Raw genomic sequence first — 43,923 nt, 5'->3', positions numbered from 1 at the left:
TTACCTAGACGAGTTTTGTTACAAGCTCAACAGAAGATACTTCGGTCAAAAACTCTTTGACAGACTCATCATTGCTTCGATTTAATCATACTGGCAAGATTGCGGATATACATATTTTTTAATTACGCCTTTTGGATTGGTCCTTTTATTAAGTGCTATTTCAATTATTTCTGCTATCATTTTTGGAAAAAATCAATCTGATACCGTTTCGGATTCGATCCTTATAAACCTATCACATTGGCAACAAGGATTTTTTGGTTTATTGGAATTCACGCTTCAAATGATGATAATTCTTGTTTTGGGGTATAGTATGGCTATTTATAAGCCCATTTATGATGGTTTAAAGAAGCTGGCTTCCTATCCAAACACACAACTTCAGGCTGTATTATTAACAGCTCTTATTACGATGCTTTCTGGTTTGATCAATTGGGGGTTTGGGCTTATCGTAGGAGCAGTCCTTGCCAGATTCATGACAATGGCACAACAAGAAAAAAATAAAAATCCCAATCCTGCATTGCTGGCATCAGCAGGATATTTGGAAATGGCTATTTGGCATGGTGGACTTTCGGCTTCTGCTCCATTAAAAGTAGCAGAGAAAGGTCATTTCCTCGATTTAAAAATTGGAATCATTCCTGTTTCCGAAACGATATTTAGCCCATTTAATATTTTTATTACCTCAGGATTGATTTTTCTTTTTCTTGGAACGCTTTGGATTCTATCAAAAAATGAAAAAAACCAATATGTCCAGATTCACACGAAGCCAATTAAACCAATATCCAATGCGAATTCTTTTGGCTTAGCTTCTTTAGTGGGTTTATTAATGCTTGCTATAGGAATATTCTTTCTGTTTAAAAATGATGCAGGTATCGGCGCGTTAAATTTGAATACCATCAACTTTTTACTATTTGGAATTTCACTTTTTGCCTATAAAAACCTGAGTCGATTTACTGAGGCTGTCACGGAAGGCATCAAAAGTTCAGCTGATATTTTTATTCAATTCCCGTTTTATGCAGGGATTTTGGGGGTACTACAAGCTTCTGGCTTGATAGAGAAGATCTCACTATTCTTTTTGAATAATTCAACAGAAACTTTTATCCCACTGATTACCTTTTCTTCTGCAGCTTTTGTAAATCTTTTGATTCCCTCAGGCGGTGGACAATGGGCTATTCAAGGTCCGATTTTAGTTGAGGTTGGCAAATCATTTAACCTTCCTATCGGTAAACTCATCCTTGTATTTGCTTACGGGGATCAAATTAGTAATCTTCTTCAACCCTTTTGGGCATTGCCTCTTTTGGCAATTACTGGTATACCGGCCAAGCAACTATTAAAATACTGTTTTTGGCTTTTTTTAGTTGGATTTACATTTTTAGCATTGGCTATCTTTTTCTTTTTCTAAAAAAATAAGGCTAAAACGGTTTTAAATAAGGATAAACCTTAGGTTACTAAGTATGTATGGCTACTTATTCTAAGGCTAGTTTCCTATATTTGTGTTCTGAAAAAATGAACCTTTTAACTAACCAAAAACCCCTAAACAATGGCTTTTGATATTAATATGATCAAAGAAGTGTATGCTAGATACCCTGAGCGGATTGAAGCTGCCCGAAAGGTAGTGGGCAAACCACTTACTTTGACTGAGAAAATTCTTTACGCACATCTTTCAGAAGGAGCCGCTTCCCAGGCATACAGCAGAGGAGTCTCTTATGTAGATTTTCAGCCTGACAGAGTAGCGATGCAAGATGCGACTGCTCAAATGGCACTTTTGCAATTTATGCAGGCAGGAAAAAGTCAGGCTGCGGTTCCTTCTACTGTCCATTGTGATCACTTGATCCAGGCGGAAGTTGGTGCTGTGACTGATTTGGCAAAGGCCAATGATAAAAACAAAGAGGTTTATGACTTTTTGTCTTCTGTTTCCAATAAATACGGAATTGGATTTTGGAAGCCAGGAGCAGGAATTATTCACCAAGTTGTTCTTGAGAACTATGCTTTCCCTGGTGGGATGATGATCGGTACAGATTCTCATACTCCAAATGCAGGTGGTTTAGGCATGGTTGCAATTGGTGTCGGTGGTGCTGATGCATGCGACGTGATGGCAGGTCTTCCTTGGGAACTTAAATTCCCAAAATTAATTGGTGTGAACTTAACAGGTAAGTTATCCGGTTGGACTGCAGCTAAGGATGTAATCCTTAAAGTTGCTGGTATTTTAACTGTGAAAGGCGGGACTGGCGCTATAGTGGAATATTTCGGAGACGGAGCGAGATCACTTTCTGCTACAGGAAAAGGAACAATCTGTAATATGGGTGCTGAAATCGGAGCTACCACCTCCATTTTCGGATACGATGAAAAATCTGCTGCATACTTAGAAGGTACAGGTCGAGCAGATATTGCAGCCCTTGCAAATGGAATCGCTGCGCATTTAACTGGCGATGATGAAGTCTATGCTAATCCTGAGAAATATTTCGATCAGGTAATTGAAATCAACCTTTCTGAACTCGAGCCTCATGTAAATGGTCCATTTACTCCAGATTTAGCTTGGCCTATTTCAAAATTTGCAGCTGCAGTGAAAGAAAATGGTTGGCCTGCAAAACTAGATGTTGGATTGATCGGATCTTGTACCAACTCTTCCTACGAGGATATCTCAAGAGCTGCATCACTTGCCCAGCAAGCAGTAGACAAAAAGCTTGTTGCAAAATCTGAGTATACAATTACTCCGGGATCTGAGCAGGTGAGGTTTACAGTGGATCGAGACGGATTCTTAGATACTTTTGGACAAATGGGAGGAGTTGTTCTTGCTAATGCTTGTGGACCTTGTATTGGACAATGGGCACGTCATGGAGCAGATAAACAAGAGAAAAACTCTATTATAACCTCGTTCAATAGAAATTTTGCAAAAAGAGCAGATGGGAATCCAAATACGCATGCTTTTGTAGCTTCTCCTGAGATAGTAACTGCTTTGGCAATTGCAGGTGATTTGACATTTAATCCTCTGACTGACACCCTGACTAATGAAGATGGTCAGCAAGTGAAATTGGAAGAGCCAAGAGGTTTAGAACTTCCAACTCTTGGGTTTGCAGTAGAAGATGCAGGTTATCAAGCTCCTGCTGAGGATGGTTCAAAAGTAACTGTTTCAGTTAGTCCTACCTCAGACAGGCTTCAATTGTTGGAGTCTTTCAAAGCTTGGGAAGGGACTGACTTAAAGGGCTTAAAGCTATTAATTAAGGCAAAAGGAAAATGTACTACGGATCATATTTCCATGGCAGGTCCTTGGTTGCGTTTCAGAGGGCATTTGGATAATATTTCCAATAATATGCTAATTGGAGCAGTTAATGCCTTCAATGATCAGACTAACAAAGTTAAAAACCAACTTACAGGCGAATTCGGAGAAGTCCCTGCCACTCAGAGAGCTTATAAAGCAGCAGGAATTGGTTCAATAGTAGTTGGTGATGAAAACTATGGGGAAGGATCTTCTAGAGAACACGCTGCAATGGAGCCAAGATTTCTGGGTGTAAGAGCCATCTTAGTGAAATCATTTGCTAGAATTCACGAAACGAATCTTAAAAAGCAGGGAATGCTTGCACTGACTTTCGCAAATCCTTCAGATTACGAATTGGTTAAAGAAGATGACTCAATCGATATTGTGGGTTTGACTTCATTTGCTCCTGATAAGCAACTTCAGGTTGTCCTACATCATGCTGATGGAACAAGTGACACCATAAATGTAAATCATACGTATAATCAAGGACAGATTGAATGGTTTAAAGCAGGGTCTGCTCTTAATTTGATTAAGGAAGGTCTTTAGTAGATAGATAAATTAATTTAAACCGCGGTCTTTTTGACTGCGGTTTTTTTTTGAAATGATATCAATATGAAGATTATAAATATTCTAAGATTTGGTTTCTCCTTCATTGTGTTATTTATGCTTGTGAGCATAGCCGTATTAGCCCAGGACAAGGTCGAAAAAGAGGAAAGAATTAGGGAAAAGGAAGTTCCTAAAATTGCTCAAGAGTGGCTTTATGATTCCTTTGAAAAAATAAAACGACCAAAATGGTACAAGGAGTTTTCGGATTCTGGCTATTCATTTGAGGCTAAATTTCAATATGATGATCATTTCCATAGTGTTGAGTTTGATTCTTTGGGCAACATATTGGATGTGGAAATAGAAATAGATTGGTCTGAATTAAAGGAAGAAGTAAGATCTTCAATTGGGAATTATTTTGGAGAAAAATTTAAAGAACATAAACTAATTAAAATCCAAATCCAATATTCAGGAGAGGAGGAGGATTTAAAAGAATTTTTTGATGAGGATGAAAATGAGGGGATTCTGACCCAATACGAAATTGAATTTTCAGGTATAGATTTATCCGGTGATTCAAGGATTTGGGAAGGGACTTTTGATTCTCAGGGTAATTTTCTTGCACAAAGGATAGTCCGAGTTTTGGAAATGGCTAATGTTATTTTTTGATATGCGAGCAATTCTGATATTTCTTGGTGTGTGTTGGTTTCCAATTTATTCAAAGGGACAGTCTCAAACTTTCTTTTCTGGGGTTTTCCCTGAAGTTTCTTTAACAAGGAAGCTTTCAAATGAGAATCGGATAAACTTTAAAATTGAAAATCAATTTATTCTTTTCGATAATAGAGTGGGTGAAATAAAAGAGGCTCAATTTACCCATTACCGAACTGATTTAATGGCATTTCACGACTGGAGGATAAATTCGACAAATAGTATGGCGATTGGGGTTTTTTACCGCTTCCAAGAAGGTGCTGATGCTAAGCGAATCATTCAACAATATGCCTTGATTCAACGATTAAGAAATTTGAGATTGAGCCATCGGTTTCGAACGGACCAGACATTTACTAAGCAAGAAAAAATCGAAGTTCGATTCCGTTATCGATTATCATTTGAATTACCTCTAAATGGAATGACATTGGATCCGGGAGAACATTATCTTATGATTTCCAACGAACCCATATTTAGTCTTCAGAATAAAGAATTTGAACTTGAAAACAGATTGGTTTTTGGAATGGGCAAATTATATTCCAATGGTCAAAAACTTGAATGGAGTATGGATTATCGTACTGATGGATTCATTCAAAATGACCTTAGAACGAGGCTGTGGTTCAAAATTGGATATTTTCAAAGTTTTTAGTCTTTTTTTTATATTCAAACAGTAAAAAACTTGTTGTGAAATACAAAATGATGTATGTTTACGCGTCAATACGAAGAGATTGTCTGATTCCAAGAAATACTCTCTCTTAACTCAATAGATTGGCACTACATTCTAATGCAAGAAAGAGGTATAAACAGTACATTTAAAAAGATCATCTATCAATCTTCGGAGATGGTATTTTTAGCTGATGATACCTATCCCTACAATATTTTTTATGCTAATGAAGCTTTTGAAGCCCAAATAGGAAGTGTCCTTAAAGAGAGGAGTTTGGCAGGCTTGGGGTTGGATATCAATTCTTATATATTTAAGGAGGAGCTAATCCTAACATACGAGGGGACTGATTATGAATTTAAACTAGAGCTGCCTGAAGATTCTGCTTCAAATTATTTTTTGTTTTATAAAGGTATAGAGCTCAAGAAGAATGGACAACTGAGTCCAATTGATACACAGCTTGTTTTTAAATCCAATCTTGACATTATCGGAATAGGTCAGCATGATTACCTTACGTATTTAAACGATGCTGTTTTGCCGATTTTAGGGTATCATTCCGAGGAGTTGCAAAACACTTCTCTTTGCGACTTTATTCATCAAAAAGATCTTAAGAAATTAAAGAAATCTTTAAAAAAAGGCAGACAAGAAGACATAGCCGTTTTATCCAGATTTAGATTTAAGACCAAAGAGAATAGATGGGCTTACTTGGAATGTACTTTTCAATTTACTGGAGACTCATTTTTTGTAATAGGAAGGGATGTCACAGTTCAGGAAAAAGAAAAATCTAAACAATCGCAGCTTGAAAAGTTAAGAAAAGAGACAGTTGACTTTTCAACTGTTTTTTCTTGGGAATTTGATACATATAAAAAGAAGCTTTTGATTGAGCCAGTAGGGGCAACTATACTTCAAACTTCTGAGTGTATTCAACTTGAAAATTTAGAAAATGAGAATGATAGGATAGTTTATGAGTGTATCTCAAATTCTATTTCTAATTTTTCAGCGAAGGAGAATAACAAGTTTCAGTTTCAAATTTCTGACGAAAATGGCAAGTTGAAGTCATTTTCAGGTTTAATAGAGAAAGCTAAAAACCATGAAAATTATTTTTTGGGTGTTGGTTGGGATGATAGCCTTGAAAAAAAATCTAAAGGACAAAATTTACTTTTTGAAGAATTAATAAAGAACTCTCCCAATGCCATCATATTTGTGAAACCGGGTGGAGAGATTTTAATCTGTAGTACCGAAGCAAAAAATCTTTTTGGATTTGACAAAGATTCAGAATTGATGCATCTGAGTCAGTTAGAGATGCTTTTTGTCGAAGTTGACCTTTGGAAGGAGTGGGTGAATATTGCTCAAAAAGAAGAGTTTATTCAACGTTTTTCAACTTTGCTGATTAGTCAGACGGGAAAGCAACTGACCTTAGAAATTTCTTCGAAAGTAAATCAGATTGGAGATGAAAAGTATATATCGATCTCATTTAATAATATTTCTGAAAAAGTAAGCATAGAGCGTTCCCTTGAAGCAAATAGTGACTTCTTGATGAATCTTACAGAGCAAGTTCCGGGAGGTTTGTATCAAATGGTCCTTGATCTGGAAGGTAACATGAGTTTCTCCTTTTTATCAAAAGGAATAGGCGCAGTTCTTGGATTAAATGAAAAGGAGCTTTCTTCCTTTACAGATATTTCAGGTGCGATTTCGAGAGTTCACCCTATGGATTTGCCAAATGTCATCATGAGTTCTGTTGCTTCTGCGAAAAAGCAAGAGCCTTGGCAGTGCCAGTTTAGAGTAAAGACAAATCCAAATTCAAATGATTATAGATGGATTCTTGGAGCTGCTAGGCCTCAATTACTCGAAAATGGAAACATGGTTTGGTATGGCTATCTCACTGATATCAGCAACCAAAAAGAGTTTGAATTGAAACTGGATGAGGCAAGGTTGGCCGCAGAGAAAGCGAATCAAATTAAGTCTGATTTCCTTTCCATGATTAGTCACGAGTTGAGAACTCCTTTAAATGCCATTTCAGGATCTACCTATTCATTACTTCAGGAAGATCCTAACAATAGTCAAAAATCGGCTCTGAATACGATCAATTTCGCAGTAGATAATTTGATCATTATGATTAATGATCTTCTAGATTTTCAAAAAATCGAAGCAGGTAAATTAACCATTGAAAATAACCCTTTCAATCTTGAGGACTTTTTATATCAGATCGAAAGGGGACTTTCATTCCATGCCAAAGACAGTAAAAATAAGTTGACGTTTGATCTCTCAAAAGGATTAGGAATCAACGTGAAAGGGGATAAGACAAGGCTTTCTCAAGTGATGAATAACTTGATTACTAATGCCCTCAAATTCACAAATGAAGGAGATGTGGATGTCAAAGTGGAGCTGAAAGAAGAAAATGAGAATAAGGTGCGTGTGTATTTTGAGGTGAAAGATAATGGGATAGGTATTGCTCCTGAAAACCAGGAAAAGATTTTCAATGATTTTGATCAAGTAAAGCCAACCTTTTCTACCAAATATGGTGGAACCGGATTAGGACTTTCAATTACCAGAAAGCTCCTGAATCTTATGGGAGGAGAAATCAAACTTGAATCAGAAGAAAATAGAGGAAGCAAATTCTTCTTTGAATTGGTTTTTGAAATAGAAGATCAGAAAAATAGACACCTGGATTCGAATCATTCTACCAACGCGACGCCTTCAACGCTTCATCTATTGATGGCTGAAGACAATGATGTAAATGCACTTGTTTTGGGGAAAATCATTAAAAAATGGGGCTTTACTTTTGATCGGGTTTATAATGGGAAAGAAGCGGTTGAAAAATTTGCAAAGGAGCATTATGACTGCGTTTTGATGGATATTCAAATGCCGGTAATGGATGGTTTTGATGCTACCATAGGGATAAAAAAGATTGCGGATGTACCTGTGATTGCACTTACAGCCGCTGCAAAGTTAGAGATCATGGAGCGAATTGATGAATGTGGCTTTGATGGATTTGTAGCAAAGCCAATTGATGCAGCCGAACTGTTGAAGAAAATAAGAGAAGTAATTTCCGCCAGGGGTCAAAGATCTTGAGTTTTTTCCAAATACTCTTTTACTAAATCCATATCCGGGTAATCGCGATTTAACTCATTTAGGTATTGAATCGCTGAGATTTTATCACCTTTCATGACATAATAAATGCCCTTGTTTCTGAGTGCAAAGGGATTTTTAGGATCCATTTTTATGCTTTGGTTAATTAATTCCAGACCTTCTTCCAGCTGACCTAAAAAAAGTAGGTAAAGTCCTTTGTTATTGTAAAAATAGGCCTGGCGATTGTTTAAGGTGATTGCTTTCTCTACAGAGTTCAGTGCTTTTTCATATTCCTTTTCTTCGAAATAAATCATTGATCTCAAATTATGAAGATTGGATTCACTTGGATTTATGGCTTCTGCTTGATCAAGTATTTCTTGAGCCTGATTCATTTCTTTTAAATAAAAAAGAATGGTTGCCTGATTTACTAATAGGTCAGAATTTTCAGGCGCTAATTCAGAAGCTTTTCTAAATGAATCCAAGGCCTCAGGATAGTTTTTTAGCTTCTCTTCAACCAAACCTTTTAGGAAATAGCTATGCCAATTTGAAGCATCAAGAGAAAGTAAACTTTCTGAATCTTCTCTTCCTTTATAGAATTCACCATTATCAATATAGCTTAATCCTCTCTGGAAATAAGCATCATAGTATTCCGAGTTGTATTTGATGGCAAGTGAAAAATCCCCTAACGCTTCCTCTAATTGGTTGAGCTGAATGTGTGCTAATCCCTTGTTGAAATAGGCGTCGGCATAGGTAGAATCAAGTTCAAGTGCTTCCGTATAGAATGAAAGTGCATTTTTGGCATCGTTTTCTTTCAGCTTCTCATTCCCCTTTAGAAGGAATCTCCCTTTTTTGTCCTCCAATGAATCACAGGAAAAGAAAATTATAAAAACTAGAATCGGGAAAAATTTTATTCGTTTAGGCAGGTTCTTCATTTTCTTCTTTTTCCGTTTGATTTTTTTCTTCTCCAAGTAGAAGCGCAAATGGTCTTGTTTGTTCGTTTAATTCAAAAATTTCACGAAGAATAGCCATTGTTGGGATGATCAAAATCATACCAGCGACGCCCCAAATCGATCCACCGACAAGTAAACCTAAGAAAGTAACAAATGCATTGAGATTCACATTTCCACCGACGATTTTTGGAGTCAAGAAATTACCTTCGATCACTTGAATGATTTGATAAGAAGCAATAACTCCAAGAGGATAAAATAAACTATCCTTTGTCAAAAATGAATATACCATTGGCATCATAGCGCCAAAGAAAGGTCCCACATAGGGAATGATATTTAAAATAGCTCCAATCAGACCAAAGAAAATCGCATGTTTGATTCCTAACAAACTGAAAGCTGTAATATTCAATACGGCTAAAATCCCCATTACTTTTACAACTCCAATAATATAGTTTTGAACTACTCTTCTCAATTTTACAATTCTCATCCGGACGATTTCAGGATCCTTATCTCTATAAATCTGAATGATAAGATTAGTCAGATGATTTCGATAGAGTAGAAAGAAAAACATGAATACTGGGATTAAAACAACTCCGGAAAGTGAGCCAACCGTATTCAATGCAAAGGTAGAAATGCTTGATCCATTTTCTGTGAGAAAAGTTTTGATGTAGTCAGTATTCGCTTTTGACTCTAAATCAAGATTGTATTCAAAATTTCTCAATGCCCAGTCATCCAGTTCTCCAGCGTAATTCTGAAGTTTATCCGAAACATTGTCAAAATCCTTTGTAAAGGAAGAGACTGTAGAGACAATGAAGGATAACAGACCTCCAACGATTGCTATCATGGTCAATAGAGAAACTATAGCGGAAAGAGTTTGAGGAATCTTTTTCGAGACCAACCAATTGGAAAGGGGAGTGAATAGGATAGCAAAAAAACCACCCATGAAAAGTGGGACTAACAAGGTTTTACCCACTATCAGAAAAAACACCAAAACAATGATGAAAACCATCACCGAAAGTGCTTTAAGATAAGGAGGTAGGTAAAAATCTATATTTCTCATTTGCTTTCTAATAATTAGTTTAAATTTTCCGAAACTAACCCAGACCTTTTTAATAAAGCATCTTGCTTCGGGGATCTTCCTCTAAATCTCTTGTATAAAACCTCCGGATGTTCTCTTCCTCCTGCTGATAAAATATGCTCTTGGAATGATTGCGCAGTCTCTGCATCAAAAACTCCTTTTTCTTGAAATAACTCAAATGCATCTGCATCCAAAACCTCAGCCCACTTATAGCTGTAATACCCCGAAGCATAACCACCTTGGAAAATATGAGAAAATGAAGTACTCATCAATGTTCCAGAAACTTTTGGTAGCAGGTCAGTTTGCTTCATAATATCTCTTTCAAAATCAAAGACGCTAGTGATGGATTTCGGATCCTGGCTGTGATAAGCCATATCTAATAACGCAAAGCTTAATTGCCGTAAAGTTTGATATCCTTGTTGGAAGTTTGATGCTTTTTTTATTTTCTCAATCAATTCCTCAGGGATTTTTTCTCCGGTTATGAAATGTGAGGCAAATAGGTCAAGACATTCTTTTTCATAACACCAGTTTTCAAAAATTTGAGAGGGAAGCTCTACAAAATCCCAAAAAACACTAGTGCCTGACAATGATTCATATTTCCCATTGGCCAATAAGCCATGAAGTGCATGTCCAAACTCATGAAAAAGCGTGGTAACCTCATTGAAGGTTAAAAGACTTGGTTTGGACTTAGTAGGCTTAGTGAAATTGCAGACAATTGATACATGCGGTCTTTCAATTCCACTCTGTCCCTTGAAGCTTGTCATCCAAGCTCCGTTTCGCTTGCCAGCTCTTGGGAAAAAATCAGCATAAAACACTGCTAGGTGCTTCCCGTCGCGATCTTTGACCTCGTAGGCAGTAACATCCTTATGATAAGTGGGAATGTTAGTGTCGGGACTGAAAGTGATTCCAAATAATTTTTCAGCAGTTTGAAAAACGCCATTGATCACTTTCTCTAATTGGAAATAGGGACGGAGCAGCTCATCATCCAGAGCATATTTTTCTTTTTTGAGTAACTCTGAGTAATAAGCAAAATCCCACTTTTCGATTTTTTCAATCCCATCGATTTTCTTGGCAAATTCTTCTAATTCCTTTATCTCTTGGATCGCCTTTGGTTTTGCCTTTTCTAAAAGTGATTCTAGAAATTCCATTACTTGACTTGGGCTTTTTGCCATGCGTTCTTCCAAGATGAAATCTGAATGGCTTTTGTATCCCAATAGAGTTGCACGCTCAAATCTTAGTCTGAGAATCTCTTTGATAACCTCCTGATTATCCAATTCATCTCCTTTGGCACATTTGGTGCTCGAAGCCATAAACAAAGTTTTTCGCAATTCTCTGTTTTTGGCATAGGTCATGGCAGGAATATAGCTAGGATAGTCCAATGAAAAAGCCCAATTGCCAGGCTGTCCTTTTTCCTCTGCAAGTTGGGCTGCAGCTTCCTGAATACCTTCCGGAAGACTATCAATGGCAGATTCCTCCTTTTCAAAATGAATAAATTTATTCGTTTCTGCTAAGACGTTTTCACCAAATTTGAGACTTGCCTGAGCTAGTTCCTGATCTATCTTCCGGAGGTTAGAAGCCTGCTCAGAACTTAATTTTGCTCCGTTTCGGACAAAAGATTTATAAGTTTTTTCTAATAGCGTAGTTTCTTCAGGATTGAGATTTAGTTTATCTTTTTGTTCAAAAACCTGAGAAATTCGCTGGAAAAGATCTTGATCCAATAGGATGTCGTTGGAGTGAGCAGTCAGGAGTGGTGAAATCTCTCTAGCGAGTTTTTGTATTTCATCATTGGTTTCAGCTGAATTCAGATTAAAAAAAATTGAGGTGATTCTGCCTAAAAGTTTGCCGGACTGATCAAGTGCTTCGATCGTATTTGAAAATGTGGGGATTGGATTCTTTTTGATTTTTTCTACGTCATCTTTTGCCAACTTGATGGCTTCTTGTATTGCAGGTAAAAAGTGTAAGGATTCAATTTTATCGAAAGGGGCAGTATCAAATGGATTGTCAAATTTGACCAATAAAGGGTTCATCATTGAGTATTCTGATTTTATGTTATTCTGGTTGTTTCCAAGCTGGATCAAGTAAGTGTCCAACTGTTTTCATTTTGGACTCTAATTTAGCTAATTGATCCGAGAAGCTATCCCACATCCAACCATAGTGAGGGATGTTTTTTGCATTTTCTAAATGTGCATGGTAAGCCTTGAAATCGCCTAACCCGAATGATGCTTCAGCTTGATTCACTGCTATCCAAAATTTTTGTGCATCGTAATACTCTTGAAGTTCTTTTCCTTCTTTTGTCCCGTTATCAATTCTGGTTTTATCAATAGCTTCTTTTTCCAAAATTATTGGAAGATCTCTTTCGCAGAGATAGAGTACTCTTTTCCAGGTTCGCTGAGCAAATATTAGATCAGCAACTTTTTCGTGTTCTGTGCCAGACAAACTTGTAGTAGCTCTATACACCAGAGTCAAAGCTAGATTTACGCCATTGTATCGATTGTTTAATAGATAATAGCTTCGTTGAAAATATAGAATCGAGTTTTCAAGATGACTTACTCTTTCCCCGCATTCAAAGAGTTTTTTTTCAATTGCTCCTGCTGAGGAAACAGTTTCAGGATCATTCGTATGAGCTAGATTGATGGATTCAAGTAGCTTAAGTGACTCATAAAGTGAAGTCACCAAATCTGGAAGAGCTGCCTTGTATGTCGTAAATGCAAGACGATGAATCAAATACAAATCTTTTTGCCCTTGGCTCAAACTTGAAAGTTGTACTGCGGTTTGGAATAGTGTTTTTGCAGTGAGGAAGTCCTTCTTTTCAATGGCATCTTCTGCCTCTTGTATGATCAGCGATAGCGCCTTCCCTTTATCTTGAATCGGGGCTTCAGCTGTTTTTGAAATTTCATTTATTGCAAGGTCTATTTCCTCCTGAATTTTTGGGGGAATCAATGAATTCAAATAAGTATAAACCGGACTGTCTGGTTCCTCTTTATGGATTACAGTTTCGATTAATTTCCCTAAAGCCCCACGAAAGCGCTCCACTTCTTCATAATCAATTGCATCTCCAAGATGCTTATAACTGGTGATCAAAATATGGTTTAAATCAAAAGGATAAATCAATTTATCCTCAGATATCACAATAGTTGTAAAGGGTCTCAGGGCATGTCTTACACCTAGTTCATAGATTGCATTTGGATTTGCTGTTGACAAATCAGCGATTACTAAATCTGCCTGGAGCAGTTCCTGATACATTTGTACATCGATTGACCCGGAATGTGTGATTTCGTCTGCTCGAACACATTCCAAACCTTTAGCTTCTACTACAGGTTTAATCAAAAGTCGATAAGATTTGTTAAGATCAAGTTTTCTTCCATTTACATAGTCTGTCTTGGTTCCAAATCCCATGACTACAAAACATCGCTTTTTAGTATCTGTCATAAAAATATAAGATTTAAAAAATCAATATAATCTTTATCCTTCTCGCATTCAATGTATTAAAAAAATAAAAGCTGGCAATACTGCCAGCTTTTATACTTTTCAGAGCATTAATTGACTTTAGAAATCAAAGTCACAACTCATATCTTCCATCCCAATAGGAGCTCCGTCAGGTACTTTTAGAGATTCTTGAGGAGTGAGTTTGACTGGCAGATCCAAATAGGTTTGAATTTTATCTGCGAGATACCTAGAATGCATCCCGAGTACTGAATTATTGCCACCACGGCTTTTTAGACCAACCGTATTGTCCACAAATCCGGTCTCTTTTAGAGTTTTCAAATATCCTCTGGTTATTGCTCTGACTGAATTAGACACTTCCGGATTATCCGCAAGCAAAATCATATGATCAATCAGTTTGGATTCAGTCATGAATTTGATTTCCCCTGCCATTCCTTCAGGTACTGCATAGCTGAAGATTTTTCTTGTCACGTCGTCCAAAACAGAATTTAAGCTTGGAAGCGAAGGATTCTGAAGATTTTGCAAATACAGACGGGTAGCTCTACCTCCATCGAATAATAGTCCAAAGGTTAAGTCCACCACACTTTCCGCAGGAGCAATAGGGTCAAAGACCGGTCCTGTTCGCGATACAAAAGTCTCTCTTGTTTTGCCATATCCAAATGGTCGAGGTGGAATTAATGCCAATATATGGGGCGGAACCTCCAACATATTTGGCTGAATAGCCAATAGTAATGCATCCAATGCTGATTTTTGGTCGGCAGCACTAATCCATTTATGTTCTGGTTGATTGTCTCCCTTGATCTTATAAGTATAGTCCATACCGCCGATCAATTTTGAAGTAGCCTCAACTTGATACCTATGCATTAGGTAAAGCGGCACAAATACCTCTTCAAGCATCGCTTCGGGCTCTCCGTTTCTAATTGAATTCAAACCAAAGCTTTTCATTTTAATGGCTCTTAGATCAAGCATTCTGTTTAGTTCAACAGGAGCAGAAGCACCATTGTCCCATAAGTGTGATCTAGGATGCACGCCACTTGGGTTTCGTGAATCTGAATCCGTGATGAATTCATATCCCGCAGCATAAGTAGCTTCCAAGGTTTTCTCTAAGAAATCGGATTCTGACTGACCTTGAGCCGGATATCCATAGCCGTAGGTAATTGCCCATTTGTCCCACTCGCCAATTTTATCATCATAGGCATTGCTTAGATCTAGTTCACCTTTAGCATTGCCTGTTATAACTGGATAAGGGTAATCCATCACTGAAGATCGACCTTCTGCTGATGTAGCATAGCTATGTGCTAATCCTATCGTGTGACCAATTTCGTGTGCAGATAGTTGCTTCAATCTGGCTACTGCCAGCTCCAACATTTTAGGGTCTGGCGTGTCTCCATTTTCGTAAGGCTGGATCAGTCCTTGTGCAATTAGATAATCTTGTCTTACTCTCAAGGATCCCAAAGAAACGTGTCCTTTCAGAATCTCACCAGTTCTTGGGTCTCTCACGCTAGCGCCATAAGACCAGCCTCTGGTAGATCGATGAACCCACTGAATTACATTGTATCTCACATCCATCAGATCCATGCCTTCTGGCGCAATCTCGACACGGAAAGCATTTTTGAAGCCAGCTGCTTCGTAAGCCTGATTCCACCAATTTCCTCCTTCGATCAAAGCAGAGGCTACTGGTTCTGGGGTCCCCCGATCAAGGTAGTATACAATTGGCTCGACAACTTCAGATACGGCAGCATTCGGATTTTTCTTAATCAATCGATGTCTTGCAATGTAGCGCTTCACGATAGGCTCAGAAATAGGAGATGTGAAGTCCATAAATGAAATACTCCCAAATCCTCCTCTAGGATCAAATTCCCTTGGCTGATATTGATCATCAGGAAGCTCAATAAAGGAATGTCTCTGACGAACCGTGACAGCATCTGGGGTAGGAGTGACAGAACGTAGATAAGCTCCAGTAGCGTTTCCGGTGAGTGTGATGGTAGCCTCTACCTCAGTATTTTGGGGAAAGTTTTTTGTCATAGGATAGTAGAGCCCAGAGCGACTGTTATCAACTTTGAATGTCCCCTGTCTACTTTGTCCTAATCTGCCTGCTACATCATGCGCATCCTGAAGATAAAAGTTAGTAGCATCTACAATTAGAGAGTTGCCATCTTTTTGAGCTACCTCAAAACCCCAAATGATTGATTCTGCAAATGCATCTTTAACTGATTGCACTTCAGCCGGATTAGAGGAATAGGCTCTGAAATCATAGTTTTTATGGACTAGAAAAATTTTATTTCCGGTTTTGCGGAATTCAACTATTCTCGTGTCACCTAGCTGACCTCGATCCAATCCAATATCATTGGAACCTATACCAGCTGTAAGCGAATTGACATAGAGAAATTCTTTTTCCAGATTATCGATCTGCAAGTAAATCTTCCCTTTTTCTTCGTCAAGATAAAAAGGCACAAAGCCATCTTTTTTGCTCATTTTGCTTAGGTCAATGTTTTGTGCCAAAGCGAGATTGAGGCTAAAAAGAAGCAATAGCGTGGTCTGTATTATTCTTTTCATGGATTTTTCGGTTTGTTTCGAAATTAGAAAAAAACAGAGTTGAAAACCTACCATTGATGGAATTTTAGCGATGTAATAGGTATCGTATCAAAAATGTGCTTTCAGTCTGATATGGTTTTGAAATCTTTTGAAGACCAGAACTGATTTCTTCACGGTCAGTATAACTAGTCCTGGCAAATCTAAGATACCCCGTTAGCTGACTGTTAAATTGATATTGCCCGACTAGGTAATACCGCATGCCTTGACCAAAATAAGCCGGGACTGAGAAAGTCCAAAGTACATTATTTTCAAAGGTATATAACCTGTTTTCATACTCTTCTGCATCAAAAAGTGCCATTCTCCCAGTTAGTCTAAATGCTCCAAAGCTGTATTGAACATCCTGTAAGATCATGAATCCCGAAGTGACTTTACTATTAAAATCTACTTTGCTAAAGAGTACTCTAGATCGGATAAAGAGGTCTTTGCTGATTTGATATTCGAGACTTAAAAGACCATTAGTTTTTTGGATAGGTTGGATGGAATAATTCAAAGCTGGCTCGCCAGAGTCTGGAATATTTCTTTCTTTTTGTTCTTTTCTGATTTGAAAAAAGGCAGTCAAATTTCGATTTGGTTGGTAAGTGATTCGACTGAGCCATTCATATCCACTTGATGGGGCGTAGATTCGATACCTAAGCCAAGGGAATTTAAAGAAATCGAAATAGGAGTTGATCTTCCATCTTAATGTAGGTTTGATTTGTATTCCTAAATAAACCCCTCTTTCGTTGATCGGTCGAGTACCCTCAGCAAAAGCATTTCCATAGAAACTATGAAAGTTCCGATCGTATTTTCTCCATAAAAACGAAAAATCCACCTGCTTGCTTAGACTTGAAATGAAGCCTAAGACGGTTCCGTTTCCCCCTAATTGAGAATATGCAGATTCCCCAAATAAGAAAAAGTTTCTCCAATTGTAGCTGGCATAGAGGCTTCCGATAGAATTGTTTGTTCCTCTAAACTCATATTGATTATAGGGTGTCAAGCTCCTCTGCCAAGGTTGATCAAAGTTCGTTAGCAGATAGTTTACGCCAGAATAAAACTTCCCATTCCTGTTGCTGTATTGTAGATTGGTCCCAAAGTTCAGTTCCTTAAATTGGCTTTTAGTTGCCAGTTCGCTTGGAGTACGATGAAGGCCACTCTGATTGAAAGAAGAAATAAATTCGGTTGTGTTTTCCAATGTGTCGAGAGCCGTACCTATTCGGCCATCTCGAGAAGTGGATGAGGCTATAATTGTGCTTTGCCAGTTTTTAAAACGGTAAGTTGCCCCGACTCCTCTAAAAAAACCAAATTCTAAAGCAGCTGTGTATGGTGTAATTCCTATACTACTTCTACGAATTGTGGGTACTGTTTCTGCTCCTTTCCCAAGTGAATATCCCGCTCCAAAAACCAGCCCTTGTCCAAATGAAACTTGGAAGTCTCCCAAGCTGATAGCTTTCCACCTACCCATGTTGTATCGGGTAAAATGAAAGGAAAGAAAATTGAAACCATATCTGGCGCTTTTCCTATCCCAAGTAAACTGCTCGCCAGCATCTTTGTCTAAGGTTAGGCCCAAACTGAAATCTCGTGCATGTTGAATTCGAAAGCGAAGGTAAAGGTCATTTGGATCCCCTAAGTATCTTGACGAAATTCTTCCGGTTGAACTCGTATCAGGTGGAGTAAATCCACTTCGAGTTTCCCAAACCCTCCGATGACGAAATAAAAAGTAAGCCTGTTCCTCCATTTTTACTCTTTTCCAAAACGACTGGGTTTTACCTGAACTTTCGTTTCCAAGGGTTAAGAATGGGATAATTTGATCAATGGTGTTGGAGTCGAAACCTGGGATAGCCTGAAGTTCATACAAGGAAATAAAGTCCCCAAATTCAGATCTATACCTTATCAAGTTGCTAATCTGATCAGGACTCAAGAGGTAACTGGCTTGAAGGATCTCTGAATCTGCTTTATTAATATCGATCGGATTAGAATAAAGCTGAAAAAGAACTTCATAAATTGCTTCATAATCAATATCCTCATCTTGGACAGGAAAGAGTCGTTCGATGAGCTGCTCCTGGTCTATAGGTATTTTTGGAGGTGCTTGAGCTTTCGCCTCAGTATAATACATACTTAGAACTGCTACGATTGCAATTTTCCCGATACTTCTCATTAGTCCCAAGAGTATGATAGACTTAGATGAGAAGTGCTTCCCAAGGGATTGTTTTGTCCGTAGCCAAAGTCTATCCCAAATCTTTCATGCTTTAGGCCTAAACCAAAAAAGATTTTAGCAGGATTGGAATTTATTCCTGTTCGAAGGGCGATCCATTCTTTTATTTCATACTCTAATCCGAATTTGTAGACTGCTGAGATTTGAATATCTTTTTCTACTTCTGCAAAAAATTGAAGTTGATCAATTGGAGTATAAGCCAAGCCTAGACTTATTCCTGTTGGAAGTCTTTGATCACTGTTTTTACCCAGCTTCCCCCTCGTCAGGTTTCCAATAGTCGCGCCTAAACTCAGTTTTGGGTCTAATTCTGCGATTCCTCCCAGGCTGAAAATCAAACTATTTCCAGAGCCAAACCCTTCGATTTGTGTTTGGAACCACTCTATTTTACCACCAAAACTTACTATTCCTAATTGATTTGCAAACGCAATTCCAAGGGACTGCTGATTGAATAATTTCCCCCCAAATCGGCTAACTCCAAATCCGAAAGTGGCGAAATTACTTCGGAGTGAGGCTGCTAAGTCATAAGTATTAAGTTCTTTAAGACCAAATCGATGATCATATCCTACGACAATTTGGTCAGCTTCTAACTTAGCAAGAATGCCAGGGTTATTAAAGTAACTCCATGCAGAGGATCCAAAAACCCGGATATTCCCAATACTTTGATTTTGAGCTCCGTGGACTTGAGTTAAGGGATCTGTTTGGGCAAAAGTTTTTGCCGATAGCAGGAAAAGGAAGCTTAGAAAAATTGAATGCTTCATGATTGGAAAAAATTTGATGTTGAATTTAGTTAAAAATTTTAATTTTCAACTAAGTCCAGATTTTTCCAGAAAAAAGAATTCAAAAAAAGCTTAGAAAGGAGTCTTGAAATTGAAAAAGAAATTACCCTCACCGCTATTATTAAGCGAATACTCAAATCTCAGTACTGAGTCATAGAAACCAACCAAATCTATTCCCATTCCATATCCGAATAGATATGTATTTGTCAATCGGGAATTCTCAGGGATTTTATTTCGATCAGTGACATAACCATGGTCAAAATTGGCACTCCAATATAATCGGATTGGGATGGTACTAAACTGCTCCAATTTGGAATACCTCGAAATGTCATACTCCTTATCAAAGATTTTCCAGCGGAAACTGTTTTTATGAACATAGAGCTGCTGTCCTTCGACTACATTCAACTCATAACCTCTAATAAAATCAGGAGAATATCCAATCCCACGAACCAAAGTGTAAGGTTGGCTTTGACTTAGGAACCAGTCTGCGGTCAATCCTGTATTGAAATTGAAACGATCATTAAACTTGAAGTATTTATTGGCAGTAATGCTCACTTCTACTTCATCCAAATCCTCAACAAAAAAGATCCCGTATTTGGTAATCGAAAGTTGGAGTAATTCTCCATCAGTGGCATAGGCAACATTGTCACGTCGATCATGTCTGAAAATATAAGTTCCATAGAGATACTGAAGTTGTGTCTTTCCATTTTGAAAGTAGGAGGGACTCTGTACCAATATTTCAGGATCTATAGAAGTGTTAGTATAACCCAGAGTGAAAAAATGGAAATTATAGAAACTCCTGCGGTAGGTATACCTGACAGCAGCGCCAAAGTTCTTGCGCAGTACCCTTTCATCTTCTGATGTATAAAATACTTGTCTGTTAAATTCTGACTTTATAGGGATGGTTTTATTCTCATTGAAATTCACCTGGAAAGCTAAGCCATGTTTCTGCTTTTTATCAATATATGGTTTACTGTACTGAATATCCAAAGCCCTGGTAAAGCCCAACTGTCCTGAGAATCTCAGTTTTTCATTTCTCCCGGCGACATTCGAATGACTTAAGCGAAGGCCAAAATTCACCCTTGAAAAGTCTCTGTTCTGATTCGTCCACCATTCTGCAAAATTCCTGTCTGCAAGTTGGAATATTAATTGAGGTAGAAGATACCAACGCTCTTTCACTGTGATGAGCACTTCTATTTCTTTTTCATCTATTTCAAGAGGGGTAATCTCTACGGATGTAAAAAGCCTCAGATTATAAATTTTCTTCTGGTCAGCAACTAATATTTCAAGAAGTGTTTCCCAATCATAATAGTAGTCAGTAACAAAATCCAATTCTCGAAAAATAATTGATTTTTTAGTTTTTTCATTTCCGATAATAAAGATATTATTCACCTTTACTTTGCGCTCATTAGAGGGTGCCAGAGAATTATCATTTTGTGCAATACTAGGAATCGGAACTGATACTCCGAAAATCAAAATGAAGGCAGAAAAAAAGAAGGTGATATGTAGTCGCTTGGATAGCAAGATGGAATCGGAAAGAAGTATTTTTGGTTAAATGATAGATTGCCTTTAATTTAAAATCAAATCATGTTTAAGACCATCGTTCGAAAGATAGCAATATTTCCAGTTTTGGTATATCAATACACTATTTCTCCACTTTTTCCTGCAAGTTGTAGATATACTCCCACTTGCAGCCAATATACCAAAGAGGCAATTTTGAAACACGGAGTTTTCAAAGGAGGCTGGTTGGGAATCAAGCGAATAATTAGTTGCAATCCATGGGGTGGACATGGTCATGATCCTGTTCCTTAATTTTTCAAAGACTTAGGTCCCTTTTTTAAGGCTAGTATTACTAAAACAATACCTCCAAGCACAAGAGGAACACTTAGCAGTTGACCCATGTTGAATGCCATTGATTCTTCAAAGTCAACTTGATTTTCTTTGAAAAACTCCCAAACAAATCGCATTCCAAATACACTAATCAAGAAAAGCCCAAGGAGCAGTCCCTCTGGTGTTCTTTCACGGTAATGATTCCAAATGGCTAATAGGATCAAGAAAATGATGAAATATGAAATTGATTCATAAATCTGGGTAGGATGTTTAGCTTTTCCAAAGGTCTTTACTGTTGCCAAATAGTGATCTCCCTGATCTACTATTGTCAAATCAAGCGGTGTCTCCACTTGTTCTGCATAGTAATTTTTGGAGGAATTAAACTGGGTCAGTGCATATTTAATGTCTCTTCTTAAGGTATTCTCGAGATCAGCTAAATCATAGGTGCCCTTATTGATTTCTATATCGATGTTCATAGGGACAATTCCATTCCCTTGCAATTCCCCTTGGCGATCAGTTGGTTTGTAGGCTTCGATTGATTCCACAGGAACTCTAAGTGATTGGAGTAATTCTTCTATATGCCAAGCATAAACAAAGCCATTGTCCGTTAAGGTCTCTTTTCCACCTATTTCTGAATTCATTAGGTTTCCAAATCGGATTAAAGCGCCTGTCATTGCGGTGACGATTACAATTCGATCTACTACCCAGAGATAGCTTTGCCCAGGTGTCTTTTTTGCATAAATCCATAATGCAATTAAAATTGCTATTGCAGCTCCGTGACTTGCAAGTCCTCCTTCCCAAACTTTCAGAATATCTATTGGATTACTTAGGTATTTTTCTGGCTCATAAAACAGGACGTGACCAAGTCTAGCGCCTATTATAGTCGCTAAAACCATATAAATAGTCAGTTTGTCGACTAGGTTTTCATCTTGACCTTCCTTACGGAAAAAATAAACCATGAATTGCTGTGAGATAATAAAGCCCAAGGCAAAAAGTAAACTATACCAACGTAATCGCTCAAAACCCGGGAAAACTGCCGGGTTAGGATCCCATACTACGTAACTTAGAATTGATTCAAGCATAATTTGGTGATTAGAGTTGTTCTAATTGTTCGAGTTCTTCATTATATCCTCCTGAGAGGATTGGGAATCTGTACCATGTTTTAGGGTCCACACTAAACTCATCTAGGTGAAAAGAAGGTGCAAATCGTTCTCTTTTCCACTGGTTTCGGGACCAAAGTTGGAAGAATTTTTTGATAAAACCCTTTAGTACTGTTGGATCGAGATCTAGTTCGTCATTTAAAATCAGATATACATCTTGTGGTGATCTTCGATCTTTTATAGCTAATTTTTCGATTTCTAAAATCACTGAATAAGGCATAAGGTCTTTTTCATCAGTTTGTGATCTTTCCAAAGGCCGTAGTTCTGCACTAGGTTGAAGAGCATTTACCCACTTAAGTCCAGGCTGGTCTAGATTTTTTTCTGCCCAAGTAAGCCATTTTAAGATGAAAAATTTATCTACCGCTGCGATCGGAGAAATGCTTCCACTGGTATCCCCGTCCATGGTGGTATAGCCAACATCACCCTCGCTTCTATTTGAAGTAGAAAGTAATAAGGCATTATTAATATTTGCAAGCATCCAGATGATCGGCGATCGAGTTCGAGCTTGGATATTTTGGAGAGTAATATCGTCCGTCTCCCAAGATAATTTTCGACCAATTGCCTTCTCAATCTTTTTAGTGTAGGAGTTAATCTCTTCGTCGATTGTCCAATTGTAGAATTTTGCACCTATACTTTCTGCAAGTTTTTCAGCACTTTGAAAAGTTTCATCTGAGGAATTTGAAGTGCCTTGGTAGGCCGTAGTCAATAATTCCCCCACAATCTCTTTCTCAGAATTATTCCCTTTCAAGGAAATCGAAATTCCAGTTTTTTGGATAAATGATTCTAAACCTAGTTCCTTTATACCTCTTTTCACCATTTCAGATACTAAAATGGCAATGGTTGAAGAATCTGCGCCGCCGGATAGCGAAAGCACAAATCCTTTTGATCGGCTTTTCCTTAAATAATCAAAAAGACCAAGAGATGCAGCTTGTACAAATTCTTCTTCTTTAGAAAGTATTGGGGTGATTTCTTGCTTTTCTGAAGAAAGAAAAAAAGATTTTACTTGGACATCCTGATATGATAAAAGCCCATTTTTAGCAATTAATTCACCAGATTTTGCAAGCATGATTTCTCCATCGAAAATCATTTTTCCAGCCTCATTTCCAAGGAGATTCACATAACAATAAAAGCAATCAAAAGTCTTTGAACTTTGAGTGACTAGTTCCTCTCTCAAAGTACTTTTACCCATCGCAAAATGACTTGCACTTGGATTAAAGATTAAATCTACTTTCCGTTCACAAAGCCTATATCCAGGACGAATGTCTCCCCTCCAGGCATCTTCGCAGATTTCAAAACCGTAATGAATTTCTTTGTGATGAAAAGTCAAATCTCCAAATGGATATTTTTCTCCTTCAAATTCCAGTTGAATGATCTCATTTGCCTTCCAAGGGGTGAACCATCGGAATTCATAATGAACTCCATCAATGGCCATAAACTGCTTTGCTACGAATCCTTTAAGTTTCGCATTTTCTATTATGGCAACTGTATTATAAACTTTGTCTTGAATTCGAACAGGCAAACCCACTGCCACAGTAATGTCTGTACAGAAAGGGATGAGCTGTGCTAGCTGTGTTAATGCTTTTCGGGGATACCAATAGCTTAAAAAAAGATCTTCGCTACCATATCCAGTTATCGAAAGTTCTGGGAAGCAAAGGATTTCAACCTGTTCATTCTTAGCTTTTTCAATACCTTCTTTGATTCGGTCTAGGTTCCCTTTCCAATCTAGTGGAGTCTGATTAAGTGTTGCTGCAGCGATTTTAATAGGGGGCATTCGTCAGTTAGGTAGACTGTAAATTTACTTGCTTAAGTTGCAATTTTGAGGATTTCGCAAGCATTTTTTGATGCTTCTTGTTCAGCTTTCTTCTTTGTAGCCCCTTTGCCTTGTGCTACTGACTCATTTTCTACATGTAAGGCCACAATAAATTCTTTGAATCGTTGATTTCCATTTATAGAAACCACTTTGTATTCAATCTGTTTATTGACCTTTTGAGACCACTCGATAATCTTGCTCTTGTAGTTGGTCGTGGTTGCAATCATATCATCCAAATCCATATGAAGCAAAATTCGATTCAGTATAAATGATTTTGTGAATTTGTAGCCTTTATCCATGTATATCGCACCGATAAATGCTTCCAAAATATCTCCGAATAAGGACTTATTGCCGGTAAAACTCCGATCACCGATTTCCATATCCAAAATCTTTTTTAATCCGATTTTTATCCCTGTATGATTTAGATTTTCTCGATTGACCAGTTTGGAGCGTGTTTCGGTCAAGAAGCCCTCATCTCTGTAAGGGTATTTCAAAAAAAGATATTCAGCCACTACCGCACCAAGAATAGCATCTCCTAAAAATTCAAGACGTTCGTTGGAGATTCTAAACCCCTTGGTTGTTTCGTCGCTGAGTCCTGTGGGAGTCAGGGATAACTTGTATAGAGATAAATTTAAAGGCCTGCTTCCTATCATCATTTTGATGGAGGAAGCAAGCCTTTTGTCTTTTTCACTTAAGAAAAAAAACTGTATCCCGAGTCTTTGAAATAATTTCAAAACTGGGATTAATTGTATTTTTTGAATATGACAGAACAATTATGTCCTCCAAATCCAAAAGTATTGCTCAACGCATAGTTGATTTCTCTTTTTTGCGCGGTATTGAAAGTTAAATTCAGACGCTTGTCAAAACTCTCATCATCCGTAAAGTGATTGATCGTAGGAGGGACTAAGCTATTGTTGATAGCATAGATACATGCAATAGCTTCTATTGCCCCTGCAGCTCCTAATAAGTGACCAGTCATTGATTTAGTACTACTGATATTCATTTTGTAAGCATGTTCTCCAAAAACCGTTTCAATCGCTTTGGTTTCACTCACATCTCCCAAAGGAGTGGAAGTACCATGAACATTTACATAATCAATCGCTTCTGGTGAAATATTAGCATCTTCTAATGCAATTTTCATCACACTGCTAGCACCAAGACCTTCAGGATGCGGAGCAGTGATGTGATTAGCATCAGCAGTCATTCCTCCACCTACAAGTTCTGCGTAAATTCTAGCGCCGCGAGCTTTAGCGAATTCATATTCTTCCAAAATCAATGCACCAGCACCTTCACCTAAAACAAATCCATCTCGATCTTTATCAAATGGTCGAGAAGCTGTTTCAGGAGAATCATTTCTTTGAGATAGTGCTTTCATGGCATTGAAACCACCTATTCCAGCCTCAGTTACTGCTGCTTCAGATCCACCACTGATAAAAATATCAGCTTTGCCTAGTCTGATGTAATTGAATGCATCAATCAGGGCATTGGTAGCAGAAGCACAGGCAGAAACGGTAACGAAGTTTGGTCCACGAAAACCGTATTTAATTGAGATAAAGCCTGCGCTGATATCAGCAATCATCTTCGGTATGAAGAATGGATTAAATCTAGGCGTACCATCACCTAAAGCGAATGCAGTCACTTCGTCTTGAAATGTCCGTAAGCCACCAATTCCTGATCCCCAGATTACTCCGGCTCTTGATTTATCAATTTTTTCAAGATCTAAACCTGAATCTACCATAGCCTCATCGGCTGCTACCATGGCAAACTGAGTGAAGGGATCCATTTTGCGCGCCTCTTTTCTATCAATAAATTGCTCGATATCAAAGTTTTTGACTTCGCATGCAAATTGTGTCTTGAATAGAGAGGCATCGAATCTAGTAATAGGCGCAGCACCGCTCACACCATTAGAAAGACCTTTCCAAAACTCTGGAGCGGTATTACCTATTGGTGTGAGAGCACCTATGCCTGTTACAACAACTCTTTTTAAATTCATGGAATGAATTTATAAATTATTACTTAACGTTTGCCTCCAAATAAGAGACAGCCTGTCCAACTGTTCCGATTTGCTCAGCTTGATCGTCAGGAATAGATAGATTGAACTCCTTTTCGAATTCCATGATTAATTCTACAGTATCAAGAGAATCAGCACCAAGATCATTGGTGAAGCTTGCCTCTAAAGTGACTTCAGACTCTTCTACGCCAAGTTTGTCAACGATGATGGCTTTTACTTTTTGTGCAATTTCAGACATTTTGTGATCAGTTTAGTTAATAACACTACGCAAAGAAATATATTTAAAACCTAATTGGCAAAGAAAAGATCGAAGTAAATTTTTATGCAAATTGCTAACTATTCCCGTTGAATTTTTATTTCTAACTTTGTTTTGATTCATTTTCTTCCCTAATGAAGAAGTCCAAATTAATAGTTGAACATGCGTATGATTTTGACCTTTTGGGGCTTGTCTCCCCTGTAAGGGACTATAAGGCTGCTTGGTTAATCAATCGAGAGCTCGAACTTAATTTAGTAAAAGTGGAAGATTTGGAACTTGATTTTTACAATGGAACTTCCCTAAAAATCTCACAATATTTTCTTTCTTTGCCACACGGTTTTGTTCAACTTCTGAAAAACAAAGCGCTGAATTCAACAAATCAGATTTCTTACCTTATCCCTGAACTCCGATCAATGGATTATTTCCTTTTGGTTCAAGACGAGACCTTTCAGATAAGTATTAATACATTTGCTGAGAAGCTATCTCAAAATCCATTAGTTCAGAATGTGATGAAACTTGATGTATCTAAATTAAAATCAAAAGAAAACCTATTAACCTACTAATAATCTAATGAGTAATTTCAACAAGACCAAAATCCTTGCGACGATCGGTCCCGCATCAAATAATTATGAAACAATAAAAAGCCTTGCAGCTGCGGGTGCTAATGTGTTTCGATTAAATTTTTCTCATGGATCGCATGAAATCCACCAAGAAGTAATCCAAATTATTCGACAAGTAAACCAAGAACTAAATACCCATCTTGGAATACTTCAAGATCTTCAAGGGCCTAAAATCCGTGTTGGGGAAGTGGAAAATAATGGAGTCCAAATCAATCCGGGTGATCAAATCACCATCACAAATGACCCTGTGGTCGGGACAAGCTCTTTAGTCAGTACGGTCTACCAAAACTTGCCAAATGATGTTGTATCGGGAGATAGAATTTTGATTGACGATGGTAATCTCGAAGTGTTGGTGAATAATACTGATGGTAAAAATGTCAACTGTACTGTTATTCATGGAGGAATCCTTAAATCAAGAAAAGGTATTAATCTCCCAAACACGAAAGTCAGCGCTCCATCTCTTACAAATAAAGATAAAGAGGATTTGATATTTGGTTTGAGTCAAGATGTTGATTGGATTGCGCTTTCTTTTGTAAGAACTGCAGAGGATATCATAGATCTAAGAAATAGGATTGAAGCAGCAGGAAAAGTTTGTAAAATCGTAGCTAAAATCGAGAAACCTGAAGCATTAGAAAATATAGATGCAATCATCGCTGAAACTGATGCTATAATGGTGGCAAGAGGAGATTTGGGAGTCGAAGTTCCAATGGAGATTGTTCCCCTTTGGCAAAAGAGAATCGTAGAAAAGTGTAAGCTCGCTTGCAAACCTGTGATCATCGCTACCCAGATGATGGAGAGTATGATCGTCAATCCTAGACCAACCCGTGCGGAGACAAACGACGTTGCCAATGCGGTATTAGACGGAGCAGATGCAGTGATGCTATCTGCTGAAACTGCCTCTGGAAAATATCCTGTAAATGCAGTAAAAGCGATGAGCAGCATTATCAGCTATCTGGAGGAGAATGCAGATATTTATCACAACCTTTACAAAATCCCTGAAGAAGACGAGACTTTTCTAAGTAATAACCTTTTGTTGATGGCTTCAAGACTTTCCCGAAATGTGAAAGCAAAAGCTATTGTAGGAATTACTTCGTCCGGTTTTACTGGTTTTAGAATCGCTTCACATCGACCTTTGGCTAATATTTTTGTATTTACAAGAAATAAGCAATTGCTGACGCAAATGAGCCTTGTTTGGGGAGTAAGAGCATATTTATACAGCAATCAAATCTCTACTGATGCTACTTTCACAGATATCGAGAATAAACTTAAATCTGACGGGCATGTAAATGCAGGTGATGTGATTATTAACACTGCGAGTATGCCTCTGAAAGCAAAAGGTAGAACCAATATGCTTAAGGTTCACGTAGTAGAATAGAATAGAATAGAAGAAAAAAATAGATTAAAAGAGATTCAGAAATGAATCTCTTTTTTATTTCAAGACAATTCACTAACACCATTCCACAGTTCAACTTGCAAATCTGACAGTTCATCATGAATTGCAAATCCTATTTGAGTTAGGCGAGTTAAAGAGTCATAAATAACCAAATCAAACTATGACTAAACTATTCAAATTCCTCTTTTTAGGAGCACTGTTTGCAACAGTGTTATCCTGTGTGAGTGATGATTACCAGGGGCCAATCCCTTATCCCACACTCATTGAAGCATCTCAAGATGCAGGTTTAACAACTCTTGTGACTTCTATCCGAGCTATCCCAGGATTAGAAGCAGCTCTTCAGGATCAAAATGCGATCACTGTTTTTGCTCCTACTAATGAAGCATTTGCGAATGCACTTGTCCAATTTGGTGCTACAGATTTAAACGATTTAGTAGTTAAGTTGGGTGGTGCAATGAACCTACAAACTGTTCTAGGTTTTCACGTAGTGCCTGCTGCAGCTTTTTCTGATCAACTTAGAGAGACAAATACGTTTACTACTCTTGCAAATCAGCAAATTACTGTAAATAACAATGGTGGGTCTATTACTGTCATCGATGCTGCTGGAAATACGGCAAGAGTTATCCAAGGTGATATTGAAATTGAAAATGGTGTAGTCCATATTATTGATAGAGTATTGATTCCAAGCATCGAATTACCAAAGCCAAATTTGGTTGAAGCTGCTACTGATGCAGGATTAACAACTTTACTTGCGGCTGTTACTGCAGTTCCAGGTTTGCCTGACGCACTTCTTTCTGCTGGAGCAATTACTGTTTTTGCTCCTACAAATGAAGCTTTTGCTGCTGCATTGGAAGTATTTAATGCAGCCGATCTAAATGAATTGGTGATTAAAATTGGTGGAGCTACCAATTTGGAAAAAGTTCTAGGTTTTCACGTAGTGCCTGCTGTCGCTTTCTCAGGTGATTTAGCGGCAACTAATTCATTTACAACACTTTCAGGGCAAAATATTACAGTCACTAAATCAGGATCGACTGTTACTGTGACCGATGCTTTGGGAAGAACCGCTCAAGTAGTTGCTGCTGATGTGGAGATTTCAAACGGTGTTGTACACGTGATCAATGGAGTTATGCTTCCTGATTTGATGTTGCCAACAGTAGTTGAAGCTGCAAATGCAGCAGGATTAACCACTTTACTAGCTGCTGTGACTGCGGCAGATCTTGGAGGAGCTCTTCTAAATGCAGATGCAATTACTGTGTTTGCTCCTACTAATGATGCATTTAATGCAGCTTTGTCTGCCTTCGGTGTAACTAACTTAAACCAGTTGGTTGCTAAAATCGGAGGAATCGAAAATTTACAAACTATTTTAGGATTCCATGTAGTACCGGCAGTAGCTTTCTCAACGGACTTAGCAGCTACCAATACCTTTACAACTCTTGCAGGCCAAGATCTCACAGTGACCAAATCTTCTTCTGGAGTAACAGTTACAGATGCTCTTGGAAACACTGCCAATGTCGTTGCTGCTGACGTAGCAATTGAGAATGGTGTAGTGCATGTCATCGATGGAGTACTTCTACCTGAGTATAGTCTGCCTAATGTGGTAGAAGCAGCTACTGCTGCGAATCTTACGGTATTACTTGATGCAGTGACTGCAGCAGGACTTGGTGGAACTTTGCTTGATGCAGATGCTATTACAGTTTTTGCCCCTACAAATCAGGCTTTCTTAAACCTTCTTTCAAGCTTAAATCTAAACTCTTTGCAAGCATTAATCGATGCCTTAGGTGTAGACGCGGTGACTAAAGTGCTTGGTTTCCATGTGGTACCAGCTACAGCTTTCTCTTTTGACCTTGCAGAAGGTGACCAAATGGTGCCGACTCTTGCAGGCGAAATGCTATTGGTAAACAGAACAGGAAATGCAGTAAAAGTTACTGACAAGGCAGGAAATGTATATTCAGTGGTAGCGGCAGATGTAGCCATTAAAAATGGAGTTGTCCATGTCATCGACGGGGTTTTACTTCCAACTTTATAATCAAACCAACGAGTTATTTAACTTCCAAATCAAAAGGGACAGAATTTCTGTCCCTTTTATTTCCACTTTAAAAGCTGAGTCTTAGCTTTCAAATAAATAACTCACTAATCGAATTCTAAACAAGAAAATCCTAGAAAGTTAGAGGAGCGAGCAGTATATGTTTAAGCATCGATTTAATTTTATTTTTGCAGGATTATTAGGGCTTTATTCCTTCTGGAATATTGTGACCTTGGAAGGAGACCGTCTTTTTCAGGCAGAGCTTCCCTCTCGAGATCTTTTTTATGTAGTGATTTTTCTTGCTTATTCGGTCTGGTATGTTAATCTCGGTATCGAGAAATTCATCCTTCCCAGAGTTAAAGTTATTCATCCTTTAATTCTTCAGTTTTCTACAAGTCTAATTCTGGTAACATTAATTGCTTTAATCTCTGTAGAAATTACAGGGATAATATTTGGAGGAGCATTTGCTTTTTCATTTCAAAATTTCTTACTCACGCTTGGGTTCACTTTTCGAATCAATCTTTTTTTGAATTGTGTGAATGCGATTTTTTTCTTCAATAATAAATTCAACGAAAAAGCACTTGAGGCGGAAAAGCTCAAAACGCTCACAACTCAGGCAAAGCTGGAATCAATCAACACCCAATTAAATCCCCACTTCTTTTTCAATAATCTCAGTGCTCTTTCTGTTTTGATCCATGAAGATGTCAAACAGGCTGATGCTTATTTGCAGCGATTGAGCATTATTTATAGGTATATTTTGAATAATCAGAATCAGGAATTGGTGACAATAGCTGAAGAATTGGATTTTTTGAAAAATTATATTGAATTACTTTCCATTCGGTTCAAGGATTCATTGTCCTTCAAAATGGAGCTGGATTCAAACTGTAAAGACAAGTTAATTCCTCCAGCCGTTTTACAATTATTAGTCGAAAACGCTGTAAAGCATAATTATTTCACACTCAAAGAGCCACTTCAGATCCAAATAAAAAGTGATTGTAATCAAATAGAAGTTTTCAATCTGAAGCAGCCAAAAAATGTTTCCGAGGAGTCAACAGGTATAGGACTTCAAAACATATCCGAGAGATATAGGTTTCTTAATTTGTCTATCCATGTTGAAGATGGAATAGACTCATTCAAGGTCATATTACCATTAATAGAAACCGATGAACATACTTTTAGTAGAAGACGAACCTTTAGCTCAACAGCGAATAAGTAGCATTTTGGCGAAAAACTTTCCGGAGTGGAAGATTTTGGATACAGCTCAGAGTATAAAAGAATTTCAAGCAAGTTTAGATTTATTTCCTCAGGTCGATTTGATTTTTTGTGACATTCATCTTGCAGATGGGTTAAGTTTTCAGGCTTTTGAGGGAAAAAAAATTAATACTCCAGTTATTTTTATCACAGCCTACGATCAATACGCGTTGCAATCATTTGATCACAACTGTATCGATTATGTATTGAAACCTATCGAAGAAGATCGATTAGTTAAAGCTTGTCAAAAAGCCATTCAGACTCCTCTTAAGGCCTTGTCGACCGAATTTGTTAAAAACTTTTTAATTAATTATTCACAAAAATCTTATAAAAAAAGATTCCTTACTAAAACTGGAAATCGTTTTTCGTTTGTAACAGTCGATCAGGTAAGTTATTTTTATTCTGAGGGCGGGATGACATATTTGATTGAGAATGGATCTCAGCAGCGTATGTTGATTGATTATTCGCTAAATGAGTTGGAATCCAGCTTGTTAGATCCGATGAAATTTTATCGTGTCAAAAGATCAATGATTATCAATCTCGATTCACTTGTAGAAATCCGACCTTACCATAATGGACGCTTAGTATTAGGTATGAATTCTAAAAGTGATGAAGCTATTGTGGTCGCTCGCGAGCGGGTGAATGAATTCAAAAATTGGATTAATCAATAAATTTTATGCTGAAAGCATTCTTATTGACGCTAAGCTTAGTCTTGGGATTTTGTTTTATAGCAAAAAGTCAAACATCAAGTTTACCTTCTATTGATTCATTAAAAAGGGCTATTATTGAGCTGGATCATGAGATTTATGAAGTAAAGCTGAACTTACATAATTCTCAAAAACAGCTGAAAACCGGAATTTTAGTGGCCACTATTGGTTATACGGTAACAATTATAGGTGGGCAATTGCTAGGTACAGAACCAGATCTGGGAAAAACGTTACTGTATGTAGGTGGTGCTACTGGAATTGCCGGGACCTTTATTTTGGTGAAAGGATTTAAGAAAATTAGCCTCGGGGCGCCCGCTCCACCACCAAATTATTATCCAAATAGTTATTGAATTTCTTTCCCGAATATAACCTCTGGTCCAGCCGGTTGTACTAGAATGACCTTTTCCTTTTCCACTACTACAGAGCCTGGAGCTGAACCTTTTACTTTTCTGACAAATTTCACCGGAGTGTAGATCACAGGGGCTAGTGATTCAGTTTTGTTTTTAGAATAGAATGCTGCTAGTTGTGCAGCGGCTTCCAAAACACGAGTAGGAGCAGGGTGATTTACGACATTTTTGACCAAGACATGTGATCCTGATACCATTCTGGCATGAAGCCATAGGTCATCTTTTTTAGCATATTCCCGAAGCATATCATCATTAGATTGGGCTGATTTTCCGACCCAAATCGTATATCCTTCCAGTTCAAAAACTTTGAATGGAAGGCTTTCTGTCTCTTTTTGTATGGCTTTGTCTTCCCCATGTTTCTTCTTGAATTCTTTCAGCCCTCGATAATCATCAATTGCGAAAAGTGCATCTATTTTTGATTTCAAAGCCTCAGAAACAGCCCTTTTATTTTCGATAGTTTTTTCAATTTGTTTCCATTCCAGCTTTCTGTTCTTGCTTTTTCGATAGAGTGAGGCCGCAAAATCTTGTGGTTTCTGGTTGGGTTTTAAAGTGACTTTTACTTGCTTCCCACTATAAAAATCAAAAAGCTCAACCTCGGATTTTCCATTATCAAAAAGATGCAAATTTGCCATTACTACGTCGGCAAGGTTAGATGGAGGGGCAGAATCTCTTAATTCCAGGAGTTTTTGACTCGATTTTTCAATGTAAGATGTCTGTCTTTTGAGTTGTTCTTGATATTTTTTGAGTAAGGTGTTTTTTTCTTTTTCAAAACTCCCTTTGACTAGCGCTTGGTAGTAAAGCTCATTTACAGCCTGGACCGGATTGGAAAATGTACTGATCGAATCTGCCTCCGGAAGAAGACTTAGGCGAACTTCTCCAGATTCTTCTACCAAAGAAAAAAGCGGTGTCTCCAGCATATCCATCAACTCTTCCATCATTTCCCATCTCTGTAAAAGATTGGATTCCAGATAGCCTTGATTTTTTAGCCATCGTCTTGGAAAAGTTCCTAAGGTAGGGAGGAATTTGGAGGCATTGCTTTCCAGTTTTTCAAATTGATCGAAACTTAAGTCGAGATCTTTCTCAAGTTCATTCCAATCCAAAGATTTGTCCTCTACTAATTCATTTCGAAATGTTTTTTCAGGGACATTAGCATCTGATAGATACAGTAGCACATTGCTCCGGTTACCATGAAGTTTAAATAGTAATTTTTTTCCGGAGTCCAGTGAGAAATAAAAAGCCCGCTCAAAAGAAAGGAGTTCACAACCTGTGATTTTCTCTCCAATAAGCTCCTTAAAGAAGTTCATGCTGTTCCTTTTGGCTCGTTTAAAGTCATCTGGAAAAGCCAAATAAATTTGGGGAGGGTTGAGATGAGCTTTTAGGTATTGCGTTCCTTTTTCATCTTTTGCCTCAAGGATAAGCTCATTCTTGTTTTGGGAAAAACAGGCAGTGACTTCTTTTCCACGAAAAAGACGATCTAATTCAGGACAAAGGAATTTTAGGAAATGGTAATTAAGATGCATTAAGGTAAAGATATCTCCAGCCCGTCATATCCCAAAGAAATCCCGGATGGTAGATCTTGATCTACTTCGGCATGAAGTCCCATTCGATGCGATATATGCGTAAAATATGTCTGTCGAGCTCCTATCTTTTGAGCCATTGAAATAGCTTCGTCAAGGGTGAAATGGGAAATATGAGACTCTTTTTGAAGCGCGTTCAGCACCAAAACATCTGTTCCTTCGATAAGTTTTAGTGATTCATCCGGGATGAAGTTGGCATCAGTGATGTAAGTGAAGTCTTTAATTCTAAATCCTAAAACAGGTAGCTTGTAATGCATCACTGGAATCGGAATAATTGGGATTTTGGATACCACAAAAGGGTTTGTGTCGATTTCGACTGCTTCCACTTGAGGAACGCCTGGGTATCTATTACCTGAAAAAATATAGGCAAATTCGCGCTTAATCTGTTCTAGTACTTGGTGCCTGCCAAAAACAGGCATGTCTTTTTTTTGTTTGAAATTAAATGGACGAATGTCATCCAAACCTGCGGTATGGTCTTTATGCTCATGTGTCAAAAGTACTGCGTCCAGTTTTTGAATGTCTGCTCTGAGCATTTGCATTCGGAAATCCGGACCCGTATCAATCACCAAACTCATACCATTCACTTCAATATGGATGGAAGACCTAAATCTCTTATCGCGAAAATCCAATGATTTACAAACATCGCAAGAACAGCCAATGACTGGCACTCCTTGGGAAGTTCCGGTACCGAGTAGTGTTATTTTCAAAACTTAAGTTGGGTTTGTCTCAGTTCGGTCAAAAAGTCTTGATTGGCTTTATCAGAAAAATCCTGGGGATTGAAATTCAATTCAGTCAGAATGTCGATTAAGGCGTTTATTTTACCTTCTAGGGGGAAATATTTGTTCACGATCACAATTTTGTTCTCGTTCAAGACACAATAACCGGATTTGAAGTTCCCCTTTTCATATCTCAGCATGTATTCTGAGGCAGCAAAGAGATTCTCTAATTTGTCCAAGAAATGTTTTGTGTACTTGATGGCCATACTTTAGCTCAGATATTTTTTTACAGTGGCCAGGACCATATCAAAATCAAGAGGCTTCTGGATGAATTCATTAAATCCGATTTTCCGAAATTCAACTATTGTGTAATTGTTCATATTTCCTGAAATAGCAATGATCGGCAACTTTGACTTAACAGGATCCGAAAGTGCCCGAATTGCTTTTGTACATTCTATTCCATCGAGGACAGGCATATTCAAATCCATTAAAATCAAGTCAAAATCCTCTTTTTCCAACAATTCTAAGACTTGTTTTCCATTTCTGGCTGCCTTCATTTCATAATTTTCGAAAGCCAAGACACTCCGGGTCAAATTAATGATAATGGAACTGTCCTCTCCAACAAGAATTCTTTTTTGATCGCTCATAATTCAAAAATAGTTGCTTCTTTAATAAAATTTTCAAACAATTTTTTCTCTTTTTCCAGTTTTGAAAACAATTTTTCAACTTCTGGCCACTCTTTTTTTTTGGTAAATGATTCTAAGTCAATCGCAATGAGGTAAATAGAATTTGCACCAATTGTTCCGGAGTTTCCTTTTAAGGTATGAAAAATCTCCGCTAGTTCAGAGGTGTTTTTTGAGTTTATCACCTTGTGATATTTTTCTACTAATTTGGTTAATTCTAATGCAAAGTCATTTAAAACCTTTTTAACAGTCTCTTTAGAATTATATTTCATCAATTGAGAAACTACATTTTGGTCAAGAAGAACATTAGGTACTTCTATTTCATCCGAAATTGAAATTTCTTCCAATCCAGTTTCTAAATAAATTTTCAATATTTCTAAAAATCGTTTGGTTCGGATGGGTTTAGTCAAAAAATCATTAAATCCCATTTGTAAAAATTCTGCCTTGTCAAACTCTTCCGCATAAGCTGAAACTGCCACAACAGGGGAGTTGCTCAATTCCAACTGACGGATTTTTTTCAGTGCAGTGATTCCATCCATTTTTGGCATTTGAATATCCATCAAGATCAAGTCAAAGGTTTCTTGATTCAGCAAATTAATCGCTTCAATGCCGTTTATTGCGCTTTTATAGCTCCAATATTGCCCGATCAAATTCTCAAATAGCTTTCGGTTCAGATCATTGTCTTCTACGATAAGGACCTTTTTGCTTTTCATTTATTTACCTTTGAAATTCTCATCAAATAAGTAAGACAAAAATAAATTGAAATCACAGTATTATTTGATTCTTATTGTAGGTCCGACAGCAGTGGGAAAGACAGAATTGTGTATCAATCTTGCTAAGAAGTATCAGACCGAAATTCTTTCCTGTGACAGTAGGCAGTTTTACAGGGAAATGAATTTGGGTACTGCCAAACCTACATCGGAAGAGCTGAAATCAGTTCCGCATCATTTTATTAATTCCCGCTCAATAGAGGAGGACTACGATGTTAAACAGTTTGAACAGGATGCTATTACACTTTTAGAACAACTTTTTGCTAAAAAAAATGTGGTAATAATGACTGGAGGATCGGGACTTTTTGCGGATGCTGTTGTCAATGGTTTGGACGAAATGCCCACCATTGATTCTCGAATTCGTGAGCAGGTTATTAAAGATTATCAGGAAAAAGGGATTGCTTTTCTACAGTCTGAAGTTCAGAAAATGGATCCCGATTATTTTGAAATGGTGGATCAGCTTAATCCCCAGCGACTGATGCGAGCACTGGAAGTGATCAGAGGAACAGGGAAGCCCTTCAGTTCATTTAGAATTAAAAAGAAAGCAGATAGACCTTTTAAAGTGATAAAAATTGGCTTGGAACGACCAAGACCTGAATTGTATGAAAGAATTGAAAGGCGAATGGATCAGATGATTCAGGCTGGACTTTTTGACGAAGCGGATGCGCTCTTTGGAAAGCGTCATCTGAATTCACTTCAAACACTAGGCTATACCGAAATCTTTGATTTTTTAGAAGGAAAATATGATCGAGCAGAAGCTATACGACTTCTGAAGCGAAACTCCAGAAGATACGCCAAAAGACAATTGACCTGGTTTAAAAAAGATCCAGATATTAAATGGTTTAATCCTGAAAATCAGATTGATATATTCAATTTTATCTCTGATCAAATCTCCTGAAAACCAGATATTTTTGCCACCCAGTTATAAGGGCCTTTTTTGATCAGCTGATTGTATTGGTGGCGATTTATTTTCATTTCTCGGATGAGATCTGAGGCTTTTGCAGCTAAGCTTTTTGTTAGCTCTTGGCTTTTTAACAAACTGATCAGTTCTTCAGGCTTTTGAGTTTCCCCTATAAGCAAACCTAACTCCGGATTGAGAGATTTTAGTTTGAAAAGCAACTCCTTTTGCAAATTAAATTTACGCTGAAGGGTGTTTTTGACTGTTAGAAAAAACAGGAGGATTGCTCCTCCCATTGTAAGAAATATAGGAATAAACCCCATTATTAAATATTTAAGATATCTATAAGTTTCAAGTGATCAGGGTTGAGAGGCTTGGCTTTGCCGATGCAATCCGCAAATGGAGTATAGCGGATCTCTTGATTGACTACACCTGCCATGTGGAATTGATGGCCGGCAATTAATCCCTCTACAGCAGCCATTCCACATCTACTTGCTAAAACCCGATCTCTGGCAGTTGGGCTGCCTCCTCGTTGAATATGTCCGAGTGTAGTGACTTTGAAGTCTTTGTTTTTGTCATTAAGCTTCTCTTTTACCTTTTGCATAATCACTTCGGCATTTCCCTCATCATCTCCTTCAGCCACTACGATGATGCTTGAGGATTTGCTTTTTCGAAGGTTTTTCAATGATTTTACAACTTGGTTTAGATCTGTTTTGGTTTCTGGAACCATCACAAATTCTGCTCCACCTCCGATTCCAGACTCCACTGCAATGAATCCAGCATCTCGACCCATCACCTCAATAAAGAAAATCCGGTCGTGCGCTGCAGCGGTATCTCTGATTTTATCAATAGCTTCCAAAGCAGTATTTACAGCGGTATCAAAACCGATGGTGTAATCCGTTCCATATAGGTCGTTGTCAATGGTTCCGGGGCAGCCAACAGTGGGAATGCCGTATTCTTCAAAGAAGATTTTTGCTCCGGTAAAAGTCCCGTCACCACCGATAGCAACTACACCTTCTATTCCAAATTCTTTCAAATTTTCGTAGGCTTTTTTTCTTCCCTCGGGGGTTCTAAACTCTTGGGATCGAGCGGATTTAAGAATTGTACCACCTCGCTGAACGATATTACTTACTGAGTAAGACTGCATTCGCCTGATGTCTCCTTCAATCATTCCCTCATATCCACGATATATTCCATACACTTCAAGGCCTTTAAAGATAGCTGTTCGGACTACTGCTCTGACACAAGCATTCATTCCGGGACTGTCTCCTCCTGAAGTAAAAACTGCGATTTTTTTCATCTGGTTACAATTGATTTTCAAGGGTCATATTGAACCTCTCAACACAAATAATTATCCAAATGTGCGGATTTTCAAATATGCTTGATTCCATTTAAATAGGTTTAAGTGCCCAAAAATAGGGATTAAAGCGCGATCGAACTTGATTTAACGAATTAATAAAATTTTAAATCTTGGAACTCAACGTGATTTTTTGATAAGAAGCTGAAAATTGGGAATTTGTTTGAATGAAATAGAGAAAGATGCGGACTTCAAAGGTAGGTTTGATTATAATGCGAGATTTCCCCTAAACCGACTAAGGGCTGGCTATTGGGATTAAAAACAAATTTTAAACAGATGAAATATAAAGAGCTCTCAGAATCTAAAATCCAAGTAAGTGAGATCGGACTCGGTTGTATGTCGCTTAGTCCTGAGTCGAATTCCTCAAAGTCAGTTATTGAAGCTGCGATTTCTGGAGGAATTAGTTTTCTGGATACAGCCGATTTATATTCCCAAGGCTGGAATGAAAAAGCAGTTGGTCAGGCGATTAAAAGTGTTCGGAGTCAGGTGATTCTTGCTACAAAAGTCGGCAATGAATTGCGGGCCGACGGTTCAGGTTGGGATTGGAATCCAAAGAAAAGCTACATTCTCAAAGCGGTGGAAGATAGCCTTTCCCGTCTCCAAACTGACTACATCGACCTCTATCAACTCCATGGCGGGACGATAGAAGATCCCTGGGATGAAACTTTGGAAGCTTTTGAAATCTTGAAAGCACAAGGGAAAATCCGAGCTTTTGGAATTTCTTCAATTCGCCCAAATGTGATTAGGGAGGTTTTGTCAAAGAGTAATCCTGCCACCATCATGATGCAATACAACCCGCTCGATCGTAGGCCAGAGGAAATAGCTTTTCCAGCAATAGAGAAAAGTTCGGCCAAGGTTTTGGTTAGAGGAGCTTTTGTCAAAGGATTGCTAATTGATAAGACGCCTAAGTCATTTTTAAATTATGATGCCAATCAAGTGAAGAGATTTCAGGATTTTGTGAATGACCAAGATTTCTCCCCTGAAGCTTTTTTGATCCGTTTTGGACTAGCCCAACCTGTGGTTGCCTCACTTGTCATCGGGGCAAGTTCAGTGGCACAGGTTGAAAAAATGGTTGCAGGATATGGGCAGAGCCAAGTCATTCCTGAAGAAACTCTAAAACTATTTCAGCAAAAATTTCCCGTTAATCACTACGATTCCCACCGTTAAAAATTCCACTTGCTGAGTCAGTAAGATTCGTTTACTTTCAAGCTTTCAAAGAAATATATCTCCCTATGAAGAAATTCCTTTCGCTTATTATTCTAGCCAGTTTTATCTTTTCCTGTCAAAATACTGCCCCCAAATCCGATCTCGAAACCAAAGCGGAGCAAGTAGAGATCATCCGAGATGATTTTGGAGTGCCACATATTTATGGGAAAACCGATGCCGATGTGGTGTTTGGATTGCTGTATGCACAATGCGAAGACGATTTCAGAAGAGTGGAGCGAAACTATATCTGGGCAACCGGAAGATTGGCTGAACTGGAAGGGGAGGAGGCGATCTATTCTGATCTCCGGGCAAATCTCTACATGACTGAAGCAGAAGCCAAAGCGGCTTATGAAAAAGCTCCGGATTGGTTGAAAGCACTTTGTCAGGCTTTTGCTGATGGGGTAAATTACTATTTGGAAACTCACCCAGAAGTGACACCTCAGGTGATCACGCATTATGAACCTTGGATGCCTATGTTTTTCTCCGAGGGTTCTATTGGTGGAGATATTGAGCAGATTCCTACGCGGAGGATCAAAGCTTTTTATGAAGAGAATAAGGCTCTGGCACTTAATGAATATAGGAATGGACTCAATCATCAAGAAATGCTTGACGAGCCAAAAGGTTCTAATGGAATCGCAGTAGCAGGTGAACTGACCGAATCAGGAAATGCCATGCTATTGATCAATCCTCATACTTCTTTCTATTTCCGGCCGGAAGTACATGTAGTCAGTGAAGAAGGACTAAATGCTTATGGAGCGGTGACTTGGGGGCAGTTTTTTGTTTATCAGGGTTTCAATGAAAAAACGGGTTGGATTCATACTTCCACATTTGTAGATTTTATAGATGAGTTTGTCGAAAATGTTTCTGAAAAAGACGGCAAATTTCAATATCAATATGGAGATGAAATGCGGGATGTGGTGGCTCAGGATGTCACGCTGAAATACAAAGAAGGAGAAGCACTCAAAGAAAAGACCTTTACGTTTTATAGAACTCACCATGGTCCGATCACCCATAAAATCGATGATAAATGGGTTGCCACCAAAATCAATTGGGATCCAGTCAATGCATTGACACAAAGTTATACTCGAACTAAGTTGGGCAACTATGCCGAATTCAAGAAGATGATGGATATCCGAACCAACTCTTCAAACAATACTGTATTTGCTGATGCCGAGGGAAATATTGCCTACTTCCATGGTAATTTCATCCCAAAGCGCGACGATTCATTTGACTTCCAGCGCCCTGTGGATGGCTCCAATCCGAAAACAGACTGGACTGGAATCCATACGGTAGATGAAAGTATTTTGATCCTGAATCCTGGAACAGGCTGGATTCAAAACACCAACTCTACGCCGTTCACTGCAGCTGGAGAGTTTAGCCCAAAGCAGTCTGATTATCCCAAATATATGGCTCCGGATCAGGAAAATTACCGAGCACTTCATGCAGTAAAAGTTTTGAAGGATGCTAAGAATTTGACTTTGGATAGCTTTATAAAATTGGCATATGATCCTTATTTGCCAGCATTTGAAGTCTTGATTCCAATGTTGATGAAAGCTTATGACCAAGAAGGAGGAGCGGATCCAAACTTGACTGAGCCAATCAAGATTCTTAAAGATTGGGATTACCGGACTTCCAAAGAATCTGTAGCCATGTCTTTGGCGCATTTCTTTGGGATGAATTTTATGCGAAATCATGGGAATATCAATTACCTGATTCCGTTCAATGCGGCAAATGGTAAAGTTCCGAACCCAAGTGAAACAGAAATACTAGCTACTTTTTCAGAGACACTTGATGCAATGAATACTGACCTTGGTAGCTGGAATACCCCATGGGGAGAAATCAATAGATTCCAACGCTTGACAGGAGATATCGACCTAAAGTTTGATGATAGCAAGCCTTACATTCCAGTGGGATTAGCTTCCGGTACTTGGGGAGCTTTGGCGGCGTATGGCGCAAGAGCTACTGAAGATACTAAGCGCCTGTATGGTTACCGTGGAAATAGCTTTGTGGCAGTGGTTGAGTTTGGCGAAAAAGTAAAAGCCAAAAGTATGCTTGCAGGCGGACAAAGTGCAGATCCTACTTCCCCACATTTTTATGATCAGGCGCAGCGCTATGCGGATGCAAATTTCAAGGATGTGGCATTTTATCGAGCAGATGTAGAAAAGCGGATGGAAGAGAAGTACAATCCGGGAAAGCGATAAATTTTAATTCAAAAGAAGAATTAATAAATCGAGCGGATAGTTGATTGGTAAAAAGGGCGAATAATCATTCGCCCTTTTTTCTGATGATCCTTTCTAATCCTTAATTGGGAATGAGAACGATTTCCTTTTGTACCTTTATGCCATGAAAGAAGGCGCAAGAATTAATGGTCAAGTTATTCGATATATAGAAGATAAAAACTATGGTTTTATTGAAAGTGAAAAAGGAGATGTTTTCTTTTTTAAAAATGACCGGAAGCGGCAAAAAGAATTAAAGCGAGAAGGAAAAATTGATCGGGTGCACAACTATACTTCCGGTGATGAAGTGACTTTTATACCTGCCAAATCTCCAGACCCAGAATTAGGAGCCTTTGCCTCGGAAGTGAGTTTTGTGAGCAATGCCAAAAGAACTGCTCTTGCCGATGAATCTGAAGCTAAAGGAGTTCTTCAAGGGACATTAAAGAAATTGGAAGATGATACCTGGTTTGTGGTTCATACGAACACCAACATTTACCTGCCACTGCCTATTTCGAAATGGGAAATCGATCTGGAAAAAACGTATGAATCCAGAGTGGATCAACTCGTAGGTTTCAAACTAACTCAAACCCATAATCTGGATAAACTAAGTGCAATTCTTATTGATCGAAGATTCAGTCCTAATTTCCAACTATTGAGAGATCACTACGAGGATCAGACTACCTTAAAAGTGACTGTGACAGGAAAAAATCAACATGGTTATTTTGCGAAATTAGCTTTCGGAGACTTTGTAGGTTTTATAAAACTGGATAAAAATGCCTCGAGGATTCAAGCAGCGGAATACAAGCAAATCCAAAAAGATCAGGAAGTTTGGGTGAAGCTTCAGCGCCTTCAGGAAAATCAAGTGCAATTGCCTTTGTCTTTCTACAGCTTAGAGGAGCAGAGTTGATCTAATTTGTTGCGAATTTCGAATTCAAAATCGAGTTGGTGAGTTCGACTCGAAAGCAAAAGCATAAAAAAAGGCAGGATAATTGAATATCCTGCCTTTGATTTTTAAAATGGATAAATGCTAAAATGGAAGATCTGCTTCCATTTTTTCTTTTCGTTCTGAGCTGCCCATCAAGAGAATTTCATTGACAACGATCTCAGTGATGTAGCGCTTCACGCCATCCTTATCGGTATAGTCCCGATTGCTGATTTTACCTTCGATGGCGATCTCTGAACCCTTGTCCGTGTACTTGTCCAGCAGCTCTGCATTTTTGCCCCAGATGACGAGATTATGCCAAGTGGTATCAGTGATTTTCTCACCCTTCTGATTTCTATAGATTTCATTTGTGGCGAGGGATACCTTGCCTACGACCTTGCCACTTTCTAGGGTTTTCAATTCGATTTTGGATCCCATGTGACCGATTAGCTGAACTTTGTTTCTTAGCGCATTCATAATGTTTGTTGTTTTGGTTAGAAAATTTGTTTGTCGTTTTCGCCAGAGGAAAAACTTATGGTCCAAAGTTGCAGGGTCAGTCAAGGCTAAGTCGGTAGCTATCCATTTGTATCCGATTGTATCCGTTTGTTGTCGGATAAATCGCGATTAGCCCTAAACTAGATGGGTATTTAATGAAAAAAAGTTTTTAGGTTTAGGGAGGATATAGCGGAAATAGCCGCAATTGCGGATATATTATGTTGTGCTTCATTATCAGAAACTGTTCCTAATTGCTTAAATAACTGGACCGGTTTTGTTGCCTAAACTAGGAACAAAATGATCGAAGAACTAATCAAAAATGCACGACTTACCTCGAGTGGTCGTAAGTTGCTTACCTC

Annotated in this window: 37 protein-coding genes; 16 read left to right on the top strand and 21 right to left on the bottom strand. The window is 38.2% G+C overall.

Features of this window, described 5'->3' with window-relative positions; genetic code table 11:
- Positions 1-121: 121 nt before the first annotated feature.
- The 5 genes from P8O16_RS09005 to P8O16_RS08985 all read left to right on the top strand — a co-directional run bounded on the left by P8O16_RS09005 (position 122) and on the right by P8O16_RS08985 (position 8,228).
- Positions 122-1,396, top strand: a complete 1,275-nt coding sequence (locus P8O16_RS09005) for a TIGR00366 family protein (protein ID WP_300313526.1) — start codon at positions 122-124, stop codon at positions 1,394-1,396.
- A 138-nt stretch (positions 1,397-1,534) separates the two neighbouring features.
- Positions 1,535-3,796: an aconitate hydratase gene (locus P8O16_RS09000; RefSeq protein ID WP_300313520.1), complete on the top strand. Its 2,262-nt coding sequence runs from the start codon at positions 1,535-1,537 to the stop codon at positions 3,794-3,796.
- Between the two features lie 66 nt (positions 3,797-3,862).
- A complete protein-coding gene (locus tag P8O16_RS08995) occupies positions 3,863-4,459 on the top strand; it encodes a hypothetical protein (RefSeq protein WP_300313517.1) in 597 nt (198 codons plus the stop codon).
- On the top strand, positions 4,446-5,144 hold the full coding sequence (locus P8O16_RS08990) for a DUF2490 domain-containing protein (protein ID WP_367182806.1): 699 nt from the start codon (positions 4,446-4,448) through the stop codon (positions 5,142-5,144). The genes P8O16_RS08995 and P8O16_RS08990 overlap by 14 nt, the downstream gene beginning before the upstream one ends.
- Positions 5,145-5,279: 135 nt before the next feature.
- Positions 5,280-8,228, top strand: coding sequence for an ATP-binding protein (locus tag P8O16_RS08985; protein ID WP_300313512.1), 2,949 nt, complete (start codon positions 5,280-5,282; stop codon positions 8,226-8,228).
- Here P8O16_RS08985 and P8O16_RS08980 read toward each other — a convergent pair.
- The 8 genes from P8O16_RS08980 to P8O16_RS08945 all read right to left on the bottom strand — a co-directional run bounded on the left by P8O16_RS08980 (position 8,216) and on the right by P8O16_RS08945 (position 20,780).
- Positions 8,216-9,157: a tetratricopeptide repeat protein gene (locus P8O16_RS08980; RefSeq protein WP_300313510.1), complete on the bottom strand. Its 942-nt coding sequence runs from the start codon at positions 9,155-9,157 to the stop codon at positions 8,216-8,218. The two genes, P8O16_RS08985 and P8O16_RS08980, sit on opposite strands and share 13 nt — an antisense overlap.
- Positions 9,141-10,232: an AI-2E family transporter gene (locus P8O16_RS08975; RefSeq protein ID WP_300313508.1), complete on the bottom strand. Its 1,092-nt coding sequence runs from the start codon at positions 10,230-10,232 to the stop codon at positions 9,141-9,143. The genes P8O16_RS08980 and P8O16_RS08975 overlap by 17 nt, the downstream gene beginning before the upstream one ends.
- 14 nt (positions 10,233-10,246) lie before the next feature.
- Positions 10,247-12,277, bottom strand: a complete 2,031-nt coding sequence (locus P8O16_RS08970) for a M3 family metallopeptidase (protein ID WP_300313523.1) — start codon at positions 12,275-12,277, stop codon at positions 10,247-10,249.
- A gap of 22 nt (positions 12,278-12,299) precedes the next feature.
- Positions 12,300-13,679, bottom strand: coding sequence for a tetratricopeptide repeat-containing protein (locus tag P8O16_RS08965; protein ID WP_300313506.1), 1,380 nt, complete (start codon positions 13,677-13,679; stop codon positions 12,300-12,302).
- A 117-nt stretch (positions 13,680-13,796) separates the two neighbouring features.
- Entirely contained in the window at positions 13,797-16,250 is a 2,454-nt protein-coding gene (locus P8O16_RS08960; protein ID WP_300313504.1) for a zinc-dependent metalloprotease, read from the bottom strand.
- Between the two features lie 64 nt (positions 16,251-16,314).
- The gene (locus P8O16_RS08955; RefSeq protein ID WP_300313502.1) at positions 16,315-18,423 is read right to left on the bottom strand and encodes a helix-hairpin-helix domain-containing protein; all 2,109 of its coding nucleotides are present in this window, start codon (positions 18,421-18,423) and stop codon (positions 16,315-16,317) included.
- The gene (locus tag P8O16_RS08950; RefSeq protein ID WP_300313500.1) at positions 18,423-19,238 is read right to left on the bottom strand and encodes a hypothetical protein; all 816 of its coding nucleotides are present in this window, start codon (positions 19,236-19,238) and stop codon (positions 18,423-18,425) included. The genes P8O16_RS08955 and P8O16_RS08950 overlap by 1 nt, the downstream gene beginning before the upstream one ends.
- A gap of 90 nt (positions 19,239-19,328) precedes the next feature.
- A complete protein-coding gene (locus tag P8O16_RS08945) occupies positions 19,329-20,780 on the bottom strand; it encodes a hypothetical protein (RefSeq protein WP_300313498.1) in 1,452 nt (483 codons plus the stop codon).
- Between the two features lie 63 nt (positions 20,781-20,843).
- On the opposite strand from P8O16_RS08945, the gene yidD reads away from it, so the two are divergent.
- Positions 20,844-21,068 (top strand): membrane protein insertion efficiency factor YidD, encoded by a 225-nt coding sequence (gene yidD / locus P8O16_RS08940; protein WP_075350862.1) that lies wholly within the window; start codon positions 20,844-20,846, stop codon positions 21,066-21,068.
- Here yidD and P8O16_RS08935 read toward each other — a convergent pair.
- From P8O16_RS08935 to P8O16_RS08915, 5 genes are read right to left on the bottom strand one after another with little or no spacing between them, the layout of a single operon-like run.
- Positions 21,065-22,168, bottom strand: a complete 1,104-nt coding sequence (locus P8O16_RS08935; RefSeq protein ID WP_300313496.1) for a prolipoprotein diacylglyceryl transferase — start codon at positions 22,166-22,168, stop codon at positions 21,065-21,067. The two genes, yidD and P8O16_RS08935, sit on opposite strands and share 4 nt — an antisense overlap.
- A 10-nt stretch (positions 22,169-22,178) precedes the next feature.
- Entirely contained in the window at positions 22,179-24,017 is a 1,839-nt protein-coding gene (gene nadE / locus P8O16_RS08930) for an NAD(+) synthase (protein ID WP_300313494.1), read from the bottom strand.
- A 32-nt stretch (positions 24,018-24,049) separates the two neighbouring features.
- Positions 24,050-24,790 (bottom strand): ribonuclease III, encoded by a 741-nt coding sequence (rnc, locus tag P8O16_RS08925; protein WP_300313492.1) that lies wholly within the window; start codon positions 24,788-24,790, stop codon positions 24,050-24,052.
- Positions 24,791-24,798: 8 nt separating this feature from the next.
- A complete protein-coding gene (gene fabF, locus P8O16_RS08920) occupies positions 24,799-26,049 on the bottom strand; it encodes a beta-ketoacyl-ACP synthase II (protein WP_300313490.1) in 1,251 nt (416 codons plus the stop codon).
- A gap of 19 nt (positions 26,050-26,068) precedes the next feature.
- On the bottom strand, positions 26,069-26,305 hold the full coding sequence (locus tag P8O16_RS08915; RefSeq protein ID WP_075350857.1) for an acyl carrier protein: 237 nt from the start codon (positions 26,303-26,305) through the stop codon (positions 26,069-26,071).
- A 152-nt stretch (positions 26,306-26,457) separates the two neighbouring features.
- Between P8O16_RS08915 and P8O16_RS08910 the strand changes: the two genes are divergently transcribed.
- The 6 genes from P8O16_RS08910 (at position 26,458) to P8O16_RS08885 (ending at position 32,667) form a co-directional block, all read left to right on the top strand.
- Positions 26,458-26,886 carry an IPExxxVDY family protein gene (locus tag P8O16_RS08910; protein ID WP_300313487.1) on the top strand — a complete coding sequence of 143 codons (429 nt, stop codon included), beginning with the start codon at positions 26,458-26,460 and terminating at the stop codon, positions 26,884-26,886.
- A gap of 7 nt (positions 26,887-26,893) precedes the next feature.
- Positions 26,894-28,318, top strand: a complete 1,425-nt coding sequence (gene pyk / locus P8O16_RS08905) for a pyruvate kinase (protein WP_300313485.1) — start codon at positions 26,894-26,896, stop codon at positions 28,316-28,318.
- A gap of 178 nt (positions 28,319-28,496) precedes the next feature.
- Positions 28,497-30,362 carry a fasciclin domain-containing protein gene (locus P8O16_RS08900; RefSeq protein WP_300313484.1) on the top strand — a complete coding sequence of 622 codons (1,866 nt, stop codon included), beginning with the start codon at positions 28,497-28,499 and terminating at the stop codon, positions 30,360-30,362.
- Positions 30,363-30,519: 157 nt separating this feature from the next.
- Entirely contained in the window at positions 30,520-31,575 is a 1,056-nt protein-coding gene (locus tag P8O16_RS08895) for a sensor histidine kinase (protein ID WP_300313482.1), read from the top strand.
- Positions 31,523-32,281, top strand: a complete 759-nt coding sequence (locus P8O16_RS08890; RefSeq protein WP_300313480.1) for a LytTR family DNA-binding domain-containing protein — start codon at positions 31,523-31,525, stop codon at positions 32,279-32,281. The genes P8O16_RS08895 and P8O16_RS08890 overlap by 53 nt, the downstream gene beginning before the upstream one ends.
- A gap of 5 nt (positions 32,282-32,286) precedes the next feature.
- On the top strand, positions 32,287-32,667 hold the full coding sequence (locus P8O16_RS08885; protein ID WP_300313478.1) for a hypothetical protein: 381 nt from the start codon (positions 32,287-32,289) through the stop codon (positions 32,665-32,667).
- On the opposite strand, the gene P8O16_RS08880 is transcribed toward P8O16_RS08885, so the two are convergent.
- Genes P8O16_RS08880 through P8O16_RS08860 form a run of 5 tightly spaced genes read right to left on the bottom strand, consistent with a single transcriptional unit; the run spans position 32,661 to position 36,413 of the window.
- Positions 32,661-34,244, bottom strand: a complete 1,584-nt coding sequence (locus P8O16_RS08880; protein ID WP_300313476.1) for an NFACT RNA binding domain-containing protein — start codon at positions 34,242-34,244, stop codon at positions 32,661-32,663. The two genes, P8O16_RS08885 and P8O16_RS08880, sit on opposite strands and share 7 nt — an antisense overlap.
- On the bottom strand, positions 34,244-35,008 hold the full coding sequence (locus P8O16_RS08875) for an MBL fold metallo-hydrolase (protein ID WP_300313473.1): 765 nt from the start codon (positions 35,006-35,008) through the stop codon (positions 34,244-34,246). The genes P8O16_RS08880 and P8O16_RS08875 overlap by 1 nt, the downstream gene beginning before the upstream one ends.
- Complete coding sequence (locus P8O16_RS08870; protein WP_300313471.1) at positions 35,005-35,283, bottom strand: hypothetical protein; 279 nt, start codon at positions 35,281-35,283, stop codon at positions 35,005-35,007. Before P8O16_RS08870 ends, P8O16_RS08875 begins: the two co-directional genes overlap by 4 nt.
- 3 nt (positions 35,284-35,286) lie before the next feature.
- Positions 35,287-35,664 (bottom strand): response regulator, encoded by a 378-nt coding sequence (locus tag P8O16_RS08865; protein ID WP_300313470.1) that lies wholly within the window; start codon positions 35,662-35,664, stop codon positions 35,287-35,289.
- On the bottom strand, positions 35,661-36,413 hold the full coding sequence (locus P8O16_RS08860; RefSeq protein WP_300313468.1) for a hybrid sensor histidine kinase/response regulator: 753 nt from the start codon (positions 36,411-36,413) through the stop codon (positions 35,661-35,663). Before P8O16_RS08860 ends, P8O16_RS08865 begins: the two co-directional genes overlap by 4 nt.
- A gap of 46 nt (positions 36,414-36,459) precedes the next feature.
- Between P8O16_RS08860 and miaA the strand changes: the two genes are divergently transcribed.
- Positions 36,460-37,368, top strand: a complete 909-nt coding sequence (gene miaA, locus P8O16_RS08855; RefSeq protein ID WP_300313466.1) for a tRNA (adenosine(37)-N6)-dimethylallyltransferase MiaA — start codon at positions 36,460-36,462, stop codon at positions 37,366-37,368.
- Here miaA and P8O16_RS08850 read toward each other — a convergent pair.
- Positions 37,356-37,691, bottom strand: a complete 336-nt coding sequence (locus P8O16_RS08850) for a hypothetical protein (RefSeq protein WP_300313465.1) — start codon at positions 37,689-37,691, stop codon at positions 37,356-37,358. The genes miaA and P8O16_RS08850 overlap by 13 nt on opposite strands.
- A gap of 2 nt (positions 37,692-37,693) precedes the next feature.
- The gene (gene pfkA / locus P8O16_RS08845) at positions 37,694-38,668 is read right to left on the bottom strand and encodes a 6-phosphofructokinase (protein WP_300313463.1); all 975 of its coding nucleotides are present in this window, start codon (positions 38,666-38,668) and stop codon (positions 37,694-37,696) included.
- A gap of 333 nt (positions 38,669-39,001) precedes the next feature.
- Here pfkA and P8O16_RS08840 point away from each other — a divergent pair, with 333 nt between their 5' ends.
- The 3 genes from P8O16_RS08840 to P8O16_RS08830 all read left to right on the top strand — a co-directional run bounded on the left by P8O16_RS08840 (position 39,002) and on the right by P8O16_RS08830 (position 43,054).
- Positions 39,002-39,892, top strand: a complete 891-nt coding sequence (locus P8O16_RS08840) for an aldo/keto reductase (protein WP_300313461.1) — start codon at positions 39,002-39,004, stop codon at positions 39,890-39,892.
- Positions 39,893-39,957: 65 nt separating this feature from the next.
- Positions 39,958-42,132 (top strand): acylase, encoded by a 2,175-nt coding sequence (locus tag P8O16_RS08835; RefSeq protein WP_300313459.1) that lies wholly within the window; start codon positions 39,958-39,960, stop codon positions 42,130-42,132.
- A gap of 142 nt (positions 42,133-42,274) precedes the next feature.
- On the top strand, positions 42,275-43,054 hold the full coding sequence (locus P8O16_RS08830) for a hypothetical protein (RefSeq protein ID WP_300313457.1): 780 nt from the start codon (positions 42,275-42,277) through the stop codon (positions 43,052-43,054).
- A gap of 120 nt (positions 43,055-43,174) precedes the next feature.
- On the opposite strand, the gene P8O16_RS08825 is transcribed toward P8O16_RS08830, so the two are convergent.
- Positions 43,175-43,546 (bottom strand): single-stranded DNA-binding protein, encoded by a 372-nt coding sequence (locus tag P8O16_RS08825; protein ID WP_300313455.1) that lies wholly within the window; start codon positions 43,544-43,546, stop codon positions 43,175-43,177.
- Positions 43,547-43,923: the final 377 nt, after the last annotated feature.

This window comes from Algoriphagus sp., assembly GCF_029254265.1.
Classification (GTDB): domain Bacteria; phylum Bacteroidota; class Bacteroidia; order Cytophagales; family Cyclobacteriaceae; genus Algoriphagus.
This window is presented reverse-complemented; position numbering and strand designations above follow the sequence as displayed.

Coding starts and splice junctions, on each gene's coding strand:
- P8O16_RS08885 (WP_300313478.1), top strand. CDS start 32,287: ATGCTGAAAGCATTCTTATTGACGCTAAGCTTAGTCTTGGGATTTTGT.
- P8O16_RS08835 (WP_300313459.1), top strand. CDS start 39,958: ATGAAGAAATTCCTTTCGCTTATTATTCTAGCCAGTTTTATCTTTTCC.
- P8O16_RS08890 (WP_300313480.1), top strand. CDS start 31,523: ATGAACATACTTTTAGTAGAAGACGAACCTTTAGCTCAACAGCGAATA.
- P8O16_RS08980 (WP_300313510.1), bottom strand. CDS start 9,157: ATGAAGAACCTGCCTAAACGAATAAAATTTTTCCCGATTCTAGTTTTT.
- P8O16_RS08860 (WP_300313468.1), bottom strand. CDS start 36,413: ATGAAAAGCAAAAAGGTCCTTATCGTAGAAGACAATGATCTGAACCGA.
- P8O16_RS08935 (WP_300313496.1), bottom strand. CDS start 22,168: ATGCTTGAATCAATTCTAAGTTACGTAGTATGGGATCCTAACCCGGCA.
- P8O16_RS08865 (WP_300313470.1), bottom strand. CDS start 35,664: ATGAGCGATCAAAAAAGAATTCTTGTTGGAGAGGACAGTTCCATTATC.
- P8O16_RS08955 (WP_300313502.1), bottom strand. CDS start 18,423: ATGAGAAGTATCGGGAAAATTGCAATCGTAGCAGTTCTAAGTATGTAT.
- P8O16_RS08965 (WP_300313506.1), bottom strand. CDS start 13,679: ATGACAGATACTAAAAAGCGATGTTTTGTAGTCATGGGATTTGGAACC.
- P8O16_RS08985 (WP_300313512.1), top strand. CDS start 5,280: ATGCAAGAAAGAGGTATAAACAGTACATTTAAAAAGATCATCTATCAA.
- pyk (WP_300313485.1), top strand. CDS start 26,894: ATGAGTAATTTCAACAAGACCAAAATCCTTGCGACGATCGGTCCCGCA.
- P8O16_RS08975 (WP_300313508.1), bottom strand. CDS start 10,232: ATGAGAAATATAGATTTTTACCTACCTCCTTATCTTAAAGCACTTTCG.
- P8O16_RS08915 (WP_075350857.1), bottom strand. CDS start 26,305: ATGTCTGAAATTGCACAAAAAGTAAAAGCCATCATCGTTGACAAACTT.
- fabF (WP_300313490.1), bottom strand. CDS start 26,049: ATGAATTTAAAAAGAGTTGTTGTAACAGGCATAGGTGCTCTCACACCA.
- P8O16_RS08830 (WP_300313457.1), top strand. CDS start 42,275: ATGAAAGAAGGCGCAAGAATTAATGGTCAAGTTATTCGATATATAGAA.
- P8O16_RS08970 (WP_300313523.1), bottom strand. CDS start 12,277: ATGAACCCTTTATTGGTCAAATTTGACAATCCATTTGATACTGCCCCT.
- yidD (WP_075350862.1), top strand. CDS start 20,844: ATGTTTAAGACCATCGTTCGAAAGATAGCAATATTTCCAGTTTTGGTA.
- P8O16_RS08840 (WP_300313461.1), top strand. CDS start 39,002: ATGAAATATAAAGAGCTCTCAGAATCTAAAATCCAAGTAAGTGAGATC.
- P8O16_RS08850 (WP_300313465.1), bottom strand. CDS start 37,691: ATGGGGTTTATTCCTATATTTCTTACAATGGGAGGAGCAATCCTCCTG.
- P8O16_RS08995 (WP_300313517.1), top strand. CDS start 3,863: ATGAAGATTATAAATATTCTAAGATTTGGTTTCTCCTTCATTGTGTTA.
- P8O16_RS08895 (WP_300313482.1), top strand. CDS start 30,520: ATGTTTAAGCATCGATTTAATTTTATTTTTGCAGGATTATTAGGGCTT.
- P8O16_RS08825 (WP_300313455.1), bottom strand. CDS start 43,546: ATGAATGCGCTAAGAAACAAAGTTCAGCTAATCGGTCACATGGGATCC.
- P8O16_RS08880 (WP_300313476.1), bottom strand. CDS start 34,244: ATGCATCTTAATTACCATTTCCTAAAATTCCTTTGTCCTGAATTAGAT.
- nadE (WP_300313494.1), bottom strand. CDS start 24,017: ATGCCCCCTATTAAAATCGCTGCAGCAACACTTAATCAGACTCCACTA.
- pfkA (WP_300313463.1), bottom strand. CDS start 38,668: ATGAAAAAAATCGCAGTTTTTACTTCAGGAGGAGACAGTCCCGGAATG.
- P8O16_RS08900 (WP_300313484.1), top strand. CDS start 28,497: ATGACTAAACTATTCAAATTCCTCTTTTTAGGAGCACTGTTTGCAACA.
- P8O16_RS08950 (WP_300313500.1), bottom strand. CDS start 19,238: ATGAAGCATTCAATTTTTCTAAGCTTCCTTTTCCTGCTATCGGCAAAA.
- P8O16_RS08910 (WP_300313487.1), top strand. CDS start 26,458: ATGAAGAAGTCCAAATTAATAGTTGAACATGCGTATGATTTTGACCTT.
- P8O16_RS08990 (WP_367182806.1), top strand. CDS start 4,446: ATGTTATTTTTTGATATGCGAGCAATTCTGATATTTCTTGGTGTGTGT.
- P8O16_RS08960 (WP_300313504.1), bottom strand. CDS start 16,250: ATGAAAAGAATAATACAGACCACGCTATTGCTTCTTTTTAGCCTCAAT.
- P8O16_RS08870 (WP_300313471.1), bottom strand. CDS start 35,283: ATGGCCATCAAGTACACAAAACATTTCTTGGACAAATTAGAGAATCTC.
- P8O16_RS09000 (WP_300313520.1), top strand. CDS start 1,535: ATGGCTTTTGATATTAATATGATCAAAGAAGTGTATGCTAGATACCCT.